The following is a 57,671-nucleotide window of genomic DNA, read 5'->3' as shown; positions in this document are numbered from 1 at the left end:
GAATAAAATTTCTTTTTTACTGTAATTAATAGAAGGCTCTTATAAATCCTTAATATTGCTAGGCTTAAATAAAACTTTTTACTGGTATAGACAGTAAAAAAACGTTGGTGATACAAATGTACCACCAACGCTTCTTTAATCATGCTGTTAAATTGTAAACTTATTTATGTCATTATTTAATTCTTCAGATAAACTCTTAAGCCTCTGAGCATTTTCATTAAAATCATCCATTGATGCAGATACTTCTTCTGTTGCTGCAGATACCTCTTCTGTGCTCGCTGCTGTTTCTTCTGATATAGCTGAAAGATTCTGCATTTTTTCCATAATTGAGTCTTTATCTCTATTAATATCATTTATTGAGCTTTGAACACTACTTATCATATTGCTTAAGTTCTCAATAGCTTTTGAAATATCCTCAAAGGTAATCTTGGTTTTATTAACAGCTTCACCTTGTTCCATTATAGTTGCTTTTGCTTCACTAACTGCCCTAACTGCAATCTTAGACCTATCATCAACCTGATCTATAAGTGCTTCTATATCCTTGGTTGCCAAAGTTGATTGTTCTGCTAACTTTCTTATTTCATCTGCCACTATAGAGAAACCTTTACCTGCTTCCCCAGCCCTAGCAGCTTCAATAGCAGCATTTAAAGCCAATAGGTTTGTTTGCTCAGCTATATCATTTATACTACTAGTTATAGCTTTAATGTTCGTAGAAGCTTCGCTCATATCTCTTACCGCAACCTCTATCTTATCTGACGCATTGCTAGTATCATTAGATTTTGATGCTAATATATCCATTACTACTAGACCATTCTTTGTCATTCCATCAGTATTTTCTGACACCTTAAACATACTCTTAGTCTTTTCATTTATTTCCTGTAGCTTGAATACTAGTGATTGCAGCTCAGAAACACCGTCTTCTATATCCTTAGCTTGTTCTGTACTTCCTGAAGCAACCTGATCAATAGTCTTTGCTATATCTGCCACTGCATTGGTTGTTTGATCACTCATTGCCGATATAGATATAGAAGTCTTATTGATTATATTTGAGGATTCCTTTGCAGTACCTATCAATCCACATATTCCATCTGTCATTTCATTAAAACTGTTAGCTAACTCTTCAAACTCATCCTTAGAATTAATCTTAATTCTTTCAGTAAGGTCACCAGCTGAAGCCTTTCTAAATACATCTTTCAGCTTATTTATATTTTTCTTTATTGATTGGCTAAATATATATGCTGCCAGTATGTTTAAAGGAAGTACTATTAGTATAACTATTATAAGCAAGTTTCTTATAGCATTTGTATCATCCTTTAATTCCTTTTCCTGCATAGACGCCATTATCTTCCACCCAGTTGCTGCATTTGTAGAGTAACTCGCAAACTTATTTTGTCCATTATAATTGTACTCTTCAAAACCTCTTGGGTTAGATTTCACTTCATTCCAATAGCTTTGTTTAGTTGTAACATCTCCACCTATAAGAGAACTATCTGGATCTGCTATCATCAAACCTGTAGCATCGCTTATAAATACATAACCTGAATTTCCTACCTTAACCTTTGATAGTTTTTCTGATAAAGTCTTCAAATCAACATCCACAGACACTACCCCTACTAAAGTACCATTATTCATTACAGTTTTAGATATAGAAACTACAAACTTTCCTGTGGAGTTCTTATATGGCTCAGAATAATTTATACCATCCTGTTTTTCTATAGCTCCTTTATACCATGGTCTTGTAGTTGGATCATATCCCGCTTTTTGCTCTTGTGCAGGATATCTTAAAACCTTTTTATCTACAGTTGAAAATACTATTTGTTCTATATCACTATTACTTTCTTTTGCCTCTTTAAATATTTCTAAAGCAGATTTGTCATACTCAGGGTGTGCTAATACCTGAATTAAATCAACATTATTAGATATCATCTGAGTAGTTGCTACTATACCGGAAAAATAATTATCTATTGATCCATTTACTAACTCCAATTCCTGACTAGCTGTAGTCTTGAGTTTATCATAAAGAATATTATTGGCTTTCTTATAAGCCAATACCCCAAAGGTATTTAAGGGAATCTGACAGATTAATATTAGTATTAGTATTAACTTAAAGCCAATTCCACTAAAATTAAACCTTTTCCCCTTTTCTTTCATCTTAAGTTTTGGCATAAATCATCCTCCTAGAATTTAATATACATAATTATCGTAGACATTTAGTATATTCTTAACAAATTCCCTTACCAGCAAAAGTTACATCATATGGACAAACTTTGAATATATACAACATTCTAAGAATTAAAGTACTCTTATAAGCAAAATAATGATATAATATATTTACTTAGTAAATTAAAATAACCAGGTGGTGATATATTTGTCTAAACTTTTTAGTAGTTTTAAAATTAAAGACATGGGAATAAAAAATAGAATAGTTATGCCTCCAATGTGCATGTACTCTTCAGATAGTAGTGGATATGCTAACGACTGGCATTACATCCACTACACTACGAGAGCAATTGGAGGTACAGGACTTATTATACTTGAGGCAACAGGTGTTGAGCCTGGTGGATGTATTTCTGCAAAGGATTTAGGAATCTGGCATGACTCTCATATTGAAGGACTTAGAAATATAGTTGATCAATGCCACAAATATGGAGCAAAGGTAGGTATACAGCTTAATCATGCAGGAAGAAAATCTGAAGTTTTATCTGAACCTATAATAGCACCAAGTGACCTTGCTTTTGATGAAACCTACAGAACACCAGTAGAAATGACTAAAGAAGAAATTTCTAGAGTAGTAAAACTATTTAAAGATTCTTCAGAAAGAGCTTTAAAGGCAGGCTTTGATACAATAGAAATTCACGGAGCTCACGGATATCTTATATCCCAATTTCTTTCACCTCTATCAAACAAAAGAAAAGATGAGTATGGTGGAAGTTTAGAAAATAGAGCAAGATTTTTAAAAGAGGTAGTTTCAGCAGTAAGAACTGTATGGCCTGAAGATAAGCCTCTAATACTTAGAGTATCCGCAGAGGATTATGTAGACGGCGGAAATACTCCAGAGACCATGGCCAAACTTATAAACCTTGTAAAATCAGAAGGTGTAGATCTTGTTAATGTGAGCACAGGTGGCGTTGCTCCAGCTCCTATATCTGCCTTTCCTGGCTACCAAGTAAAAGCTTCAGAGATTATAAATAAAAACTGTGAGCTTCCTACTATTGCCGGCGGACTGATTTCTGAACCTTCTATGGCAGAAGAAATTCTATCTAATAATAGAGCTGATTTAGTATTCTTAGGAAGAGAGCTATTAAGAAATCCTTACTGGCCACTTAAAGCAGCTCATGACCTTCATGAAGATATACAGTATCCCACTCAATATGAAAGAGGAAAATATAGATAATAAAAAGGTCCAGGAAAAGATTTTATATTTTTCTATATAGTAAAAAGTCACTTAAGCGATCTTTCATAGACCGTAATAAAAGCCAATGTAGTTTTTTCTCTACATTGGCTTTACTTATCAATTTTTTGCATGATAACATAATCTAATTCATCCTATCTAGTCTTCTTGAGCTTTTTTCTATTCTTCTCTCAAGTCTTCTTCTTGCTTTGTCAGCTCTCTGTTGAAATATTAATTGCAAAACCTCCGGTCTTCTCCATATTACAACTATGCTCTTTGCAACCATCTGGCAAGATATCATAACTAGGTAAGATAGCCCTGCGTAGTTTAAAACCTCATTTCCAGGGATATGTCCTAAGGTATATCTAAGCATTATTCTTATTGGTATAGTTATTACAAGAAATACTAAGACAGGCACCCCACCACTTTGATAAAGTACACCATCTTCTCCTCTAAATATCTTAGTTAACATTCCTGATATAACACCGGTTATAACTCCAACTGATGCTAGTATGATCAAAGCTCCAGCTGCTTTTCCTAATCCTCCTGTTATAGAATCTATTGATTCTAGGGTAAAATAAATTAATAATAAAGGAATTATTATATAGCGTGATCCCTTAACTGGTCTTGTAACCACCTGCTTATAAACTATATAAAATAATACCAAACCCATTAAATATAATTGATGTAATCCAAGTGCTTGTAAATTGTTCATGATAGCCTCCTAAACATTAAATATTATATATAAATAATATCCCTTTATGGGCTATCTAACAGGTGAGAAAAGTAATAACATGCATAACTTATGGTTTAAAATACATTACTAAAGTAATATATCTTTAATCCTAATTTATCAACCTAAAAGTGCTAGGGTTTTATCTAAGACGGCTTTTCCGTTCATCATGCCATAGTCCTTCATATCTATTACCGCTACAGGAACTCTTCCCTTTATTATTTTATCTATTTGAGCCTTTTGGCAGCGTACTTGAGGTCCAAGGAGTACTACATCTACGGTACTGCTTACATTTGCACATTTTGAGATAGGCAGTGCGAATATCTCTATACTTAAATCCTTATCGTTTGCAGCGCTCATCATCTTACTAACTAAAAGACTAGTAGACATGCCAGCTACACAGACTATTAAAATTCGCTTCATACAATCCCCCTCTTTATATAAATAACCTATCATTGATATGAAAAAAGGATGCCCTAAAACATCCTCTGAAGTTACTTACTTTACATAAATAGCAAAATATAATGCCATTCCGTATTTTGATTTCTTTTTAAATGTTGTTTTTAAATAAGCCTCTAACTTATCCTTTGGAAGACTTGTTTCTACATCCATTGTGGATTTAATTTTACTTACACTATCTTTAATAGTACATTTTATGCTTTCATCTTGATAGTTGTCAAAAAACTCTATCAAGTACTTCAACTGTGCACAGTTTAGTTCTGCTACATAAGTATTCATGATATATTCCTCCTAAGATATATTTTTATATGAGCTACATATTTAAAGCTTGGCTGTTTTAACCATTACATTGAAATTAATTGATTAGTTTTAAGACACTTTAATGAGCTTATGTAAATAATTAATATATTGATTACATAGCATCTCATAAACAACCACTAATCTCAACAATAATCTTTAACATGGCCAAAGTATTAAATGCAAAAGCTTGTACTTTATATACTGATACAAAAACTAACTAATATATAATATTCTTAATAGAAAGCTTATATAATCAAATATTAAAATAATCTGGGTCAAAAATTTGTTTATTCAACTAAGATTATTAGCAATAATAGTCAAATATTACAACCATATAAAAATTATACAATTATAGAACACTTATGTAAAGGTTTAACCGCATATAGTTAAATATAACTCTTATTGTAAAATGGTACTTTTAAAAAACAACCTGTTACTTAAACTATCATCCTATTTACTTCCCTGGCCAATGCTTCAACAATGTATAAGGCAGGTACCTGAGAAGTAGTATCTCTATATTCTAGATCGTTATCCAAATAGCTTTCGGTAGTTATATAATAAGATATGCTTACATCAGAAAGCTTAGATAACGTAGAACTCTTTTTATTAGTTATGCTTACTATCTTACTACCTTTTGATTTCAGTAAGCTTATAAGTCTTAAAGCAGCATCTGTTTCCCCAGACACAGAAAGCGCTATAGTAACACTATTATTGACCAAGTCACCTATAAGCGGGAAATAAGGATCATCAATATGTACAGCAAACTTGCCTAAACTTGACATGTAACGTGCACCGTAGCCAGCTATAAATCCTGAATTACCTATACCTATAAATAAAACATTATTGTAGTTTACAATCAGCTCGGCTGCTTTTATTATATTTTCATCTAAGTCTCCTTTTAAGGACCTCTCCATAAACTCTTCTATAGCATCTATGTTATCATCAACAGATTTGGTATTGCTCTCTTTCGCATGCATTTTCAACTTAACCTTAAAGTCGGAAAAGCCATCACAACCTAAGTTTCTACAAAACCTTATTATTGTAGTGGTAGAAACATGAGTCTCTTGAGCTAGCTCCCTTATTCTCATATAAATAACTTTGTTAATATTCTCTATGACATATTTATATAACTCCAACTCTAATTCACTTAAATTAGCTAAATTCTCAGCACTAAACATTACATTCACCCCTTATTCAATAATATACCTTTATTCCATAGTTTATTAGTGTCAAAATCTTATTTATATAAATTTATTATATCCTTTAATACCGCTGCTCCCGCACCCATAGGATCTGATGCCCCTCCTGCACAAAAGATTTGTCCCATCTCAAAGGTATTATAAGCTATGCACTTATTAGTTCCATTAACTGAAGAAAACATATCTGTTTTTGACACTGGTATAGGAGCAACCTCCATTGAAACTTCCTTTCCGTCAAACTCAGCCGTAGCTATTAGCTTTATGGTTTGTCCATTAGCTTTTACTAAATGAATATCCTCATCACTTAATCTATCGATACCCTTTATATGGACTTTGCTGATATCATACTGCTTATTAAATATCTTGTTTGCTATCAAAAGAAGCTTGCAGGCGCTATCAAAGCCGCTTATGTCTAGCTTTGGATTTTTTTCTGCTATCCCTCTTTCTTGAGCATTTTTAAGAGCCTCTTCAAAATTTATGTCATTAGTAAACATCTCAGTTAATATAAAGTTAGTGGTCCCATTAAGTATACCTCTTATGGACTTAATCCTAGCTCCACTTAAACTATTCTCGCCTATGTCTAAGGTAGGCAGGGCAGCAGCAGTAGCCCCACTATAATTTATCTTTAATCCTAGATTTGCTGCCTTTGTAGAAATTAGTTTATAATTTGTTACTAAGGCTCCTTTAGATGCAAACACTACATTCATACCACTATCTAAGGCCTTTAGTGCATAGGTAAGGCCAGGCTCTCCGCTTTCTAAATCAGTGGGAGTAGACTCCACAAGAACATCTCCCTCAAATACTATATTAGTATTTAAAGTTAACTTCTTTTGCTTTGCATACTCTTCTATAGCAGAGGAACCTTTTCCAAATTTCAACAGGGCTTCTAAGTCAATACCTTTTTCCTCGTAAAGCTGTCCATGCCTACCCACTATTGATTTTAATTTTAAATCTAAGTTATACTTTTCAGTTATGTAGTTTTTATTATCTAGCAATATCTTACACAACTCAAAGGCTACGCCTCCATAGCCGCATATCATTATAAACTTCTCCAAAAAAATCCCCCCAATAGATTAATCTTCAATCCACTTTTCCATCTAAGATACTCTTAAGCTTAGATAGAAAATAGCCTGATATTAAAGGTGTTGCTCCTATAATAATTATGTATATATTTAAAATGTTATATCTTTTAAAAGTTGAAAGTAAAATTACTAGAACTACAGTACTTATGATTCTGCCTAAGTTAAGAACTATATCCTTATTAATCATATACTCTACTCTTAGATCTCCATCATGAGATTTGTCTATTACATTAAAGGTAGTAGAAGACAATTGGATCATAAAAAACGGTATGAAGAATGAATCTATCATTGTATATATTAAAAGTATGGTATAGCTTATTCTTAAAGAAAGCATAATTGCACCTACAAGAGCTGATGAGGCACCAATTAATATTGCTAGTCTTCTTCGTTTTGGCTTGATTATTTTTTGTACTAATATATAAGCTAAAGACGATATGAATGCTCCAATTAATGATAACTTACCAAGAGACAACTCGCTTCCTGTACTTTGAAATATTAAAAGGTTTACTATAAATACTATAATAACATCTCTGAAGCCCCAACACATAGTAGCTTTTCTAATTTTTGACCAATCCTCATTATTTTTAGAAAAGGCAACCTTTAGATTGAGCTTATTGCCACAATTCTTACACTTTAAGGTCAGGCTTATAAGCATTAATACAACAAACAATGCAAGTGTTATACCAAAGACTATGCTATAACCCTTTATACCTTCAAACCTAGTAATTATATATGCTGAGGTAAAAGGTGCTACAATACTTGCAAAACCACTACAGCTCCCATTAAAACCATTAAAAGTGTCTCTGTTAGTTGGTGAAGTAAAATCAAAGCTTAAGGTATTGAACGCCAGCCAATAAAAACCGCAAGCAATTCCATATACCATTCCTAAAAAATATATAGCCCAAACTCCATTTTTTCCTATAAGCAATATTAATACATAAAATATTGAATACAATAATAAACCTATTCTTAAAGCCCATATTCCATTTTTCTTTTTGGCTATAAAGCCAGCTATTATGAAGGAAATAGGTGTAAAAATATAATGCATTAAATTGTATATAGCTATAATTGTAAAGTCTCCAGTTTCTCTCCAGAAGAATATGTTTGCAAATATACCTGACAAGCCCATACCTAACGTAAAAATAGTACTTACTGCTAATAATATTTTTGCCTCTTTACACATATTTTTCTCCTCTATTTATAAATTGCAAAAGGTTTAAACAGTTTGAAATACATTTTTATTATCTTCATTATTTTTTATCACATTCATAAAAAAATCGATAAAGTGATTTTCCTTAACAATTTTCTTTGGCAATTTTTTAAGCGTTTGTCCTTTCCAGTGTATACGAGATAAATCTGGTCAGTGTAATAAATTTTCTTTCTTTATTCTTTCTCCAATATTTATATTTAAGCCTACTACAATTATCAATATTCAATTTTATGCAGAATATAATTGCCTAAATAATAAAATATATTGTAAAACTTGACAAATTCATATCATATTACTATTATTTTATATAAGTTTAGCTTTCAAAAGTATGTTTAAGACTGTTGTTTAACTTGAGTTATTATAGAGAAACTTCTATATAGACTTGATTTGAAAGGTATGTCTTAACGGTCCTAAAAATTATAGAAAGGGTGATATACAAATGTCAGAAAAAACACCAAACAGAGAAGAGGCACTATCTCTTCTAAAAGAATTTAACAAAAGCGAAAGTCTTATAAACCATGCTTTATCCGTAGAGGCTGTAATGCAGCACTTTGCAAAGATTTACAATGAAGACTCTGAAAAGTGGGGTATCGTCGGTTTACTTCATGATATAGACTATGAGATGTATCCAGAAGAGCACTGTTCTAAAGCTAGAGAGATTCTTGAAGAAAGAAACTGGCCAGAGGCATATATTAGAGCTATCCAAAGCCATGGTTATGGACTAGTAAATGATGTGGAACCTATAGAGACCATGGAAAAGGTACTTTATACAACTGATGAACTAACAGGTCTTATAACTGCAACCTGTCTTCTAAGACCAAGCAAAAGCGTTTTAGACTTGGAAGTAAAGTCAGTAAAAAAGAAATGGAAGCAAAAAGGCTTTGCTGCAGGAGTAAATAGAGAAGTGATAACAAAGGGTTCGGAAAAGCTTGGTATTGATCTAGATAAAGTAATAGAAGAAACGATAAAAGGCATGCAAAAAGCTGCAGATGAAATCGGCTTAAGAGGAACAGTTTAAAATATTCAAATTAAACTTATATCAGCAAAAAAATAATTAGTGGAAATCTATATTACAGAAGCATTTCACATAAAACGCCTGTATAATTATCCAACTTCAACTATTAATTTATATATGCCCGATAATCCTCATAAGCCGGGATTATCGAACATGTATAAACTAAATTTTCATAAAGGATACCTATAATATAGACTTCCCTTATGTTATTTTTAAATTAAGTTATTTATTCGATCTAGAAAACAATCTTTTTTCTTCTCATACCTATATTCAATACAAGAGCTATAGCCACTACTGTAGTCAAAAGTGAACTACCTCCATAGCTTAGCAGTGGAAAGGTTATTCCAGTTATAGGCATGATACCTATTGCCATTCCTCCATTTTGAAGTATAGCAAAGGTAAAATACGTGGCTAACCCTGAGGCAACTATCATTCCAAACCCATCCTTAGCAATCTTTGCTATAGCAATCATTCTATATATTAGGAAACCATAAAGGCTTAGCAAAATAATAGCTCCAAAAGTTCCAAAGTTCTCTGTGGTTACTGCAAATATGAAATCTGTTTGTGGCTCCGGTACATTGCTTGCTACATAACCTCCATTATCTCTTTTTTCTCCGGTTAATATCTTACCAAAAAAGCCTCCAGAACCAACTCCAGTCATAGATTGAAGCAATTGATATCCATCACCTAAGGCATAAGACTCTGGATCTAAAAAGGCTATAATTCTTCCTTTTTGATAAGGTTTAATAAAGTGTCCTGAGTTCCATACTCCAACTACAGCTATTATCACCGCTAATATTCCAGCTGCTAATACTTTTAAGTTAAGCTTAGCGGAAAAAGCAACACCTACTACTATGAAGAAAAGTACCATAGTCATGCCCATATCTGGCTGCTTAATTATGAGTCCCATTGGAATAGCACAGTATATCCCCAGTATAATAAGGTTTTTTATATTATTAACCTTAAACTCCATCTCCTCTATCTTCACTCCCAGCATCATTATGAGAGCTATCTTTGCCATTTCTGCCGGTTGTATATAGAAGCCCACGTAAATCCATCCCGTTGCCCCATTTATTGTCTTTCCAAAAAACAAGGTATATAAAAGCACCATCATACATAACCAGTAGAATATCTTAACATACATCTTTATATTAACGTAGTCAATCAGCAAAACTACATAAGAGATAACCAAAGATAAAATAAGCCATCTTATCTGTTGAGGGGCTTTATTACTGCAAGTGTATATATTATAAGAACCAAATAAAACTATTAATATAACAGTTATTATGATGCCAAAATCTAAATGCTTCAGCATTTTTCTATCTATAAATAAGCTTTTTATCACCAACTAAACCCTCCTAGTAAAATACTCAATTTATATTATATAACTTCTAAGGAAATAATAGTAACAAAATTGTCAATATATTAATATTTTTACCTATAAACTTATAAATAATTTGCCAATAGGTCTTATTTTTTTACTATATATATACTAACTAGCTGTTCTAAACCGATGAAGCAACTAGATTTAGCTAGGAAAAAAACTACCCTTTCCCACGAAAAAGGCAAACCTTTTCATTATATTTTTGTAAACGCATAAGACTTTATCTTGGTTTTATCAACAGTAAAAAGAGCAGTCCATCCTCTTATGTTTAAGAATATAGTCTGCTCTTTAAAGGGTATCAGCCTTTATTAGGCTCATTTTTTTTCAAGGATTTTCTTATAAAGTATATTAGTGTTGCAAATATGGTTATGATAAAAATTGGTAAAGCCGATTGACCAAAATAACTTTTACGGTTTAAGGCATCCATCAAGGAATTATATTGAAATACCGTAAAGAACATGAGCATTTCTGACTTTATAGCTGTCATTAATGTTCTGGCATTGCTATATTGATACTTAGCATTTTCCTCATTTATATCAACTATATAATTGAATATGTGAGGGAACTTACTTAAGGTTGTAAAAAGAACATATAAAACTACTGAGATTATAGGTAGAACCAAAAGTTCTCCTCTTCCTCCCCATCTATCTGGTCTGCCATCTATACCTATATGCGTTACTATACGCTGAGGTATCCTGCTCCAATAAGCTGTAAGCATAGCTATTTGAATAATAATTGAAGCAATAGCTAATATCTCTAAAACCCTCTCCAAGTTAGAATGAGGAATTTTTAGTATAGGTCTTTTATTACTGCCATTTCCAAAGGACTCTTTCATTTTTTTCATCTCCCAATAACAGATCTACTTTAAATATACATGTTAAGTTTTTCAAATAGGTTATATATAGATATCCAACTCCAACTATTAATTTATATATGCCCGATAATCCCCAGAAGCCGGTATTATCGAACATACATAAATTAAGTTTTCGTAAAGGATACCTATAGGGAACCTATTTGAAAACTTAATTTATACTTGTTATAAAATCCCGGCTTCTGGGAATTTTGTGGCATGTATAAATTAATAGTTGAAGTTGGTTCCCTATAATTAAAAACTTTCTATATCGAAACTTTATTTATACCTGCTGGAAAATAAAGTTTTTGACAAACTTTCATTAGTTTAATAATAGTAAATTAGTTCTTAACTTTCAAACTCTGTATATCTGTAAATTATTAGCTATTGGTTTATATTAGTCCATCAATCGAAAGATATATTGGATTAATTTGTTATTTAATGAAGCTAAGTCCTTTTTACTTTTCTGAATTACCGTCAATTCTATTTATTTTTATCAAACATTGACATAAGACCAGCAAAGGCATCATTTATAGGCGCATCGCTTTCTTTTTTCATCTTTTTCATGATATTAGCAACTTCTTTTTTATTTACCTTGTCAGACTTCTTATCAAATCTCTTATTAAAAGAACTTGCTTTTTCTCTAAAGTTGCAGTTATTGTTTGGACATACGTATATCTGCCCTTCTCCCTGTCCTCTAAGTTCAAGTCTCTTATGACATTCTGGGCATCTTACATTTGTGAATCTGCTTAGGTTTTCTCTATGGCCACATTCTCTATCCTGACAAACTAGCATCTTGCCGTTCTTACCGCTGACCTCAAGCATATATTTACCGCATTCAGGACACTTCTTACCTGTGATATTGTCATGTCTGAACTTATCACTACTTCCTTTAACATCTTCAACTAGCTCCTTAGCATAGTTTCTCATATCTTCTGTGAAAACTCTTGGATCCTTCTTGCCTTTGCTTATTAGGTCTAGTTCAAGCTCCCATTTAGCAGTCATCAAAGGTGATTTTAGTTCTTCTGGAACTAGCTCTATAAGTTGTTTTCCTTTGGAAGTTGGTATTATTTCCTTACCATTCTTCTCTATATAGAACATGTTAAACAGCTTTTCTATTATATCCGCTCTAGTAGCAACAGTTCCTATTCCTCCTGTTTCTCCTAAGGTCTTAGCTGATTGCTTATCTACCGAAACGTATTTATGAGGTTTTTCCATAGCTGAAAGTAATGTACCTTCGTTAAACCTTGCTGGTGGTTTAGTTTGTTGCTTCTTACTATCAACAGAAAGTATAGGCAGCTTATCACCTTTTTTCACAACAGGAAGCTCTTGGCTGTCCTTTTCGTCTTCATCTTCAGAAAGGTCCTCTGACTTGTCATATACTTTCTTCCAGCCCTTAGACTTTACAACATTTCCTTTAGCTACAAAGGTTTCTCCATTTATATCTGCTGATATTGTGGTTTGTATATATTCATAAGGTGGTAGCATTACAGAAAGAAATCTCTTAACTACTAAGTCATAAATATGTCTTTCTTCATTGCTTAATAAAGCTAAGTTTACCTTTTCCTCAGTAGGAATAATGGCATGGTGATCACTAACCTTACTATTATCTACAAAGCCCTTATGAGCATTTATTTTACCATTTAATATTTCAGTAGCTACAGCCCTATAACTTCCTATAGAAATGGCCTTAAGCCTATCCGGAAGCGTTGCTACTATATCAGTTGATATATATCTAGAATCTGTTCTTGGATAAGTAAGGAACTTATAATTTTCATATAATCTCTGCATTATTGATAAAGTCTGCTTTGCAGAATATCCAAATATCCTATTAGCATCTCTTTGAAGCTCCGTAAGATCATATAAAGCTGGAGCATACTGCTTCTTATGACTTTCAATAACATCAACTACATTTGCTTCTTTTCCTTTAGTAGCTGTTATTATCTTATTCACCTTATCTTCTTCAAAGATACTGCTGTTATTATTCTTATCTCTCCAGCTTAGAGTAAAACCTTTAGTCTTTGCAGTTATAGTATAGTAATCCTTAGGTTTAAAGTTCTTTATCTCTTCCTCACGATTTACTATCATTGCTAAAGTAGCTGACTGTACACGTCCTGCTGTAAGCTGAGCATTATGTTTGCAAGTAAGAGCTCTTGTTATGTTAAGACCAACTACCCAGTCAGCCTCTGCTCTACAAGCTGCTGCCTTATAAAGATTATCATATTGAGAACCTGGTTTTAGATTTCTAAAGCCTTCCAATATAGCCTTATCTGTCTGAGAAGATATCCATAATCTTTTTATAGGTTTGTTTACTCTAGCTTTTTCTAGAATCCATCTAGCAACAAGCTCACCTTCTCTACCAGCATCAGTAGCTATAACAATCTCAGAAACATCTTTTCTTATTAACTGTTCCTTTACTGCATTAAACTGTTTTCCACTTTGCTTTATTACTACAAGCTTTAAGTTGCTTGGAAGCATAGGCAGATCTTCAATCTTCCAGCTCTTATACTTATCATCATAGGCTTCTGGATCAGCAAGGGTAACTAAATGTCCCAAGGCCCAAGTTACTATATATTTATCCCCTTCAATAAATCCATTACCTTTTTTTCCGCATTTCAAAACTCTAGCAATTTCTCTAGCCACTGATGGTTTTTCCGCTAGTACGCATATTTTAGCCATTTTATTCTAAATCCCCTCTCACGCGATCATTTTTCCAATTAAGACTCTGTTTAATAATACTGTTGAAATTAAGTGGTCATGAAGGAGATGCTCTATGAGCGAGCAACTAGAATTAAATGATTTTTTCAGATGGAATGGCGTTAAGAAACTGTACTGTTCGAACGTAGTGAGTTTACAGTTTTAGCCATGGAATATGACAAAATCATATTAATTCTTTGCGCAAGCTCATTTAAGCATCGGATGACTGACCAATTAATTTCAACACAGTACATTAACAAAGAATAAATTAAGTGCTGCCAATTTCTTTAAAATTTATTATAAACTAAATTTAATATATCTTCAGTCTATTAGTATTATATATTATTGAAATTGAAAGTCCATAGTAAATGCCATATTATGAGAAATACAGCAATAATGAAAGAGGTGACCCCCGAACTAAATCTTTAGCTCGAGGGCCACCCTTATGTTTCAACTCCATCTATAATAAAGTTATTATATAAAATTACAGAAGCAAGTATGCCAATTATGGATATAGGCCAAATAAAGTAATTTAATTTTTTATTAAGACTTGTAAATTAACTATTAAACTATAGGTATTTTCCCAATCTAAAAATATAGACAATCAATAAAGCAATAATATATATTATAAATGCTATACCTGCATGTGGTATGATACTTCCAACAAGAGCTAATATAAAAATTCCTGTTGCCATAAGAGCTATAACTTTTCCTGCAAACTTTGCTAAGCCCGGTACATCCTTCACTTTTGATTTCTCTATACCAGCTAGTAGCTCAACCTTCTCATACTTATAAATAACATATGATAATATAAACATTAAAATCGCAATACTTGATATTACTATAGGCCTCTCATTTTGTTACTCCTTATAAATATATATGTTTATTGATGTAATAGACATAAGTTTTCCTCACTGACTTTTTGATAACCATTATACCACTTACATTACATTATATCCCACAAGACTTCAATATAAGTTTGCCATATATTTAAATTATTATATACAAATATGTACATCATTTTATCTTATTATCCTGTTGTATTTTAACTGCATTAAACTGCTTACCACTTTGTTGCATTACTACAAGCTTTAAGTGATTTAGAAGCTTAGGTAGATGTTAGCTTACAGCTTTTATGTTTGTCATCATAGGCTTATAAATAAATGTCCCTACTCCTAAGTTGCTATTTATTTATCACCTTTAATAAATCCATTACCATTTTTTCCTCATTTCAAAACTCTAACAATCTCTCTAGCCACTGATGGTTTTTCCGCTAGCTAATACGCATATCTTCGATCTATTAGAACTATATATTATTGAAATTAAAGTTACATAGTAAATGCCATATTATGAGAAATACAACAATAATGAAAAAGGTGACCTCCAAACTAAATTCCTAGTTCAGTGGTCACCCTTATCTTTTTTAAATATAGTATATACTAAATCTTTATATCTTTTTAAATTAATCCTTCTTCTTTAAGTACCTCTTCTAATTTTTCTACAATCAACTCGTCGTAGTGTTTCCCAGTTAAGCTTTTGAGTTCTTCTATGGCATCCTTTGGACTCATCCCTTTTTTATAAGGTCTATCAGAAGTCATAGCATCGTAGGAATCTGCAACCCCTACTATTTTAGCTTCAATACAAATCTCGTCACCTTTTAAGCCAAGAGGATATCCGCTACCATCTAGTCTCTCATGGTGTTGTCCAATAGCTTTAGCAGCTTCTTGTATGAAAGTCCCCTTTACTATATCTTCTCCATCCTTAGGATGCTTTTTTATGTATTCGAACTCTTCTTTAGTAAGCCTACCTGGTTTTTTGAGGACTTCGTCTGGAACGTTTATTTTTCCTAAGTCATGAAAAGCTGCCGCAAAGGTTAACACTGTTATTCTATTATTAGATAAATGTAATTTTTCTCCCATTTTAGCCGAGTATTCTTTAACTCTCTCACCATGATCATGAGTATACATATCTTTTTCTTCAACTAGTCTTCTCATTTCAGAAAGCTTTTTCATTTTATTACTCATAAGATGAAATACAGGTTGATTACTAACATATAATAAGGAAACATCTGTCTCAGTTTTAAAAAATGTCTTATCTTTTAAATCCTTAGAAACTATATAATCACCTTGTGATAGTCGTATTGTTTCGTTATTAAAATCTAATGCTATCTTCCCCTCTAATATATAAAAAAGTTCCATTAAGTCAGAATTATCTCCAGGATAAATAAAGAATAATGTATCCTTATCTATTCTTTGAATCATAACTTCAGTTTGTCCACTATTAGCAAGTAGAGAAAGCTCATTTTTTTTGCTTAAAACTTTTTCTATATAACTTCCTTTATAATTAAAAAACACCCCAGACATAATTCCTCCCCACTTTAGCAACAAATAATATTATGTAGATAGATAACACATAGCAAGAAAGTTATACTCCTATACTAAGCAACTACCTGTATCGGATCTATCGCAATAATCTTTCCACCAATATTCTGATCAAAATATTGCTTTTCCACTTGGATTCCAGCAGCTTGTGCTTCTTTTACCATAGCGTTAGCTAAATCTTCAGTTTCATTATATAAATCTAAGCAAAGCTTGTCTATATCCTTGCTAGCTTCATCCTTTAATTCTGCAATTTCTTTATCTATTTCAGCTATTTTATCTTCTTGGCCTGCATAAGCAGCCTTTTGATTTTGTAAGTCTATAATTTGTTTATCGAGTTTAGCATTGATTTCTGAACCCTTAACCTTAGCATTATCTATTAAAACTTGAATTTGTTGATTAGTTTGTTGGATTTTAGTAAGAACATCGTCCTTACTGTCATTTGTTGCTGCAAAAGCATGATGACTTGCTCCAAAAGAAAATAATAAAAATGTGAATACAAAAGCAATTAATTTTTTCATTTTTCTCCCCCTATAATATGACATTATTTTCTATGAATTTAGTATATACCCATTAATTTTACTGCATTTTGAGGCAATTAGCAATTTCTTCTATTTAATATCATAACTATAAGTGTATTAAAATAATGTAAAAATATAAGGATATTTTATCCTTTTTATGTATAAGAACAAAACTATTTGCCAAAATAGTAACATTTATTACAATGCAAGGTATATAAAAAATGCACCAAATCATTGATTTATATAGCTTTGAAGCTACTTCAACTAACAGTAACTTCTAAAGCTTATAATTAATCTCTGAATTGGCACACTTAAAATATAAATATTTTGTTAACTTTTATTCAATTTACTATTTTTATATCCATATAGGAAGTATATGATCAATCCTAATACAAGCCATACAACGAACCTAACCCAGGTTGTACCAGGTAAGAAAGCCATAAGATATATACAGAATAGCACTGTCAATATTGGTGTGAAAGGCACTCCTGGACATCTAAACTTTCTTTCAAGGTCTGGCATAGTTTTTCTTAGAACAATTACTCCTATAGATACTATAACAAAAGCAAATAGAGTTCCTATGTTGCAAAGCTCCATTATAACTCCTAAAGGTAAGAAGCCTGCCATAATTGCTGTTATTACTCCTGTTATTACGGTACATATTCCTGGAGTTCCAAATCTCTTATTTACCTTAGCAAACCTCTTTGGAAATAATCCATCTCTAGACATAACCATGAATATTCTTACCTGTCCATACAAAGTAACTAGTAAAGTTGAGATCATTCCAATAACAGCTCCCACACCAACCAAAGCAGATCCCCAAGTTATTCCTATCCTTGATAGTGCTCCTGGTAGTGCATTATTTATATCTATAGTGTTGAACGGTACTATTCCCGTTAATATTAAAGAAACCGCTATGTATAGAATTATTACTGCTATTAAGCACATAGCAAGTCCCATAGGTACATCTCTCTTTGGATTCTTTGTCTCTTCTGAAGCAGTAGAAACTGCGTCAAATCCAATGAAGGCAAAGAAGATTATTGAAGCTCCTGTCATTATTCCCGTTGTACCATAAGGCGCAAAAGGATGATAATTAGCTACATTTATATGAGTCATTCCTAATACTATGAATACAAGTATTACGAATATCTTAATACCTACTATTATATTGTTGATCTTAGCACTTTCAGATACCCCTATGAATAATATCCATGTTACTATAAGAGTTATAACAACTGCTGGAAGGTCAACTATACCACCGTTTATTGGTGCTGTGGTCAAAGCCGAAGGTATTGCTAGCCCATAATCTTTTAATATACCAACTAAAGTTCCAGACCATCCTGAGGCAACCGCTGCTGCAGATACAAGATATTCTAAAATCAAATCCCATCCTATTATCCAAGCAATTATTTCTCCAAAAGCTACATAAGAATAGGAATAGGTACTTCCTGAAACAGGAAACATTGATGATAATTCAGAATAAGTAAGAGCACACAAAGCACTAACGATTGCTGCAATTATATAGGATATAGTAACTGCAGGTCCTGCATGATTAGCGCCTTGTCCCGTAGCTACAAATATTCCAGTACCAACTACTGAACCAATACCTAAAGCTGCAAGATCAAATGCTGTAAGTTTTCTTTTAAGTCCACTATGATCTGCCGCTTCATTAAAATCACTGACTGTCTTCTTCCTAAATATGTTCAAGAATCATTCCTCCACTTAAAATTAATTCATAATTAATTAAAAATATTAATTTAACGCTTAAATACTTCATCTTTTTAGTACCTTAAAGTACCTCATAAATTATAAGTACTATACAATAATTATACAAATGAATATCATGTATATTTTGCTCATTTTTAGACTAAATTACGTACTTCTATGTATTTAATATCATTTTACTAACCTATAATAAGAGATTCTACAATAATCTCTATTTTTCATCTATTATAAAAAATTTATTTTTGTGTATATTATTTACTGTAAACCCTTTATTATTAAGAAATTCACCTAGATAATACATAATAAAAAAGAGAATGACTGTTAATCACTCTCTTTTAACTAAAATTCATAATTTCATGCATAAACTATCAACAATATTGCATATAAAACGCGCAAAACTTATTTCTGTTTTTCTAAAAAGGCTTAAATATTATACCCCTATCTTGTAAAAGTGTTTTTACTTTACTCACTGCAGCCTCTAGGGAATCATAGTTTGGTATGTGAAGATCGTATTCTATATCGGTAGTAACTTCTTCTCCTACCCAAACCTTTATTATCCTATCAGAATCAACTGCTGTCTCAATTATCTCAACATCACCTTTGCTTAACTCTACTGCAGTAACAATAGGTATAGCTCCTGAGTCAACTAGAATGTTTGATACCTCTGATAGTCTTCTTAGGTGCTCTTCTCTGCTATCGTTGTCAGTATGCTTAATATCTGCATCTACACCATATAGCACATTGCTTATGCCTAAGAAGTATACAATTCTACCATCATTGAAGAGTTTTCTTTCAAGCTCCTTAGCTATGGACTTCTTTCCCACATCCTTTTGACCTGTTATACATATTAGAGCCTGCTTTTGGCCATACTTTTCTGCTCTTTCTTCTCTTGAGATGTTGCTATTTTCCCACTTGTTGTTTCTAAGGATAACCTTATCTCTTAACCATGCACTATCATCCTCAAGATCCTTTAAGATTATACCTCCTCCAGCTATTTCATAGTTGTCTACAATTACAAATCTGCTGGTTTGAGCTATATCCTGAGCCAGATCATAAGCTATAGGCTTTTGAGCTATTAATATACATTCCGCCACATCATGTCTATCAATGGATTCCTTCACTGCATTTTGAAGATTTGATGCATCTATAACCTTAGTGATTTCTTCTATTCTTACAGGTACCTTTGCTGTTCCAACCTTAAGTAAGTATTCTTTTCCCTTAACCATAGATTGTCTTCCTAGCCAGAATAAATTTACCTTTATCCTATTTCCTACCTTAGGCTTAGGCTGTCCTGCAATAGTAACAACCTCTCCCCTTTTAACATAGATCTGCTCATCAAAGGTAAAACCAATAGCAGAACCTGCTCCAGCACTTTCAGGGATTTCAGCATTAAATAGTTCAATAGAATTTATCTTATTCCTCTTACCTGAAGGGTAGAATACAACCTCATCTCCAACCTTAATGCGTCCAGTTTCAATGGTTCCAGCAACTATTCTTCTGTTATCTCCATCACCTGTAAACTTATAAACAGCTTGAACTGGCATTCTAAAGGGCTTGTCATCTGGAAGCTTTTCCTTGTCAAATCCATCTAGCACTTCTAAAACGGAGCTACCACTGTACCAAGGAGTTTTTTCAGAAGAAGCAACTATGTTTTCGCCGAAAAATCCACTTACAGGTATATATTGATTTGGCTCTACATCTATCTTATTTAAGAATTCAGTATACTCTTTAACTATTTTATTGAACACTTCTTCACTGTAATCCACAAGATCCATCTTATTGATAAGCACCACTACATTTTTTATTCCTAGCATAGATAAAAGGTATCCATGTCTTCTAGAGTTCTCTTGAATCCCTTCGTTAGCGTCTATTACTAGAAGGGCAACCTCTGCTCTAGAAGCACCAGTAACCATATTTTTTAGGAATTCTATGTGTCCTGGAGCATCTATTATGATGTAGTCTCTCCTATCTGTTTTGAAAAAGCATCTTGCTGCATCTATGGTTATACCTTGTTCCTGCTCATCCTTAAGAGCATCTAGCAAAAAGGCATATTCAAAAGGCTTTGAATTTCTTCTGCATCTTTCTTTTACTTGCTCAAGCTTTCCTTCAGGAAGTGAATTTGTATCTGCTAAAAGTCTTCCTATTATCGTACTCTTTCCATGATCTACGTGCCCCACGATTACTATATTCATATCTTCTCTGACAAAACTCATCTTATAGCCCCCATCCTTACATATAGCCATTTTTTCTTAGTTCTTCTAAACCGCCGCCATCTTCTTTATCCTGTGCTCTTCCTGATCTCTCAGCTATGTTTGCAAACTTACCAGTTTTAAGCTCTTCTATTATTTCATCAACATTTTTAGCTGTAGACTCTACAGGAGTAGTACATGGGTAGCAGCCTAAGGATCTATATCTTTTTCCTTCCCCTTGATCAAAATACAGTGAAACCATCTCTATATTTTCTCTCTTTATATACTCCCATATATCAAGCTCAGTCCAATCTAACAGTGGATGTATCCTTACATGAGTTCCCGGTGCAAAATCAGTCTTATATTGGTTCCAAAACTCTGGTGGCTGCTCAGCTACATCCCAGTCATTATTCTTATCTCTTGGAGAAAAGTATCTTTCCTTTGATCTGCTTCCTTCTTCATCTGCTCTTACCCCAACGATAATGCCTGTAAAAGGTTCTGTATTTTTATCTATTTCATACCTGCCAAGGTCATGATTTAATCTATATCTTGGCCAGCTTCCATTAAGAGTGTTTGTTAAGGCTTCAGTCTTTAGTCGCTTGCAACACTCTAGTCTAGTAACCTTACCATCTGGAAAAGTTTCATTATTGTCTAGAGCTTCTCTGTTTTCCCCATAAATCATATCAAGCTTCCATTCTAAAGCCACTCTGTCTCTATACTGTATCATTTCAGGTATCTTATAGTGAGTATCTACATGTATAAGAGGAATAGGCACATGTCCAAAAAAGGCTTTTCTAGCTAGCCAAAGAAGTACTGTACTGTCCTTTCCTATGGACCATAACATTCCTAGATTCTTAAATTCACTATAGGCTTCTCTTAAAATGTGAATACTTTTATTTTCTAACTTGTCTAAATGATTCAATGAAATAACCCCCTAATTAATAATGCTTTTATAATCTATAAATGCCTTATATTATTTACCTTAGCTTTGTAAACTGTACTAAAATGTTAAGGCTAAAAAATACTTATAATCTTTTTATAGGTATCCAGCTAAAACTACTAAAGATTATAGTAGCCACCTCTAGTTTATTAAAAGACGTATTAAAGTCCATAATAAACTGCTAGTACTTATTTGATTCCTTGGTATTTATCTTTACAGTGTGAGTTTTGTTATCTGTAGATTTTATCTCCCATTGCCAGTACTGTCCTTCTCTTTTCACCTTCATAGCACCTCCTGCACCACCAATATCATTTCCCAGGAAATAAGTGATAGCAGAACTTCCACACTCTTTAAGACAAGCGGTGCAGCCCCAACAAGAATCTTCATACTTTATATAGGCCTTATTATCCTCATTTTTATAAAGTAAGCTTCCAGGACAAACCTTTATGCATTTGCCACAGCTTATACACTTATCTTTATCTATTCGTATGCTCATAGGTCTCATCCCTTCTAACTAAATCTCTATATACAATATCAACTTTTCCATCCTTATATATTGAGTTCACATACCTCATCCAGTTATTGTCATCTCTGTTTGGATAATCCTCATTTTCTTGATAACATCTCCATCTAGTTTCTTTTCTTGCTCTAAGATGACTGATTAAAACCTTTGATACATAAAGCCTGTCTATCACTTCAAAGATAAACATAAGTTCATGGAGATCCTCTGCCCTAAGCTTCTTTGCCAATATAAATAACTCTTCAAGCTTCTTTTCAGCGGTTTCCAAACCTTTTTCATTGTATATGTAAGACTTGGATATACCGCCAGCATACTCGTCCATAACCTCTTGTAGTAGCTCTTCTACTTGCTTTATAGAGTGACCAGAGTCTTCATTAGCTAAGAAACTACTGATAAATAGTGCTTTTTCTTGTAAAGCTTCATCACTTAGCTTATGAATTTTTCTGCTTCCATCCTCTTCAATGATTGCTTCTGCAGCAATTTCCCCTTCTGCAAAGCAACCTGTAACATACTTTTTAGGACTTCCTCCAGCTACATCACCAACGGCATAAAGCCCCTTAAGAGTAGTTCTTCTTTTGTTATCAATCCAATAACCTCCGGCAGTATGTCCACCTACTATATAAGGCTCTGTGCCTTCGATTTCAACATTTTCTTTAGAAGGTCCAGTATTTCTCTCTAACCATCTTAAGGTCTGAGCAGGCGCCATATTTAAGTAAGCCTTGAATAAATCCTTATCCAATTCTTCTGAAATGCCCTCTGTCTTTAAATAGCACGGCCCATTTCCAAGCTTGTTTTCCATAACTGTCGCATATAGTCTGATGTGAGTATTGGGTTTACCATACTTTGATACATAGCTTTCACCAAGAGCATTTATCTGCTCCGCCTTTACCCCTTGAGCTATGGTACCTGTAGGTGCTATGGTGTCCTTGCATCTTAGTGCTATGAACCTCATTTCAAAAGAAGTCATCTCAGCCCCATTTCTTATGCCCATGGCATAGCCTGCACCGGTATTAAACGGGCTATACCACATCTTGTGCTTTGAAAAGCCTGGGTTGTTAGGCTTATAAATTCCAGAAGCACCTCCTGTAGCACATATCACAAAGCTTGCGTATATGACATAAATAATCTTTTCATCTAGAGAAAAGCCTATGGCCCCTACTACCCCACCATCTTTTACTAGATAATCAACTATATTAACTCTATTCAGAACCTTTATATTTTTTCTCGTATTTACTTCATCAGCTAGAAGTGGCTTTATATTTTCCCCATTTATCTTTACACTTCGTTTTCCTCTTTGAATATAGTTTCCTTCTTCATCCTTAAGGATTGGAAGCCCCATATTCTCTATCTTTTTAGTTACACTATTTAGTCTTTTTGCTATATCATAAACCAAGTCTTCCCTGATGACATTTTCCGAATCTCTCTTTACATATTCTACAAAAGACTCTGCTGTCTCACCTTTTCCTATATATGCATTAAGAGCATTGACTCCAGCTGCAAGACAGCCGCTTCTCTTAATGTTTGCCTTGTCCGCTATTATTACCTTTAAATCAGACTTGTCATCTATGGTCAATGCACTAAAACAACCAGCAGTGCCTCCGCCAATAACTAAAACATCAGTTTCCAAAACTTCCTTTCTAAACTCCAATTTTCAGCCTCCCTTATTGCTTACACTTATATTTCCGTTTTAAGTCCCCACTTTTGTCTTATATTAGTTTCTATTCTTCCAAACACTACTTTGTCCAGTAGTAAACCTAAGGCTATTATTACCACCATCACTGCAACTACCTGACTTATATCTCCAACATCTCTTCCTACCATAAGTACATATCCAAGTCCTTTGGAGGAAGATATCATTTCTCCAGCCATCAAAGCCCTCCAAGCAAAAGACCACCCTTGCTTCATACCTGCTACAATTCCTGGAAGGGCTGCTGGAATGATAACATTTATATAAAGCTTAAGTCCCTTAGCTCCCATGGTTTTTGCAGCCTTTATATATAATGGATATACATTACTTATGGCTCCCTCAGTAGCTATGGAAATGGAGAATATAGATCCCATGGCAATAACAAATATAATAGACTGCTCACTTATTCCATACCAAAGTATGGCAAAGGGCACCCAGCAGATACTAGGTAAGGTTTGTAGTCCTAAGATTAAAGCCTTTATGTTGTCCCCTATATACTTAAAGCGAACTATAAAAAGTCCAAGAGAAAGACCTATAACTACAGATAATAGATAACCTAGTAAAAGTCTTCCCATGCTTGCTAGTATTGCTACGAACAAGGTATTATCCTTAACTAAGTTATACAAGCTTTTAGCAACTTGAAATGGTGATGGGAAAGTATATGACTTCCATATAGAAAAAACATCTACCCCTAGCTTATATACCAGTTCCCATATGGCTACTAGAGCTATATAAAACACTATCTTTTTCAAAACTCCAATCACTGTCATATTCTGCTTTTGCAATCCTCTCTACCTCCTCTCTAAGCTCCTCCATAACCTGAGCTGCAATATATGTTAGGTTAACATCTTCAGCTTTTCTTGGTCTTGCCAAATCTATCTTAAACTCTTTTTTAACCCTTCCTGGATTTGCAGACATAACAATAACTCTATTGCCTAAAAGCACAGCTTCCTCAACGCTATGAGTTATGAATACTATGGTCTTCTTAGTCTCAAGCCAAACCTTTTGAAGCTCTGTCTGAAGAATGTTCTTGGTCTGACTGTCTAAAGCAGCAAAGGGTTCGTCCATTAGTAATACTTCTGAATCCAAAGTAAGAGCTCTAACAAGAGCCACCCTTTGTCTCATTCCACCTGAAAGTTCATGAACAAAGGAATTCTGAAACTTAGTAAGATGAACCATCTTAAGATAGTGAAGAGCCCTCTCTCTTCTCTCCTTCTTAGGAACACCTGCTATCTTCATACCAAACTCCACATTGTCTATAACCTTTAACCAAGGAAATAAAGCAGACTCCTGAAACATAACTGCTCTGTCCACCCCAACGCCCTTTATTTCATTTCCATTTAAGGTTATTCTTCCTTCCGTAGGACTCTCGAGTCCTGCAATTATATTTAGCAAGGTAGATTTGCCGCAGCCTGATGGCCCCAATATGCACACAAATTCACCTTTTTTAAAGTCAAGATTGATATTGTCTAAAGTATAGGTCTCTTTACGCTTAGTTATAAACTTCTTCTTTACTCCTTCAATAACAAGACTCAACGTCTCTGCCCCCTTTTTATTTTGTTTTGCCCTTCCCAGCTTCATTAACAGCTTTATCTAGCATGTCAAGGCTGTATAAATCATCTAGCTCTGGCTCCTCCCTTATGAAGCCAATGCTTCTTGAAAGCTCTGCCATTTCTACTATGGAATCCTTTATAGGATAGTTAGTTACTTCAAGTCTCTTAAAGGCCTTATCTAGCACCTCTCCTTTTAAAGGCTTTTTAGTAAGCTTTTTTATCTCATCATTAATTGCCTTTTTTGCTTCCTTAGGATTAGAATTGATATAATCAGTAAGACTTACATGAGCTTTCAAAAACCTTTCAACTACCTCTGGATGTTTTGCCATAAACTCTTTTCTAACTACCACTACTGCCACAGAATAATTGCCATCTCTCCAGACATCTTTATAGTCAAGAACCACCTTAGCTCCAGCTTCTTGCTCCAGCCTAGCTCCCCAAGGTTCTGGTACCAATGCTGCATCTATTTTATGCTGAGACAAAAGAGTTTTAATTAGAGAGTTTTCCGCTTGCACTATATCAACGGTTCCTCCACTAGTCTTATCCTTAAGTCCGTTTTCCTTTAAAAGTGCTCTCAGTGATAAATCCTGAGTATTTCCAAATTGGGGAATTGCGACCTTCTTTCCTGATAGGTCTTTCACGGTTTTTATGGAAGAATCTTTTGACGTGAGTAAAACTGCTCCTGCACTAGAAGCTCCTGCTATTATTTGAATGGCACCTTTAGAATTTATATAACCATTTAAGGCAGGACCTGGACCTATATAACCTATATCTATGCTTCCTGCCAGTAGAGCTTGAAGCTCGTCAGGTCCAGCATTAAACTGCTTAAAGCTCAGGTTATATTCACTTCCTATATCCCTCTTAAACTGTCCATTGTTCATTCCTAATAAAGCTTGAGCATGAGTTATATTAGAAAAAAAGCCAATTGTGACTTTAGATGTGTCTTTGCTTTTTGGTGAACATCCCACAAGCCCCAATACCATTACAGATGTCACTATAGACGCAAGAATCCTTTTTATATTCATTTTTAGCCCCCCAAAATGCTTTAGCCCCTATTTAAATATCTTCTTTCTTTTAAGTAATCTATTATTTGTTGCACACATTGATCTATGGTAGATTTATGAGTATTGATAGTTATCTCTGGTTTTTCTGGTTTTTCATAAGGTGAGTCTATACCTGTAAAGTCTTTTATAAGACCTGTTCTTGCTTTTTTATATAACCCCTTAGGATCTCTGTCTTCGCAAACCTCTAAATCACAGTCTACAAAAACCTCTACAAATCTATCTCCTAATAATTCTCTTACACTATTTCTATCTTCCCTAAAAGGAGATATAAAGGTAGCTAGGATTATAACACCAGCATCTGCAAAAAGATTGGCTACTTCCTTTACCCTTCTTATGTTTTCTACTCTGTCTTCTTTAGAAAACCCCAGGTTTGAGTTTAAGCCATGTCTAAGATTGTCCCCGTCTAATAGATAGGTAAAATAAGAATTGTTGTGTAGTTTTACGCTTAAAGCATTGGCAACAGTAGATTTACCTGCCCCTGAAAGCCCTGTAAACCATATAACTATGCCCTTTTGGTTTAAAAGTCTTTCTCTATCTTCCTTACTAACACTTGTATTGTGCCAAACTACGTTGCTTTCTGTATTACTATTCATGAATAAGCCCCCCAAATATCTTGTTACTAACTTAACATAGTCATCTACAAATTCAACCCTATTAATTACACCTGAGTTATAATAACCCTGTCATCTCACAGATTATTTTACTTCAACTATTCCCCCAATTTGAATACTTGAAGCCTCAAGGGCAAACGACAACAGTTATCAATAAACAGTTTCCCAATGAACTTGATAGAATACCCACTATTCCGATAAGTATTATTTTATTAAGATTTAGTATAGTAGAGGATTAAATTGAAAGCAATATATTTTTTGATAATTATTAAACAATTTAACAATTTATACTATAAAGTTGTTAAAAATATTTTTTTATCAATATAAGTCTTATTTAATGTAAAACTTTATTTTACATTACAGTTAAAAGTGATAAAATTAAGTAATAGAAAAAAAGTATAGTTTATAGATAGGGGGCTTTTTTATGTCTAAAGAAGTAAATATTGATTGGAATAACTTGGGGTTTAGTTATATTAAAACTGATTTCCGTTATGTTTCTAAGTGGAAAGACGGACAATGGGATGATGGAGCATTAGTAGAAGATAACATGCTTTCGATAAGCGAGGCCTCAACTGCTTTACACTATGGTCAGCAATGTTTTGAAGGTCTTAAGGCTTACAGAACAAAGGAAGGAAAGATACAACTTTTCAGACCTGATCAAAATGCTAAAAGACTAGCAAACAGCTGTCAAAGACTTTTAATGCCTGTAATCTCTGAAGAAAAGTTCATAGATGCTTGTATACAAGTTGTTAAAGCTAATGAGCATTATGTTCCTCCATATGGAACTGGCGCTACATTGTACTTAAGACCATTCATAATAGGAGTTGGAGACAACATAGGCGTTAAGCCAGCACCTGAATATTTATTCTGCGTATTCTGTATACCTGTAGGAGCTTACTATAAGGGAGGCATAACTCCAGTAAACTATGCAATTGCTGATTACGACAGAGCAGCTCCTTATGGTACTGGAGCAGCTAAGGTTGGCGGTAACTATGCTGCAAGTCTATATCCTCATGAATTAGCAGCTAAGGCTGGCTTTGCAGACTGCGTTTATCTAGATCCTGCAACTCATACTAAAATAGAAGAGGTTGGAGCTGCAAACTTCTTTGGTATAACAAAGGATAATAAGTTTGTAACACCATATTCACCTTCAATACTTCCTAGTATAACAAAGTACTCTTTACTTCATCTAGCTAAGGAATACTTAGGCTTAGAAGCTGAAGAAAGAGATGTGTTTATAGACAATCTAGATGAGTTTAAAGAAGCTGGGGCTTGTGGAACTGCTGCTGTAATAACTCCAATAGGAGGAATCTTCTATAAGGATAAACTACATGTATTCCACAGCGAAACAGAAGTAGGACCAATAACAAGAGAACTTTATGACACACTTTCAGGCATCCAATTTGGAGATAAAAAAGCTCCTGAAGGGTGGATTGTTGAAGTTAAATAAATTAATCTATACCAAAGATAAAAGATTATAATTTAAAAATATTAAAACAAGGCAAAACTAAAGGGTTCCTATATCGAAACTTAATTCATACTTGTTCGAGAACCGCGGGTTCTGGGGATTTTCGGACATATATAGATTAATGGTTGAGTTAGGAACTCTGTTTTAATCAAATATAAATAATACTTTCTTGATTTGGAGGACTAATAAAATGGAAAAAACAAAAATTGATGACCTTGCTAGATATACCTTCCTTTCTTCAATAAAACATTCTCCTGACGGTAAATACGCCTGCTTTATTGTACACGAAGCTAATGTAGAAGATAACAAGTATCTTTCTAATCTTTGGATTCTCAATCTAAATGACAATTCCAAGTATAGACTCACAGCTTTTGATAGCGAAAGAAGCTTTTTATGGCTCGACTCAGAGAATATAGTATTCCCTGCTCAAAGAGATCCTAAGGATAAAGAAAAGCAAGAAGCTGGTGAAGAGTTCACCCAATACTATAAGATTAACATCCATGGCGGTGAGGCTGTAAAGTTTTTAATGGTACCTAAAGCAGTAAGCCAAATCAAACAGATAAATGATGATACTTATTTATTTACAGCTGAATATGATCCTAGAGAAGTAGACTTAGAAGGCCTTAGTTCTGAAGAAAAGGAAAAAGAAAAGGCAAGAAGAAAAGAGGAAGAAGACTATGAAGTCTTAGATGAAATCCCTTTCTGGCTTAACGGAGCTGGTTTTACAAAAAGTAAGAAGACTAGTTTGTATTTGTTCACCGCATCAACTGGAAAAGTAGAAAAACTTACTTCTGACAATACCAATGTTGACTTCTTTGCCTTAAATAAAGCTAAGACTAAAGCTGTAATTTTAAGCTATTATTTTAAAGATAAAATGCCTCTTACAAATGACATATCTATATATGATTTCAAAACTAAAACCTTAAAAGTAATACCTCAAACTGTACCAATGAGCAATGGTTACGCGGATTTCATATCTGATGAAAAACTAATCATAGCTTCAACAGATATGACTAGCTATGGCGTTAACGAAAATGCTAAATTCTACACTATTGATCTAAACTCTCTTGAACAAACCTGCATAACACCCGATTTTGATAAAGCCCTATACAATTCTGTTGGCTCTGACTGCAGATATGCTGGTTCAGAATCTACAAAGGTTGAAGATGGATATCTTTATTTCGTGACCACAGAAGATGACAGCTCTTTACTTAATAGAATAAATGTTAATGGCACTATTGAAACCTTGACTAAAGGCAATGGAACTGTAGAGGGCGTAAGTATTAATGGGGAAGACATATTGCTCATAGCTATGGAGGCCAACTCTCTTCAAGAGATTTACAGTTTGAAGAAAGAAAGCTTAGTTAAATTAACTTCATTTAATGATTGGGTTAAATCAGAAAGATTAGTTTCTATCCCAGAAAAGATAAGTGTTGAAACTGAACCTGGTGTAATAATAGATGGTTGGGTTATGAAACCATTAGATTTTGAAGAAAACAAAAAATACCCTGCTATATTTGACATACATGGTGGGCCTAAAACTGTATACGGAACAGTATTCTTCCATGAGATGCAGTATTGGGCTAGCGAAGGTTATGCAGTATTCTTCTGTAACCCTAGAGGAAGCGACGGAAAAGGTAATGAATTTGCTGATATTCGTGGCAAATACGGAACCATAGACTATGATGACCTAATGAAATTTACCGATGAAGTACTTAAAAGATGCTCCTTTATAGATCCAGAAAGAGTTGGGGTCACTGGCGGCTCTTACGGTGGATTTATGACTAACTGGATAATAGGCCATACTGATAGATTTAAGGCGGCTGCTGCTCAAAGAAGTATTTCTAACTGGACTTCCTTCTTTGGCACAACAGATATAGGATATTTCTTTGAACCTGATCAAACTGCTGCTACACCATGGAGTGACTACGAAAAGGTTTGGTTCCATTCTCCATTAAAATATGCAGACAAAGTAAAGACTCCTACATTGTTCTTACACTCTGATCAAGATTATAGATGCTGGATACCTGAAGCTCTTCAAATGTATACTGCTTTAAAGTACCATGGAGTAGATGCAAGACTTTGTATGTTTAAAGGCGAGAACCACGAATTAAGCAGAAGCGGTAAGCCTAAACATAGAATAAGAAGACTAACAGAAATAACTGAATGGTTTAATAAATACCTAAAGTAAATCAATAAAATCAAGGGATATATGATATCAAAATAATTGATATTGTATATCCTTTTTTACTGTTAAAGAAAATATATTTTTTTACTTTGTAACAAATTGTTCAAAATCATCCCATCAAATTGACACAATGATTAAATATAATCATCCTATAGGGTTCCTACTCAACTATTGGATATAGGCACTCTTAAACATAAACTTCGTTATCAAATTACTTAAAAATAAAGGCACTGTTAAAGTGTTGCATTGAAATTAATCGGTAAGTTATCCGATGCTTAATTTCAACAATGCTCTTAAACATGGCCAAGATAAAAAATCAGAAAAAAATTAGGGAGTGAAATCAGGATGAAAAACATATTGTCAAAGAAAGTTATAATGCTAGTTTCCGCTCTTAGCATTTCAGGATTATTACTTACAGGATGCAGTAGCGCTAATAAAAATAATACAGCTCAAGCATCTACACCAAATCAGCAAAATCAACAAGGACAGCAAGGCAATGGTAACTTTGCTGCTAATGCAGAGGAAAGAAAGAAACAAATGGAGACTGATGTAAATGCACTTGTAAGTGATGGAACCCTGACTAAAGACCAAGGAACCAAGGTTCTCGAAGCTTTAACAACCTTAACCCAGAGACCAAATGGGCAAGGACGTGAAAAAAATGCTCAAGGTTCAAATGGGCAAGGAACTCAAAATAATAATCAGGGATCAACTGCTCAAAACGGTCAAAATACACAGCAAGGTCAAGGAAATCAGAAAGGCAACGGTACTAAGGGTAGCAGAGGAAACTTCAATCCTTTAAGTAAGCTAGTTTCTGATGGTGTCATAACTCAAGACCAAGCTACTAAGGTAATGGAAAAGGTAAGGGCAGATATGCCAACACGTCAAAGACAAAATAATAACAGTAACAGTAATAGTAATAGTAATAGTAATAGTAATAGTAATAGTAATAGCAGTGGAACAAATAACAACAGTTCTAGCAGCACTGGCTCAAGCTCATAATAATCTCTAGCCTGTATTAGTTTTATAACTGCTGAATATAATTATTTTTACTAGACCTATAAATTCTTAGATAATTAAATAAAGGTGTTGTTAAGGATGTTTCACTTCTATCCGAAATCCATTTTCAAAACCCCTCTGGACTATTAAGAAAAGTTTTGAAAATGTAAAGTTTAATATGAAGTGGTACATCTATAAAGTACCTTATTAAAATCAAATATAGATAAAATAAAAATCACTAATGAATCCCCCTCATTAGTGATTTTTTAAGTTTAAAAACTTTTTTCTAATATAAGACTGCTTATATTAGTAATACATTAAAAATCTTTAAGCTTTGATTTTATCCACAATGTTTTTATCTCTATCCACTAAAAAACTAATATTCAATAAAAACTTGTGTATAAATTTTTGACTCTACTAAAGTACCCTTTTGAAATTAAACATAACCAAATTTTTAATCCTACCGAAATATGTATTAATTAGCCACCAAGAGTTATATCTTGCTCATTGTACCAACTAAGGGCATCATAAAAATGTTGAGGTTTAAAATCAGGCCAGTAATCATCTATAACATAAAAGTCAGAATATATTGATTGCACCGGAAGGAAACCACTTAGCCTTCTTCTTCCTCCCCACCTTATTATAAGATCTACTCTTGTTACATCATAGGATTGTATTTGGTTGTTTATATTATTACTTTTGGATTTGACTTCTTTAAGATGGTCCAAGTCCCACTTCCAACTGTAATTAACTAAAAAATTAACTCTAATCCCGCCGTTACCAAAAGTCTTTCTTACAGTGTATGGCAATAACTCCTCTGGGAACATATCAGACTTTGTATTTCCTACAACTAATAACTCCGCATCTTGACCAGAAAGAACTTGAACTGCATTTATGCAAGCTTCTGTAAAAGCTTTTCTTTGTTCTGCTGGTCTCTTTGTATTGTCTACTGTGAAGCCATAATAAGTTATTTCTTTAACTCCAGCACTCTTACACAGCTTAAAAAGTTCTAATCCTGGATCAATTCCAGAAATATACCCACACTCTTTAGTTAGTCCTTTATCCACAGCCCATCTTCTATTTCCATCTGGTATTATTCCAACATGATTTGGTATTCTCATAATTCACCTCAATAATATATAAATGTAGTTCTTATACATATTATTGCCAGTTGACTTAAAATTAACCCTACCTATATCTCTAAAGTATTTACCTTACCAGTTCTTTCAACTAAAAAGGTGGATAAAAGCACTATTATACCTCCTATAATCTGAACCGCAGTTATTGATTCTCCTAATAATAATGTAGAAAATATTACTGCTGATATAGGATCTATATAACTTAAAATTGCTATAGAATGGCTTTCTAAGCTTTTCATTGCTGTAAAATAAAGCATATATGCTATGCCAGTATGTATTATTCCTACCATCAATACATATACTAATCCGCTAGTACCAAGTTCCTTAACTTTTGATATCTCCCCTCTATATATTATAAAAGGAAGCAAGGTTATTGCTGATACTGCAAGCTGTATCAAGGTGGTTTCAAAACCAGATAAATCTTTTATAAACTTATTTATCAAAACCACTGCCGCATATAAAACAGCACCACTAAGTCCAAAAAGTATTCCCTTAATATTTTGAGAAGCGACACCAGAACCGTCCCCCAAATTGATCATTATTATGCCAATAAGAGCACCAATTAAGCATAGAACCTTAGTGCTTGTAAGCTTCTCCTTTAGTACAAAAGGTGCAGCTATTATCACAAACATAGGTGCAAAATAATAACTTATGGTAGCTATAGATACGGTTGTATACTTATAAGCTTGAAATAATAGTATCCAGTTAAATCCTATAGCCGCCCCAGAAATAATAAGCAACAAAGCATTTTTCTTAATTTTATCCAAAGAAAAGCTTTGCTTCGTTAATAAACTAAAGCAAAATAAAAAAATGCTACCGATTGTAGCTCTAAGAAATGCAATCTCTAAGGATGGAAGATTTATATTCTTTACAAATATCCCTATACTCCCAAAAATAACCATCGCAAATAAGATCTTGATTTTATCATTCATGTTTTAGCCCCCAATTCCTAAATGTAAGTTAACTAATCTATATATTACAACATATATCTTTGTTTGTCATTGAGGTTTAAGTGATTTATAATTACTGTATACGAGAACTTAAGGATAGAATTTCTTCATATTAAAATAAATATTTACATAGCTTTAACCATGTATAACTTCTATGGTTAAACCCAGTATAAAATTTTTTATGGATTTACGATTCTCATTTTGATAAACAAATTTAATACCTAAGGAGGATTTATTATGAGGATAGGAGTAATAGGCTTGGGTGGAATAGCTCAAAAGGCATATCTACCAGTTATAACAGCTAGAGGGGATATTGAACTTATATTTTGTACTAGAGATAGCGAAAAACTAGAGAAGCTATCTAAACAATATAGAGTTAGCGAATATACAACTTCTGTAGATGAACTATTAAAGTTAAACTTAAAGGCTGCCTTTGTACATACAGCTACAGAGTCACATTTTGAAATCTGCAAAAAACTTCTAACTTCTGGTATAGATGTTTATGTAGATAAACCACTTTCCTACTCTTATGAGGAATCAAAGGAACTGGCTTCCATAGCTAAGGAATATAAAAGAATTCTTATGGTAGGCTTTAATAGACGTTTTGCACCGATGTATGCCTCATTAAAAAAAGAGGAAGCTGCTAATATTATAATAATGCAAAAAAATAGATTTGCTAAACCAGAGGATATAAGAACCTTCGTACTTGATGATTATATACACGTTATTGATACAGTTAGATATTTGATGGGGGGAGAAGTTTCAGACCTACAGGTAAATGGACTTCTAGAGGATGATAATCTATATAATGTAGTGACTAAATTATCAAACAGCAATACCACCTCAATTGCAATAATGAACAGAAATAGCGGCATGTCTGAGGAAGTACTTGAATATATGTGTCCTGAAAAAAAGCTTGTAGTTAAGGAGTCAGCCCTAACCTCAACCTTTGCAAACAATGAAGAAAGTTTATCTAAACTAGCTGATTGGGATACAACCTTGTTTAGAAAAGGCTTTGTCCAGATAATAAATCATTTCCTAGACTGTGTAAGGGATGGAAAAGCCACTGATATAAGCTTAGAGGATGCACTTATTACACATGAAATATGCGAACAGATTATTGAGAAACTACTTAAGTAAAGAGTTCCTATATGGAACTTGTTCAAGAATCAAAGGTCTAGGTACTTCTACGAAATGTATAAATTAATAGTTGAAGTTAGAACCATACAAATACAAGTACCGGTGGTGAAAACATGAGTGATATAGTTCACAAATTACTAATAATAATAAATAATAGCAATGAAAAAGATATTGATTATAATATATCCTGGATAATACTTCAGAACTTGAATGTAATTCCCACCCTTAGTATAAATCAATTGGCTGATCTTTGTTATGTTTCAATATCCACAATAAGCAGATTCTGCAGAAAACTTGGCTGCACCAACTTTTCTGAATTTAAGAACATGCTTATTTATGAGGAAAATGAGTATTTTAATCCTAGAAATAAGAGCATCAATATGAATGTGAATGAAGATGGCACAAACCTAGTAAATATGGCAAAGAAAAATATAGACTTAGCTACTGAAGCCTTAAAGATTGAAGAAATTGATGAGTTAGCTGATCAAATACACGAATATAAGAATGTGGCCTTTGTAGGTTTAAATACGGCTCAAACCATAACCTTAGACCTTCAAGGAGAACTGATGGTTTTAGGTAAGTTCGCCACAGTATTTATAGATATTGATCAGCAATTAGAAAACATAAAAAGCCTAGATAAGGATTCCTTACTTATAATACTTTCTGCTTCTGGAGGTTGTAGCTATACTTCAAGGCTAAATGATGCCTTAAAACAAAGCAAAGCTAGGAAGGTTCTGTTAACACAAAATAAAGCTACAAGCTTACAGCAATACATATCTAAAGTAATACTTTACGGAAATGAATACTTCCCCTTTGTTGGAAGATATGCTCTTTTATATGTGAAGGATATGTTGATTATGAGATATAGATTTCTATTTGATGTATAATTTTAAAATGCTATTACGAAGTAAATAAAATATTATTATGAAAATACAACACTGTTTAGAGACCGTGTTGTATTTTTCGCTTTGAGCTTCATCAATCTTAGTCTTAATTGTAAATTTTATATGTACGACATATAATGCAAATCATTTGCGTTGATTTAGTGATTTTATAGGTTTAAAATTAATAAGTGAAACATAATCTAGAATATTAAGACAGATGAACAAAAACACTAGAACGGATCAGACTGGTGATTCTTAAGGCTGCATTTAATAATATTATTTAAATTCGCAAAGCCTTTTATTAATAATTTGGCTAGGTTTAAGAATATTATTAAAATTAATATATTTAGAAAGAAGGGATTTATTTGAAGGTTAAAGTCGATTTATTTTCTGGATTCTTGGGCGCAGGAAAAACTATGCTTATAAAAAAGCTTATAGGTGAAGAACTAAAGAACGATAAAATAGCTATAATTGAAAATGAATTTGGAGAAATCGGCATTGATAGCAGTTTTTTAAAAACTACTAAGATAGATGTTAAAGAAATCAACGCTGGTTGCATATGCTGCAGTGTATATGGAGACTTTACTGATGGAATACGAGAAGTTATTGAAAAGTATAATCCTGAAAGAATAATAATAGAGCCTTCAGGAGTTGCAAAGCTATCTGAGATATTATCAGTATTCAAGGAACCTACTCTAAAGGATAAAGTTACTATAAACATGATAATGACTGTAATTGACGTAACTAAATATGACATGTACGTTATGAACTTTGATGAATTCTATAAAAATCAAATAATAAATGCGAAAACTATAATATTAAGCAGAACTCAAAATGTAAGCAAAGATCATGTAGTACAAGTAGTTAATAAAATCAAAGAATTAAATAAAAATGCAAATATAATAACTACTCCATGGGATGACTTAAATTCTAAAGACATAATAGAAATCGCTGAGGGAGATGCTCAAAAACAGCTTATTGCAAAAGTGAATCTTTTAAAAGACAACTCCTTAAGAGTTGCCATTAAAAGTACAACTTCTAAATCAACAGTAGATACCTTCAAAACCATAGGTATTGAGACTCCAAAGATATATTCCAAGAGTACTTTAGAAGCCATCTTAACTAAATTAAATGATAAAAATGTGTATGGAACTGTACTTAGAGCCAAAGGAATTATAGAATCCTCAAGCAGCAAATGGCTTGAATTTGATTATGTTCCAGGTGAGTTTGACATAAGAAACTCCTCCCCTGACTACTCAGGAAGAGTCTGCGTTATAGGTAATGGTCTTAATTCTACTGAGATAAAAAAGCTATTTGATATTTAAAGTTCTATGACATACCACGGTGCAGCTTTAAGCTAAAACTTGCAATTTCAAAGGCTTTATTAGACAACTACAGATTTCCTAACTCAACTATTAATTTATGCATGCCACAAAATCGCCAGAAGCGGCGATTTTATAACAAGTATAAATTAAGTTTTAGTAAAGGTTCCCTATATATATGTGCCACTTCATAATACAGTTTTTATTTTCAAATTATACTCTCATAATCCAGAGAGGCTTTGAGGATAAATCTTATATTGAGGTGGTACATCTTTATTACTGATTTAAAGATGTAGCTTGGCTTTAAGTGGTCTATCTCTATATAACTAAAGAATTATTTCCCACAATATATCATACTTTACTGAGAACAAATTAATTCTTATGTAACCTATAAGCATTGAAGTGTAATATAATAATTATATTACTAAGATTAGTATATACTTAATAGCATTGATACAACTAAATAGTAATATAAGATATGCTACATGGGCTAGATATTATATTAATACCTATGATTATAAACCAATTAATTTTAGATACTTTACGGTACCTGAATAAAAATACTATTTTAAATTAAAGGCGTGATTACATTATGCGGACTAAAGTAGATATTGAAATAGTTACTGGTTTCTTAGGGGCTGGAAAGACCTATTTCATAAATACCTTAATAAAAGAAACTTATCTTTCCTTTGAAAGAGTTCTAATTATTCAAAACGAAAAAGGCATGACAAGTATAGACGATAACATCATACATAGCAAGAATATAAATGTAGAAGTTTGTGAACCTAGCTTTAACATAAATGCTGAGTACATAAAAACTATGATAGAAAAATATACCCCTCATAGAATAATTATAGAGTACAATGGTACTAAAAACCTTGTTCAGTTAGTGGAGACTATTTCCCAGGAATTGAGTAAAACTTGCAGGATAGCCTCAGTATTTTATTTGGCAGATATCCTTTCCTATGAAATGTTTTTTTCTAATATGCCAACGCTTATTCTTCCATGTATTTATCATAGTAACCTAATAGTACTAAATAACTGTACTAAGGTTTCTAAGGACAAGCTAAGAAACATAAAGACTAACATAAATAAACTAAATAAAAACACCTTTATTGCTGATATAGAAAGTCTTGAATCTTTAGAAAAAGAACTTCAGTATATGGCTATATTAGATGGTGGTTTTCTAAAGTTTTTAAGGATTACCGCTAAGATAATCCTTTCTAAAATAGCAATCAAGAATCCAAGAAGGGAGTATTAAAAATGGAGTATAGAGAATCAAAACAGAAAAACTATATTAATATATTATCAAAATTAGCATTTATTCCATTGATAATACTTACCATATTATTGATGCTTAAGTTTAAAATAACCTTCAATGGTAGGACTCTAAAAAACTTTTCTGCCATATTTATAAGTATAATATTAGAAGCTATGCCCTTTATATTTCTAGGTTCTTTAATATCCTCTTTTATACAGCTATATGTTTCTGAAAAGACTATAGCAAAGATATTACCTAAGAATAAAGTTTTAGCTATACTTATGGCATCTGCAATAGGAATCTTCTTTCCTATATGTGAATGTGCAATAATTCCTATAGCTAGACGACTTATAAAAAAAGGAGTACCAGTAGGAGTTGCAACCACCTTTATGCTGGCAACCCCTATAATAAATCCAGTAGTACTTATGTCAACTTACTATGCCTTTAATCATAGGATATCTATATTATTTATAAGAAGTATTGCCGGAATGATAGCTGCTATTATCATAGGTTTTATAATAAGCTTTCTAGAAAAAACTAATCCAAACCTACTAAGAACTGATATCTATGATGATGACGATAATTTTTGTGGCTGCGGTGAGACACATAACTCGTCTTCAAATCAATCTAAGTTATCCTTATTGCTGGACAATGTAGTCTCTGAATTTTTGGATATAAGCAAGTATCTCATATTTGGAGCAATATTATCAGCAGTATTTCAAGTTTTGGTTGCCAGAGACAGCATAAATATACTGGGAAAGAATCCTTACATATCAGTATTAGCTATGATAGGCTTAGCTTTTATCCTATCAATTTGTTCTGAGGCTGATGCTTTTATAGGTTCTACCTTCATTGGTCAGTTCACAACTGGATCAATAATAGCATTCTTAATCTTTGGTCCTATGTTAGATATCAAAAACACATTGATGTTAGCAGGCGGCTTTAAGAAAAAGTATGTGCTTTGGCTAATAGCAAGTATTATCGTGGTGTGCTTTATATTAGGCTCCCTTGTAAACTTTATGGAAGTAATGAAGGTGATTTAATTATGAAGAGATTTAATTTTAATGAATTTTTAAAATTCCTGACTTTTTTATTGCTATCATTATTCCTATATAACTTAAATGCGACTGGTGAGATTAAGCTATTTATAACTCCCAAGTTAATATTTTATGTAAACCTATTTCAGGTAGCTCTAGTAATAATTACACTATATCAATTAAGAAAATCCTTTACCATAGCTACTTATAAGCGTTCAAACAAGGTATACTTGCTGTTTTTATTTACAATAGTAATAGGCTATGGCGCTGGAAAAGCAGGAATTGATACAACAATTGTTGATAGCAAAGGAGTTAAAGCTATAAATAAGCTTGCCAATGTATCTGGTCAGATGACAGCAGAAGAAAGAGCTAAAAAGCTTCCTATTACAATAACTTCTGACAACTATGTAGCCTCACTTTCAGATATGTTCCAACATGTTGCTGAGTATAACGGAAGAGAAATTACCATTAGCGGCTTTGTTCATAAAGAAAAGGGATTGGATAGTAATGAATTTGTAATATCAAGATTGTACATGAGCTGCTGTATAGCAGATGCACAAATTGTAGGGCCTATTGGAAGAATTCGTAATAGAAATGTTGACTTTAAAGAAGGTCAGTGGGTTAAGGTTGTTGGAAAACTATCTGAGAAGGACCAGCTTCAAGATGGACAAAAAACAATAACTCCATTGGTAATAGCTGATAGCTTCGAAAACATCTCAAAACCATCAGACCCGTATGTTTATTTGAAATAGTCTAAAACTAAAAAAACGGTATCTCTTAAGATAGTTCTTCGAGATATCGTTTTTCTGCATAATTATAAACAAACTACAGATGGCGTTAATAATTCTGTTAAGGTTAAGTTATAACACTAAAACACTTTATGGGTCTTACGCAAGTATTCATTTTAGTCCCTATTAAAGCACCTCTTAATCTAAGCAGTATTCATGCATATAGCCTTATTAAAGACAGAGCCTTACTGGAAATTATAAACCTTTACAAGAACATAAATACAAATGATGCATAAAAATATTTTATGCTAAGATTTACATCGTACACAATTGATAATTATTATTAATTACTATTGAATTTTATGCATTTTCCTAATATACTTATAATTAACCATTATTACTTTTAAATATCTTAAATAAAATTGCCTATTTAACAAGAAAACTCATAGTTGTTGAACTAAAAATAATGGTTACTGACGCACTTATTAAAAACTTAATACTTATTAATTACAATGAATATTTATGCAAATTAGAAATGGTATTAATATTACATCAAGTAAACAAAACTTTTATACGATAAAAAATTAAACTACAAAAGAAGAATGGAGATCATACTATGAAATGGTTTAACAATTTAAAAGTTAAGACAAAGCTCATATCCGGATTCTCAATAGTTATCATATTTATGATTGCTATAACGGTAATAAGTCAAGAAAGTATCAGTAAAATTAATAAAGCATCTAGCTCTATGTATAACTCAGAGTTCCAAACCTTAAAAAACTTAGAGAAATCCAACGCCAACACGATGCATATAAGACTAGCTGTAATCAACTTGGTTGAGTCAAGAAACAAGAGCAACGTTAATGATACTACAGAAAAAATAAAAGCCTATAGAGAAGAGAATAACAAGATATTCGATGAATTCTCCAAATATGATTTAAGTTCCGAAGAAAAGTCAGAATTTTCTTTACTTCAAAGTCAGCTAAAGGATTATAGAGCTGCCTGTGACAGCATAATACAACTTGTGTCTCAAGAAAAATATGATGAGGCAGCAGCACTTAGTACAAAATCAGCTGATATAAGAAGCAAACTTACAGCAACAATTGAAAAACTGGTTGATAACATAGACCAAAGAGCTGAAGATAAAGAAAATAATAATAATAAGATATATAAAAATTCGTTAATCACTGTAATATCCATAGCAGTGGCAGCTGTTATCATAGGAATAATATTAGCTGCAGCATTGACACTTACTATAACAGGTCAAATATCAAAAATATTAAATTTTGCTCATTACTTAGGTGAAGGAGATTTATCACATTCCATGTCTATCGATAGCAAAGATGAATTTGGTAATCTAGCAGATAAATTGAACAAAGCAAAGAGTAATGTAAGAGAACTTATTTCTAAGGTAATGAATGATTCTGAAACCCTTAGTGCGTCAAGTGAAGAACTTTCTGCTTCCACTGAAGAGATTTCTTCTATGATGCAAACCATAAGTCAGTCAGCAGACGAGATAGCTAAAGGCTCTCAAAATCTAAGTGTAGTTTTTGAAACCGTAAGCTCTTCTGCTCAAGAAGTGACGGCTACCACAAACGAACTATCTAGTAGAGCTTCAAATGCATTGACATCGGTTAAAGAAATAGATAAAAGAGCAGTTTCTATAAAAGAAACAGGAGCAAAAAGCAGTAAAGAGAGTGCGAGTATCTATGAAGAGAAGAAGTCAGGCTTAATTGAGGCAATCGAAGAAGGAAAAGTAGTTGAAAAGGTAAAAATAGCTGCTGATTCTATCGGTGCTATAGCTGAGCAAACTAACCTTTTAGCTCTCAATGCAGCTATAGAAGCAGCTAGAGCTGGTGAGCAAGGCAGAGGATTTGCAATTGTTGCTGACGAAGTTAGAAAGCTTGCGGAGCAATCTTCTGAAGCAGTTGTAAGTATACAAGCTATGGTTACTCAAGTACAATCAGCCTTCAGTAAACTTTCAAAAACAGGCTATGGTATGCTGGACTACATGAACGATGTGGTAAAGCCAACTTATGAATTACTTATAAGCACTGGCGTTCAGTATGAAAAAGATGCAGCTTTTGTAAATGATATGTCTGAGGAAATAGCCGCTTCTTCTAAACAGATGAATGTGGTTATGGATCAGGTAAGTGATTCTATTCAAAATCTATCTGCTACTGCTGAGCAGTCTGCTGCAAGTTCAGAGGAAATATTGGACAACATAACTGAAGTTACAGAGTCAATTGATGATGTGACTCAAGCTGTTCAGACTCAAGCTATATTAGCTCAAAACCTTAATAACTTAGTTCAGAAGTTTAAGTTATAGTAGATTTTATATGAGCTAATTATTAATTTTAGTTTCTTGTGTAAGCTGTTTAAATTGTTGGACTTATAACTACTTAATTTAAACAACATTCTTAAACACTTCAAAGTTATAACAGTGAAATGTACTATTGTGGTTTAGAGTTGATGTGTAACTATACACTTTAATTCTTAAACCATGGTAGTATATTTTTTTCTACATATTCTGTTAATTTTTCTTCATTTTCATGAATTTCTCAATAATAATTGCAAATACTATGAAAGTACGCATAATCAGTTAGATTTTAAAAGGAGGTACTTTCTGTGACTAAAGTTATGAAAACAATGGATGGAAATCAAGCTGCTGGAGAGGCATCTTATGCCTTTACAGAAGTTGCAGCTATATATCCAATAACCCCTTCTACACCTATAGCTGAGGGGGTTGATGAATGGGCTGCACATGGTAAGAAAAACCTATTCGGGCAGCCTGTAAGAGTAGTTGAAATGCAGTCAGAAGCTGGTGCTGCTGGTGCTGTACATGGTTCTTTAGAAGCTGGAGCCTTAACTACTACATATACCGCTTCTCAAGGTCTTTTATTAATGATACCTAATCTTTATAGGGTAGCTGGTGAACTACTTCCTGGGGTATTCCATGTAACTGCTAGAGCAATAGCGACACATGCCTTATCAATATTCGGAGATCATCAAGATGTAATGGCTGTAAGACAAACAGGAGTTGCCATGCTTGCTTCTTCAAATGTTCAAGAAGTAATGGACTTAACAAATGTGGCTCACTTAGCAGCAATTAAGAGTAGAATACCTTTTGTTCATTTCTTCGATGGTTTTAGAACCTCTCATGAGTATCAAAAAATCGAGGTTATAGACTATGATGATGTGGCTAAACTAGTGGACTATGATGCTATAAAGCAATTTAGAGATAGAGCTTTAAACCCAGAACACCCAACCTTGAGAGGAACTGCTCAAAATCCTGACATATACTTTCAACAAAGGGAATCAGCTAATAAGTTCTATCAACAGGTTCCAGATATAGTTGAAAATTATATGAGGGAAATAGAAAAAATTACTGGAAGAGCTTATCACCCATTTGACTATTATGGTGATCCAGATGCCGAAAACATAATAATTGCTATGGGATCAGTTTGCGATACTATAGAAGAAACCGTAGACTACTTAAGAAAAGATGGTAAAAAGGTAGGCCTTATTAATGTTCATCTATACAGGCCATTCTGTCCTACCTACTTTATGAACACTTTACCTAAGAGTGTAAAGAAAATCGCTGTCTTAGACAGGACAAAAGAACCTGGTGCACCTGGTGAGCCATTGTATCTTGATATATGTAATATATTCTATAACAGCGACTTAAAACCTCTTATAGTAGGTGGAAGATATGGCTTAGCTTCAAAGGATACTAGACCATCACAAATACTAGCTGTATTTAAAAATCTTGAACAAGATAAACCAAAAAATAACTTTACAATAGGTATAGTTGATGATGTAACAGACACTTCTCTACCAGAAGAAGATATAATAGACACTACTCCAGAAGGAACTATAAGCTGCAAATTCTGGGGACTAGGTTCTGACGGAACAGTTGGCGCAAATAAAACTGCTGTAAAAATAATTGGTGACAATACTGATATGTACGCTCAAGCTTACTTCTCCTATGACAGTAAAAAGTCTGGTGGAAGTACTATATCACATTTAAGATTCGGAAAGAAAAAAATCAAGTCACCTTATCTTATATATAACGCAGACTATATTGCATGTCATAAAACCTCCTTTATATACAACTTTGATGTATTGAAAGGACTAAAGCCAAATGGTACCTTTGTACTTAACTGTCCATGGACTGGTAATGAATTAGACGAAAAATTACCTGCTCCACTAAAGAAGTATATAGCTGAGAATAATATAAGCTTCTATGCAATCGATGCTGTATCAATCGCTCAATCTATTGGACTTGGCGGAAGAATAAATATGATAATGCAATCTGCATTCTTCAAGTTAGCCAACGTAATACCAGTAGAACAGGCAATTGAGTTATTAAAGAAATCAGTAGAAAAAACCTATGGCAAAAAGGGTCAAAAGGTTGTTGATATGAATATTGCTGCCATTGACAAAGCAATTGATGCCCTAGTAAAAATTGATGTCCCTGAAGCTTGGAAGAATGCTACTGATAATTTAGGACCTATGAAGGAAGAGCCTGAATTTGTTAAGAAGATACAAAGACCTATGGAAAGACATGAAGGGGATGAACTTCCAGTAAGCGCCTTCAATGGAATGGAAGATGGAACCTTCCCTCTAGGCACTACTTCTTACGAAAAACGTGGCATAGCATTTATGATACCTGAGTGGCAGATAGATAAATGTATCCAATGTAATCAATGTGCATATGTATGCCCTCATGCCGTAATAAGAGCATGCCTACTAGACGAAAATGAGAAGTCAAGAGCATTAGATACCTTTGAAACCAAGAAAGCTGTAGGAAAAGGACTAGAAGGATTAGACTTCCGTATACAGATAAGTCCATTGGATTGTACTGGTTGCGGTAACTGCGCTGATATATGTCCTGCCCCAGGTAAAGCTTTAATCATGAGCCCTGCTGATGAGCAAATCAAAGCACAAGCAGAAAACTTCGAGTTTGCATTAACCCTAACAAATAAAGATAACATAATGGATAGAAAGACTGTAAAAGGCAGCCAGTTTGCAAGACCATTAATGGAATTCAACGGAGCTTGCCCAGGTTGTGGAGAAACACCATACATAAGACTTTTAACTCAATTATTTGGCGACAGAATGATGATTGCCAACGCAACTGGTTGTTCATCTATCTGGGGCGCAAGTGCTCCTTCAATAGCCTATTCAACAAATGCTCAGGGCAAAGGACCTTCATGGGGCAACTCATTGTTTGAAGATAATGCTGAGTTCGGATTTGGAATGTATTTAGCAGTAAAACAAATGAGAGAGAGAATAGCTAACCTTATGGATGAATATATAAAATCTGGAACAGATGAAGATATAAAGAGCTCCTTCACAAGTTGGCTAGAGTCAATGGAAGATGGCGATAAATCAAGAAGTGTTTCAGATAGAGTATTAGAATTAATCAATAACGAAGCTTCTAATAATGACACTATACTAAAAGAAATATTAGATAAAAAGGACTTTTTAGTAAAGAAATCTCAATGGTTAATCGGTGGAGACGGTTGGGCATACGATATAGGTTATGGTGGATTAGATCAAGTGTTATCTACTGGTGAAGATATCAATATATTTGTAATGGATACAGAAATATACTCCAATACTGGAGGTCAGTCATCTAAATCTACGCCAACTGCAGCAGTTGCAAAGTTTGCGGCTGGTGGAAAAAGAACTAGGAAAAAAGACCTTGGGCTAATGGCAATGACTTATGGTAATGTATATGTGGCTCAAATAGCTATGGGAGCTAACATGAATCAAACTATAAAGGCTATTGCTGAAGCTGAAGCTTATAATGGCCCATCACTAATAATAGCTTATGCACCTTGCATAAGCCATGGTATCAAAACTGGCATGGGAACCAGTATGGCTCAAGAAAAGAAAGCTGTAGAGTCTGGTTACTGGCATCTATACAGATACAATCCTCTTCTTAAGGAAGATGGAAAGAATCCTTTTGTTTTAGATTCAAAAGAACCAACTAAGCCATACAAAGAATTCCTTCATGGAGAAATTCGTTACTCATCCTTAATGAACGTATTCCCTGATATAGTTGATAATGTATGGGAAATAGCTGAAAAGGATGCTAGAGAAAAATATGAAAGATATAAACGTATAGCTGAACAGACATTTTAGAGAAAATCAGTTATTTCAAACCACATAGATATTCCTTGATAAAAGCAAAAGCTGTGCATAATAAGAACAATATATGTCCTTATATGCGCAGCTTTATTTAAAATATAATTTCTTGTGAAAAAGGCAATCTCCTTTTCATCATACTTTGTGAAGGCCTTACTTTAATTGCAAATTACTAAAAAATAAGTAAAACCTTCTTATGGTCCTATATAATATGTTGAACCATAAGAAGGTTAGCTTCTAATAAATTCTCTATAAAATTTTTTTATGAAAACTTATACTTGATGAATTAAATAAGGCTTTATACTACTTTTGATTTGTATCTACCCATTCCTTAGCATTTCTCACGTCTAGCTCACTAGGTATTCCAACATTAGAAACTTCTTTAGTTTCTACAGTATTGGCCCAAGCAGCTGTATCGTGTCTCTCTATAGGCTTTGCCATATCATACTCTTTATATCTATTATCAGCCATAATTATCCTCCTTTTAAGTTTATATTTTTAATAAGACGCATGAGTCTTTTTGCTACAGATAGACTCATACAATTTAGCTATTACAGCTATTGAAAGTTTTAAGTTATATATTAATTTTATATAATATATTGTTGCTAAAAATTTTTTTACTATTCATTATAGTAAAAACTAATATAAATACCATAATTACAATTGTATTCCAATAAAATTTTACTTTATAAGTAACCTCCTTTTCCCAAGGTATACAAATACATTCCATTCGTCTATTTATTATCTATTTTGTTATTTGCTTAAATGATATTAATAAATTTATTAAAGTTAAAATATAATATAGGGCTCCACTACGAAAACCTAAGATATACAGTTTAAGACTTGGAGATTATGGGGATCATTACTGCATGAATAGCTTAGTAGTGAAGTTTCACACCTAACTCTCTATTAGTAAATAGTAAAAATAAAAACTGTTCTTAGAATTATTTTTGGAATCAATCTGCTTAACTTCTTAAGTTCAACAAGGTACTTTAACTTTGCCAAAATAAAAAAAGTTACTGAAGAACAAAATCCTTCAGTAACTTTTTAGCAACTTATATTATTTAATTTATTATTCTTCTTATATGACCTATCTTATTCCAAGGTACATCAACTATTCTTACGAAGCTCCTTGAGTTTGGAGCCTCTATCCACTTACCGTCACCTATATACATTCCTACATGGCTTACATCTGAATATAGTAATAAATCTCCCGGTCTCACTTCATCTTTACTAACTTCCCTACCATCATTAACCTGATCATAAGTAGTTCTTCCTATGGTTACACCAGCTTGCTTAAAGCTCCACTGCATCAATCCAGAGCAGTCAAAGGCTCTATAGCTTCCATTAAAAAATTGGATAGGTGCCAAATTATACATTCCACTAGTAGCTTCAAATGGAAATAACTTTTTTAATTCATCTATCAGTGATCGCGTTAATATCTGACCTGCACCACCGTAAATGTAAGGAGTTCCAACTTGACTCTTCATAGCCTGAAGCACTTGTTCATAAACCTTGGTATAATTGTCACTGGTACTAGTGTTAGTTTCATTTAATATCTTAACGTATGCCTTATTAACATAACCAGTTTTTCCATTGACATTTATATTGAACCAATCCCCTGAGCTACCTATTATTTTAAAGGTTTGGTTAGGAAGTAGATATGCTACCACATAGCTGCTAGAATCACTGCTAGCCTTACTTCTCACTCTAAGATTAGTACTAACATTATAAACCATTGCTGTCTGCTCAGATATTATTGGAACCTGTGGTTGCTGAACTGCTGGCGCATTTTGAGTTGGTACATTTTGAGTAACTGTACCCTGACTTGTATTGTTATTTTGTGTGGAAGAACCAGTTTGCGAATTACTTCCAGAGGTAGCGGTAGCACTTTCTGTTACCTTTACATACTGTTTACTCACATACCCTGCTTTGCTACCATACTGAATATAATACCAATCGCCACTAACATCCTTTATTTCAAAGTTTTCTCCATTGGATAGATAACCTATTATAGCAGAACTAAGGTTAGCATTCTGTCTTACTCTTAAGCTAGTACTTACATCAATTACTTGACCCTTTATTGGCTTAGCATTAGAGGTATTACTTGAGCCTGTATTGGCACTTGAACTAACGCTAGTACTATTCTGATTAGAATTAGATGTATTAGTACTACTTGGAGTTTGTGTAGTTTCAGTTGTACCACTTATCTCTTTAACATAATCCTTATGAACATAGCCTAGCTTTCCGCTCTCGCTTATATAATACCAGTCACCATTCTTCTCTTTTATATCAAAGGTTTGTCCATTTCTTAAGTATCCTATTACTGCTGAACCTATATTAGCCCCTTGTCTCATCCTTAGGCTAGAGCTTACGTTAACTACTTGTCCTTTGGTTGATTCGTACTTAGAATCATTGTTTTGTGATTGATTATTAGTACTTGAATTATTGTCAGTAGCTGAACCACTCTTGGTGTTTGAACTTACATTAGTACTGCTAGATGTATTAGTACTACTTGAAGTTTGTGTAGTATCAGTTGTTCCACTTATCTCTTTAACATAATCCTTATGGACATAGCCTAGCTTTCCATTTTCGCTTATATAATACCAGTCACCATTCTTTTCTTTTATGTCAAAAGTTTGTCCACTTCTTAAGTATCCTATTACTGCTGAACCTATGTTAGCCCCTTGTCTCATCCTTAGGCTAGAGCTTACGTTAATTACTTGTCCTTTAGCCTGTACAGCAGCTGCTGGTAAGCTTTGAACTTGTTCAGTTTTTCCTGCAGTAACTGTAGGAACTATTACAACAGTAGTAGTGCTTGTAATCTCTTTTACATAATCTTTATGAATATACCCTATCTTCCCATTTAAACTTACTTGATACCAGTCACCTGACTTACCTTTTATATCAAAGGTTTGTCCATTGTTTAAATATGCTAATACAGAAGAATCTAAAGATGGACTTTGTCTCATTCTTAAATTGGTACTAACATTAACAACTTGTCCCTTTTCAGAAGTAGCTTGGCTTACTTGAGAGCTGTTAGCTACACTGGTTGAGTTGCCTGTAGTTGTTGAAACATTTGTAGTCGTTGAAGCATTAGAAGCTGTTGATGTACTACTTATAACAGTTCCAGAACCCTTCACTCCCATTGTTTTTTCAATTATAGAATAAATTCTTTGCCCATATGTATTTCCTGCCGTTAAGGCTTGTTCAAAAGAGCTAAAGGCTGTAGTATCATATCCCGGGTAAGCCCACTTACCACCTAGCTCTTCTAAGGTCTTAGCAGAGCCTCTTGCAACAAGATCAAATCTTGGATCAACCTTAGCATTTACTAGTTGATTAGTAGATGCATAAGCTTTTAGATGTTGAACCTGTGCCCTAAGTCCTTCTCTAACATCACTAAACTTGCAATGGCTTTGCTCCTTGCTTACTGCACCTAAACCTGCAAAGTTATTGTCCTCTGCCTGAACAATACCATTTCCATTGCCATATCTGAAATAACCAGTTTCTAAGAAGGATTGTGCTACTACAACGTCGCCTCTTACACCTTCTGTTTGAGCTTCTTCATAGGCGATATTTACAAAATCATCTATGGATACTGGTAACTTATAACCACTTATATTTAAAGCTTTAAAGTAATTTATCATTTGTGCTTTGCTTGCTTCAGAATTGCCCATAATATTATGGAAAACTATATTACTATTCTGAGAGGCTTGAACAGTTGTTTGCTCAGCGGCCTGTACATATTCAGTTGTAAATCCTATTGTAGATGCTATCGCTGAAGTAGCTAACAGCAATTGTAGTATTTTTTTTCTATTCAATTGATTATCCCCCCGAATAAGAATTGATTTCTTTTATATATGTCCCAAAATGCCATCTAGTTGAAATTTTCGGGCATATATAAAGATAACTTGGTAAAAAATGCTGAATTTAATTACTTTATAATTAATTATAACGTATAAAAAAATATTTGTGTCCTTTTTATGAAAAAAAATACTAAATTTGCCCAAAAAAATTCATATTTAATTTTAATCTCCATTAAAAAAGAAATCTTTATCAAACTTCAGCTTCTTTTTTACCTGTCTCAAACTTATCTTGTCAGCAATATTTACCTTATACAGTATATACTCAGCTAATAGTATCTCAAAGGGCAACCAACTTCCATGGGTCATAGGTAATATATATCTTACAGATCCTTTCATCTCCTTAAAAAGCGACATTCTGCTTCCTATAGGAATAACAGCATCTAGAAGAGCATCTATAAAAGTGACTCTTTCTTTATTGAGACTACCTGCATAGGATAAGGGGTCTATTTTGAAGAGCGGATGTATGTCCTCACTATTGATTATCTGTTGAAGAGACATTTTTCTTACTAAAGGTAGTTGCTTTTCATAGGTTTGAAACAATCTTTCCTTATCATATAGGTAATGTATGTCCTTATAATCTTCTTTAAACATCCTCCTTACAAACCCAGCGGCTGGAGATTGATGTATTATCTTTGGAAAATAGCCGCCAGTGGTCATAAATATGGTTTGGTCAATTCTTTTATCCAGAGATGCTACTATAGAAGAAAGCATTCCGCCTAAGCAATAACCCATTATACAATTGTTTTTTGTCCATACTTTTTTTTGCTCAAGATAATCAATGGTACTCATAACATCTACCACTGCATGCTGCCAGAACTTATACATAACTCTTATCTCTGGGTATAAAAAGCTTCTTCCACTCACTGAATCATTTTCTACTCTTGTATAATTCCCTGGAAGTACAGGTATGGAACAGTAGACACCTGCGGAAGCTAGATGAGCCCCCATCCAAAGTAGGAACTTTATATTACGACTACCAAGACCATGAAGCAGCAAGGCTGAAGCTTTCACTTCCTTTTTAGGCTCAAAATTATATACTTCAACAGTCTCTGTTCCTGCTGCTGGGAAGCTATACAAGGTTTTAAATCTAGTGTAGTTAGCTCTGTAGTTTGCACCCTTCAATATATAACCTTCCACATACTTTATAGTTTTTTTATTATAATCAAAATCTATCTTCATTATAAGATCAATCCTATTTAATCAATAATCATATATCATTTATATGATACTTCCTCCAAAATTGCTATCATGATTTATATACAGTAAAAAAGGTCGCTGAAGTAACCTTTTTGCGCATCTGCCTTTCTCAATGTATATGAGGAAAATCTGGCAGGCGAATAAGATTTCTTTTTTACTGTTTAACTTAAATACATACTCCAAAGCCTTTATATTGCTAGGTTCAGCTAAAAAAATATAATTAGTATAGACAGTAAAAAGTCGCTGAAGCGACCTTTCTTCAGTGACTTTTTACTAACTTATTAGATTTAGTTATTAAACTAAGGACATGTTTAAAAATACTGTTTAAATTAAGTGGTTATGAAAGAGCTACTGTACAAGCGTCCTAGTAATGAACCCTTACTAGCCAATATTTTATCTTCTTATCACTCCACCCTAAATCCCAAGGAACATTATTTCTATCGCTATTATGACAGGTTACTAAGGCATATCCCTTAGAGTCAGCTCCAGTGACTACTGATATGTGATTTATGTCTCCCTTTTTTTCATAAGCTACAAAGTCTCCTGGTAGTAGTTTATAAGATGCCTTATATACTCTTTCATAGCTTCCGTAGGCTATAACTGAAGCTCTTCCACTGCCAACCATATAATTTTTAAAACCATCGGCATTGAGCCAAGCTCTTGTAGCTCCACTGCTATCATATCCCCAGGCAGAATTCTTTTTAAACTTGCCTCCCTCATGTAATATCTGAGATGCAAAATTAGCGCAGTCTCCACCTTCTGGATTATAGTCTCTGTACTTTTTATTATACTTAAAACCATGTACTTCCTCACTAGCAGCTCCACAATAGGTTAATGCATAGTCTATTGCTCCTTTTCTTCTTTCATTAAGAGTAGAAAAGTCTCTGGCCTGCTGAGAAAGTATGTGAGTTTTTATTGAATCAACCTTAAGTTTTTCTAAGTCCAAGGAATCTCCAAAAGGATCCTTATACCACTCCTTGTTTATAATCCACTTCTCTCCTACCTTTACTAGATTCATAATATGATAAGTACCAATTCTAGAGCTGTTTACTACCTCTGGCTCATTCTCATAACTGTACTTGTACTCAGTAGAACAAATAAAATTGATAGACAGTTTTTTTTCATCTCCCCTTACTCTTTTTACAACTACCTTAGGAACTATTTCTATAAATTTGACACCCTGCTTTTCCTGCCAGTTATGGAGATACTGATCTTTCTTTTGCTCATACTCATAAGCCCAGGTACCATACTGAGTTTTCATATCATACAACTCTTTAACTAAGTTCATATTGCAGTCTATTATAGCCTTGTTTCTATTATTAAATATGTCTTGAACTATTGTAGTAGCCTCTTCTTTAGTGATTTTTTTAGCAGGTTCAATTACGGACGGTTCGCCCTTTTTAATAGGTTCACTTGCAGAGGGTTCGCCTTTTACTACTTTATCATTGAAGGAAAAAATAACACTGATTATTGTAATAAATGCAACAATTGTTTTTATTGCAGATCGTATTTTATGAGCTTCTTTAGTTCTCATCGCAAAACCACCTTTTAAATAAATTTTCAATGATTTATAGCGCTTTTTCGATAATATCTATGTAGTTCTTAATATTGTCATCACTTAAGGGCACTGGGCTCCACCACTGTTCTCCTTTTTGTGACTGCTTCCCGAAATATCTGGATTTCATTATGATCTCTGGCCTATACTCATAGTGAAGCACATCAAAGTGTCTCCACTTACCTCCCCAGACAAAGTTATTCTCCTCAAATATTTTAGGAATTTCTTTTGTATATCCCTTAATTCTCTTATCTCCTTGCTCCAAGGATGCCCACTGCCAGTAATCTCTAGGATCTCTATTAAGATCTATAGCTAAGCCAAAAGCATGTGGACTTAATCTTCCTGTACCAGCTATAATCCTATAATTATAGGTTCCATTAAAAGGATATATATCCGATGCTGCTTTTCCATTTACCTTGGCCAATTGATTAAGATTCTTTATAACTATGGTCAGATTGTCAGCGGCATTGTTCTGACAGTTAAATCTCATTCCTCCAGCAACGGACTTTAGATTTTTTTCTATCTGTGCCTGACCATATCCATAGACCTCATGTAATAACTCATAAACTCTCATTCTTCCAGGATCAAACTTATCAGCCACCACTTTATCTATAGATTCCAAAGGGTAAATCTGTTCCAGCATATCTTGCAAGTCAGGAGACGCAAGTTTTTGTTCGAAGCTCTTTGGTCTCTTATCATCATAAATTATCTTTTTTCCTGACTTCATCACAATATAAACATTGTCATTGCTTTTCTCCACCCCAGTTATATAGGATGGATACGCCATCATTAATATTAATAAATCCTGTTTCATAGTCTTAACATAATCATCTTGTTCCTTAGCTTGCACTTTATAAGGCATTAATAAGCAAATTATAAGCACTACCGACAGTAGCCTATTTCTCATAGTCATCATCTTCCTTACTAATATTTATTAGATGCTTTAAATATTTTTAACTAACATCATTGCAAAAATTCTTCATATAACAAAAAGTCTTAATGTTAGGTTTTTTAACATTAAGACTTTCATTTATATATTTTCCACATACTTAATTCCTATGTGTAGATATATTTACCACAAAATTTTATTTTTATTTAAGGCTATGTTTAATAATATTGTTTAAATTAAGTGGTCAAGAAGGAGATGCTATATGAGCGAGCAATTAGCGCAAGCTCATTAAAGCATCGGATGACTGACCACTTAATTTCAACCAGTACTTTAACAGAACCTATTTTAAAAAGCTCTTCATAGTTGAAACTACATAATCTACATCTTCTTTTGTAACCCAGTAGTGAGTAACAAATCTTAGCTTTCCGCCTTCTTGTCCATTTATTTTTATACTGTTATCAGCAAAATGCTTAACTATTTTATCTGATAACTCTGTTATATTCTCAAGAGTAAAGAAAACCATATTTATATCTAGAGTGTCTCTATCAACCTTTATTCCTTCTAGCTTTTCTAACTCTTCTGCTAGATATAAAGCATTTTCATGATCCTCACTTAATCTTTTAGTCATGTCCTTAAGAGCAATCATACCTGCAGCTGCTAAGAACCCAGCTTGTCTAAGTCCTCCGCCCATAAGCTTTCTCTTTTTTCTTGCTTTATCTATAAACTCCTTGCTACCTGCCAGTATAGAACCTACAGGGGCACAAAGACCTTTTGATAAACAGAACATTACAGAATCACAGTATTCAGTTATTTCCTTAGCTTCTACTTTTAAAAATGCCGCTGCATTGAAAAGTCTAGCTCCGTCAAGATGAACCTTAAGATTGCTTTCTCTAGCTATTGAGTATACAGCTTTCATATAATCTAAGTCTACTACTGATCCATTGGAGTACGCATTTTCCACACAGATTAAGGAGGTTTCAGGAAAGTGAATATCCTCTGTTCTTATAGTAGCTGCTATTTTGTCTAGGTTCATTTTTCCTTTTTCTGTTGGAAGCGCTCTTAACTGTACTCCTGCAATAACAGCTGCTGCTCCAACCTCATGAGCAACTATATGACAGTCTTCTCCTAGTATAACTTCTTCACCTCTTGTGCAGTGAGTGAAAAGTGAAAGTTGATTGCCAAAAGTTCCACTTGGAACGAAAATTGCTGCTTCCTTTCCCACAAGCTCTGCTGCATATGCTTCAAGCTCATTCATAGTAGGATCATCTCCATAAACATCATCACCTACCATAGCCTTAAACATTGCTTCTCTCATTGCCTCTGTTGGCTGTGTTACAGTATCACTTCTTAAGTCTATAAATCCTTCTCTCATATAATTTATCTCCCCAAATTTTTATTTATATTTTTGGTTATACTTATTATTATATATGGTTTTAACTTCAACTATTAATTTGCACCTGCCTGATGATTCCCCAGAACGAGGGAGCATCTTGTCCATAGCTGTAGCGCTTGTCAATAAAGTTTACATTTTCAAATTTTTCAATAAGAATTAACACTCGATTTGAGATGAAGACAGAAACCATAGAAAATATGCTAAGCATCAAGTATTTACCCTTAAATTAGCTATTCAATAAATAGCATCACTTCACTAGTATAAACTCATAAAGTCCTACATATTTAATAATAACATAGTATTGTGTTGATAAAAACTCTAACATAGAGGTATAATATAGAAAAGTTAGTAACTTAATAAAGTAAAGAGGTGATATTATATGAAACCAGTATTATTCTTTATGATGAAATCTTGTCCATACTGCAAACAGGCAATAAACTGGATGAACGAGCTTAAGGAAGAAAATCCAGCATATTCAGATATAGAAATTAAGACTATAGACGAGAACCTAGAACCAGAGGTGGCTGAGCAATACGATTATTACTATGTACCAACTTACTATATCAATGGTGAAAAGATGCATGAGGGTGTTGCTACAAAAGAAAAGATAAAGCAAGTGCTTGATACAGCATTGCTATAATACATAAGAAATCGCTAGTGACAGTTTCACTAGCGATTTCTTACTTAATATATTTCAAGGTAATCTTAAAGCTTTCTTTGCAGCAATCTCATCGGGAGTCTTTTTCACATTTACATTGTTACCCTATTTATGAGCTTATGCATGTATGAATTCACCTTGAAATTAGCACCATATTCTATGCATTTGCTATGCTCTTTGTTTTAAAGGTACCTGCTGTAAACAGTACTAATGCAAAAAGTACTACTATTAATGCATATTGTGGCTTTCCATTGTTTATAGATTGTATTGCCCAGTACTGAGGGGTGAACTTAGAAAAAGCAGTTATTGACTTAGGTAATAGTTCATATGGCATGAAACTTCCACCTAAAAAGCATGTAATAGCTGAAATTGCTTGTAGTATCACATTAATATAGCTTTCATTCTTTACTATTCTGGATACCAGTATTCCTAAGCTTAAGGATACTAAAGCTAGGCATGATAAATTGAGTATTGCTATAGGAGCTTTCATAAGCATGCTAGGAGAACTTATCAGTGAACTTAATATATAAATTACACTATAGGATACTGCTGATATTAAAAATAATGCAGTCAATATGGCACCTAAAATAACTGTTGGTTTATTTCCTGTAGTAAAACTTCTAGTTATTATATTTTGCTCCCCTAATCGAAACAACTCCATAGATATGCCAATAGAACTATACAATACAAAGCTTATTATTAAGTTAAGAATTATTGCCTCACCGATGCTGAAGTTACTTTTATCTTTGCTAACTACTGAAATCTTAGTATCTTCATAGCTTAAGTCCTTTAAGCTTACTTCTTTATTACTGTTCTTAAATTCACTTCTTAAAACCATATGATTTATAACCGTATTAGCATTTAACTGAAAGTTTCCTAAATCCTTATTACTTTCAAGCTTATAAGCAGCTATTTGAGGTTTTACACCTTTAGAAAGCTTTTCTGAAAAGTCCTCTGGTATCTCATAAAAGACACCTATATTCTTTCTCTTTAGTCTCTCTTCAGCTTTAGCTTTATCATAAACTTCTATTTTAGTGTTGGTTTTTATCTCTTTTATAAATTCACTTCCACTACTTCCTCTATCGCTATTTACTACTATAAAATCATTGTCTGTATTACCGATTATCTTGTTAAATATTAATCCAAAACCTATAACTATAAAACATGGAATAACAAAAGTTGCTAAAATTGTACTTTTACTTCTAACCATTCTTTTAAGGTTACTCTTCAGCAATATAAAAAATCTCATATCTATTCCTCCCACACTATATTTACTTTAGCAATACTTATGACTAAGAATATAACTGCTACTAAAAGCATTATCATGAGCTGATTT

The 57,671-nt window shown here is 33.4% G+C and carries 46 protein-coding genes (1 of these 46 running past the window's edge); 14 read left to right on the top strand and 32 right to left on the bottom strand.

Going from position 1 to position 57,671, the window contains the following annotated elements; all coding sequences use genetic code 11:
* Window positions 1-147 precede the first annotated feature (147 nt).
* A complete protein-coding gene (locus C1I91_RS02265; protein ID WP_128211036.1) occupies window positions 148-2,166 on the bottom strand; it encodes a methyl-accepting chemotaxis protein in 2,019 nt (672 codons plus the stop codon).
* A gap of 238 nt (window positions 2,167-2,404) precedes the next feature.
* On the opposite strand from C1I91_RS02265, the gene namA reads away from it, so the two are divergent.
* On the top strand, window positions 2,405-3,394 hold the full coding sequence (gene namA / locus C1I91_RS02260) for an NADPH dehydrogenase NamA (protein ID WP_238476019.1): 990 nt from the start codon (window positions 2,405-2,407) through the stop codon (window positions 3,392-3,394).
* Between the two features lie 142 nt (window positions 3,395-3,536).
* Here namA and C1I91_RS02255 read toward each other — a convergent pair whose 3' ends face one another.
* The 6 genes from C1I91_RS02255 to C1I91_RS02230 all read right to left on the bottom strand — a co-directional run bounded on the left by C1I91_RS02255 (window position 3,537) and on the right by C1I91_RS02230 (window position 8,347).
* The gene (locus tag C1I91_RS02255) at window positions 3,537-4,106 is read right to left on the bottom strand and encodes a hypothetical protein (protein WP_128211034.1); all 570 of its coding nucleotides are present in this window, start codon (window positions 4,104-4,106) and stop codon (window positions 3,537-3,539) included.
* Between the two features lie 138 nt (window positions 4,107-4,244).
* Entirely contained in the window at window positions 4,245-4,547 is a 303-nt protein-coding gene (locus C1I91_RS02250) for a PTS sugar transporter subunit IIB (protein WP_128211033.1), read from the bottom strand.
* Between the two features lie 75 nt (window positions 4,548-4,622).
* Window positions 4,623-4,862, bottom strand: a complete 240-nt coding sequence (locus C1I91_RS02245) for a hypothetical protein (protein WP_128211032.1) — start codon at window positions 4,860-4,862, stop codon at window positions 4,623-4,625.
* 458 nt (window positions 4,863-5,320) lie between these two features.
* Window positions 5,321-6,061 (bottom strand): MurR/RpiR family transcriptional regulator, encoded by a 741-nt coding sequence (locus tag C1I91_RS02240; protein ID WP_128211031.1) that lies wholly within the window; start codon window positions 6,059-6,061, stop codon window positions 5,321-5,323.
* Window positions 6,062-6,120: 59 nt separating this feature from the next.
* The gene (locus C1I91_RS02235; RefSeq protein WP_128211030.1) at window positions 6,121-7,137 is read right to left on the bottom strand and encodes a homoserine dehydrogenase; all 1,017 of its coding nucleotides are present in this window, start codon (window positions 7,135-7,137) and stop codon (window positions 6,121-6,123) included.
* A 25-nt stretch (window positions 7,138-7,162) separates the two neighbouring features.
* Window positions 7,163-8,347: an MFS transporter gene (locus tag C1I91_RS02230; RefSeq protein ID WP_128211029.1), complete on the bottom strand. Its 1,185-nt coding sequence runs from the start codon at window positions 8,345-8,347 to the stop codon at window positions 7,163-7,165.
* Between the two features lie 466 nt (window positions 8,348-8,813).
* Here C1I91_RS02230 and C1I91_RS02225 point away from each other — a divergent pair, with 466 nt between their 5' ends.
* Window positions 8,814-9,392, top strand: coding sequence for an HDIG domain-containing metalloprotein (locus C1I91_RS02225; protein WP_128211028.1), 579 nt, complete (start codon window positions 8,814-8,816; stop codon window positions 9,390-9,392).
* A 232-nt stretch (window positions 9,393-9,624) separates the two neighbouring features.
* On the opposite strand, the gene C1I91_RS02220 is transcribed toward C1I91_RS02225, so the two are convergent.
* The 15 genes from C1I91_RS02220 to cysC form a co-directional block, all read right to left on the bottom strand.
* The gene (locus tag C1I91_RS02220; RefSeq protein ID WP_205694272.1) at window positions 9,625-10,734 is read right to left on the bottom strand and encodes an FtsW/RodA/SpoVE family cell cycle protein; all 1,110 of its coding nucleotides are present in this window, start codon (window positions 10,732-10,734) and stop codon (window positions 9,625-9,627) included.
* 337 nt (window positions 10,735-11,071) lie between these two features.
* Window positions 11,072-11,608: a DUF1648 domain-containing protein gene (locus C1I91_RS02215; RefSeq protein ID WP_164880419.1), complete on the bottom strand. Its 537-nt coding sequence runs from the start codon at window positions 11,606-11,608 to the stop codon at window positions 11,072-11,074.
* A 498-nt stretch (window positions 11,609-12,106) separates the two neighbouring features.
* Window positions 12,107-14,302 carry a DNA topoisomerase III gene (locus tag C1I91_RS02210; RefSeq protein WP_128211026.1) on the bottom strand — a complete coding sequence of 732 codons (2,196 nt, stop codon included), beginning with the start codon at window positions 14,300-14,302 and terminating at the stop codon, window positions 12,107-12,109.
* A gap of 587 nt (window positions 14,303-14,889) precedes the next feature.
* The gene (locus C1I91_RS02205) at window positions 14,890-15,138 is read right to left on the bottom strand and encodes a hypothetical protein (RefSeq protein WP_128211025.1); all 249 of its coding nucleotides are present in this window, start codon (window positions 15,136-15,138) and stop codon (window positions 14,890-14,892) included.
* Window positions 15,139-15,777: 639 nt separating this feature from the next.
* Window positions 15,778-16,683, bottom strand: a complete 906-nt coding sequence (locus C1I91_RS02200) for an HD domain-containing phosphohydrolase (protein WP_128211024.1) — start codon at window positions 16,681-16,683, stop codon at window positions 15,778-15,780.
* A 74-nt stretch (window positions 16,684-16,757) separates the two neighbouring features.
* A complete protein-coding gene (locus C1I91_RS02195; RefSeq protein WP_128211023.1) occupies window positions 16,758-17,219 on the bottom strand; it encodes a hypothetical protein in 462 nt (153 codons plus the stop codon).
* Between the two features lie 330 nt (window positions 17,220-17,549).
* Window positions 17,550-18,926: an amino acid permease gene (locus C1I91_RS02190; RefSeq protein WP_128211022.1), complete on the bottom strand. Its 1,377-nt coding sequence runs from the start codon at window positions 18,924-18,926 to the stop codon at window positions 17,550-17,552.
* A gap of 431 nt (window positions 18,927-19,357) precedes the next feature.
* A complete protein-coding gene (locus tag C1I91_RS02185) occupies window positions 19,358-21,157 on the bottom strand; it encodes a GTP-binding protein (protein WP_128211021.1) in 1,800 nt (599 codons plus the stop codon).
* 16 nt (window positions 21,158-21,173) lie between these two features.
* Window positions 21,174-22,055 (bottom strand): sulfate adenylyltransferase subunit CysD, encoded by an 882-nt coding sequence (gene cysD / locus C1I91_RS02180; protein WP_128211020.1) that lies wholly within the window; start codon window positions 22,053-22,055, stop codon window positions 21,174-21,176.
* A gap of 199 nt (window positions 22,056-22,254) precedes the next feature.
* Window positions 22,255-22,569 (bottom strand): 4Fe-4S dicluster domain-containing protein, encoded by a 315-nt coding sequence (locus tag C1I91_RS02175; RefSeq protein ID WP_128211019.1) that lies wholly within the window; start codon window positions 22,567-22,569, stop codon window positions 22,255-22,257.
* Window positions 22,550-24,241 (bottom strand): adenylyl-sulfate reductase subunit alpha, encoded by a 1,692-nt coding sequence (locus tag C1I91_RS02170; RefSeq protein WP_128211018.1) that lies wholly within the window; start codon window positions 24,239-24,241, stop codon window positions 22,550-22,552. Before C1I91_RS02170 ends, C1I91_RS02175 begins: the two co-directional genes overlap by 20 nt.
* Window positions 24,242-24,267: 26 nt before the next feature.
* Window positions 24,268-25,065: an ABC transporter permease gene (locus C1I91_RS02165; protein WP_164880418.1), complete on the bottom strand. Its 798-nt coding sequence runs from the start codon at window positions 25,063-25,065 to the stop codon at window positions 24,268-24,270.
* Window positions 24,977-25,816 carry an ABC transporter ATP-binding protein gene (locus C1I91_RS02160; RefSeq protein WP_128211017.1) on the bottom strand — a complete coding sequence of 280 codons (840 nt, stop codon included), beginning with the start codon at window positions 25,814-25,816 and terminating at the stop codon, window positions 24,977-24,979. The genes C1I91_RS02165 and C1I91_RS02160 overlap by 89 nt, the downstream gene beginning before the upstream one ends.
* Window positions 25,817-25,832: 16 nt before the next feature.
* Window positions 25,833-26,858: an aliphatic sulfonate ABC transporter substrate-binding protein gene (locus tag C1I91_RS02155; RefSeq protein WP_128211016.1), complete on the bottom strand. Its 1,026-nt coding sequence runs from the start codon at window positions 26,856-26,858 to the stop codon at window positions 25,833-25,835.
* A gap of 20 nt (window positions 26,859-26,878) precedes the next feature.
* Window positions 26,879-27,490 (bottom strand): adenylyl-sulfate kinase, encoded by a 612-nt coding sequence (gene cysC, locus C1I91_RS02150; protein WP_128211015.1) that lies wholly within the window; start codon window positions 27,488-27,490, stop codon window positions 26,879-26,881.
* Window positions 27,491-27,932: 442 nt separating this feature from the next.
* Between cysC and C1I91_RS02145 the strand changes: the two genes are divergently transcribed.
* From C1I91_RS02145 to C1I91_RS27975, 3 genes are all read left to right on the top strand, one after another.
* Window positions 27,933-28,958 (top strand): branched-chain amino acid aminotransferase, encoded by a 1,026-nt coding sequence (locus C1I91_RS02145; RefSeq protein WP_128211014.1) that lies wholly within the window; start codon window positions 27,933-27,935, stop codon window positions 28,956-28,958.
* Between the two features lie 208 nt (window positions 28,959-29,166).
* Complete coding sequence (locus tag C1I91_RS02140; protein ID WP_128211013.1) at window positions 29,167-31,167, top strand: alpha/beta hydrolase family protein; 2,001 nt, start codon at window positions 29,167-29,169, stop codon at window positions 31,165-31,167.
* 342 nt (window positions 31,168-31,509) lie between these two features.
* Complete coding sequence (locus C1I91_RS27975; RefSeq protein WP_164880417.1) at window positions 31,510-32,163, top strand: hypothetical protein; 654 nt, start codon at window positions 31,510-31,512, stop codon at window positions 32,161-32,163.
* Window positions 32,164-32,639: 476 nt separating this feature from the next.
* Here C1I91_RS27975 and uppS read toward each other — a convergent pair whose 3' ends face one another.
* On the bottom strand, window positions 32,640-33,281 hold the full coding sequence (gene uppS / locus C1I91_RS02135) for a polyprenyl diphosphate synthase (RefSeq protein ID WP_128211012.1): 642 nt from the start codon (window positions 33,279-33,281) through the stop codon (window positions 32,640-32,642).
* Window positions 33,282-33,352: 71 nt separating this feature from the next.
* Window positions 33,353-34,231, bottom strand: coding sequence for a DMT family transporter (locus tag C1I91_RS02130; RefSeq protein WP_128211011.1), 879 nt, complete (start codon window positions 34,229-34,231; stop codon window positions 33,353-33,355).
* A 255-nt stretch (window positions 34,232-34,486) separates the two neighbouring features.
* On the opposite strand from C1I91_RS02130, the gene C1I91_RS02125 reads away from it, so the two are divergent.
* From C1I91_RS02125 to nifJ, 8 genes are all read left to right on the top strand, one after another.
* On the top strand, window positions 34,487-35,389 hold the full coding sequence (locus C1I91_RS02125; RefSeq protein WP_128211010.1) for a Gfo/Idh/MocA family protein: 903 nt from the start codon (window positions 34,487-34,489) through the stop codon (window positions 35,387-35,389).
* A gap of 113 nt (window positions 35,390-35,502) precedes the next feature.
* A complete protein-coding gene (locus C1I91_RS02120; RefSeq protein ID WP_128211009.1) occupies window positions 35,503-36,276 on the top strand; it encodes a MurR/RpiR family transcriptional regulator in 774 nt (257 codons plus the stop codon).
* Window positions 36,277-36,638: 362 nt separating this feature from the next.
* Window positions 36,639-37,598: a CobW family GTP-binding protein gene (locus C1I91_RS02115; protein WP_128211008.1), complete on the top strand. Its 960-nt coding sequence runs from the start codon at window positions 36,639-36,641 to the stop codon at window positions 37,596-37,598.
* A 589-nt stretch (window positions 37,599-38,187) separates the two neighbouring features.
* A complete protein-coding gene (locus C1I91_RS02110; protein ID WP_128211007.1) occupies window positions 38,188-38,856 on the top strand; it encodes a GTP-binding protein in 669 nt (222 codons plus the stop codon).
* 2 nt (window positions 38,857-38,858) lie between these two features.
* On the top strand, window positions 38,859-39,899 hold the full coding sequence (locus C1I91_RS02105; protein WP_128211006.1) for a permease: 1,041 nt from the start codon (window positions 38,859-38,861) through the stop codon (window positions 39,897-39,899).
* A gap of 2 nt (window positions 39,900-39,901) precedes the next feature.
* Window positions 39,902-40,645: a TIGR03943 family putative permease subunit gene (locus C1I91_RS02100; RefSeq protein ID WP_128211005.1), complete on the top strand. Its 744-nt coding sequence runs from the start codon at window positions 39,902-39,904 to the stop codon at window positions 40,643-40,645.
* A 592-nt stretch (window positions 40,646-41,237) separates the two neighbouring features.
* Window positions 41,238-42,950, top strand: a complete 1,713-nt coding sequence (locus C1I91_RS02095) for a methyl-accepting chemotaxis protein (protein ID WP_128211004.1) — start codon at window positions 41,238-41,240, stop codon at window positions 42,948-42,950.
* 299 nt (window positions 42,951-43,249) lie between these two features.
* Complete coding sequence (gene nifJ, locus C1I91_RS02090) at window positions 43,250-46,774, top strand: pyruvate:ferredoxin (flavodoxin) oxidoreductase (RefSeq protein ID WP_128211003.1); 3,525 nt, start codon at window positions 43,250-43,252, stop codon at window positions 46,772-46,774.
* Between the two features lie 306 nt (window positions 46,775-47,080).
* On the opposite strand, the gene C1I91_RS02085 is transcribed toward nifJ, so the two are convergent.
* The 6 genes from C1I91_RS02085 to ltaE all read right to left on the bottom strand — a co-directional run bounded on the left by C1I91_RS02085 (window position 47,081) and on the right by ltaE (window position 55,656).
* Window positions 47,081-47,248: a CDIF630_02480 family spore surface protein gene (locus C1I91_RS02085; RefSeq protein WP_128211002.1), complete on the bottom strand. Its 168-nt coding sequence runs from the start codon at window positions 47,246-47,248 to the stop codon at window positions 47,081-47,083.
* Between the two features lie 593 nt (window positions 47,249-47,841).
* Window positions 47,842-50,598, bottom strand: coding sequence for an SH3 domain-containing protein (locus C1I91_RS02080; RefSeq protein ID WP_128211001.1), 2,757 nt, complete (start codon window positions 50,596-50,598; stop codon window positions 47,842-47,844).
* A gap of 207 nt (window positions 50,599-50,805) precedes the next feature.
* The gene (locus tag C1I91_RS02075; protein ID WP_128211000.1) at window positions 50,806-51,822 is read right to left on the bottom strand and encodes a dienelactone hydrolase family protein; all 1,017 of its coding nucleotides are present in this window, start codon (window positions 51,820-51,822) and stop codon (window positions 50,806-50,808) included.
* 382 nt (window positions 51,823-52,204) lie between these two features.
* Complete coding sequence (locus C1I91_RS02070; RefSeq protein ID WP_128210999.1) at window positions 52,205-53,374, bottom strand: amidase domain-containing protein; 1,170 nt, start codon at window positions 53,372-53,374, stop codon at window positions 52,205-52,207.
* 34 nt (window positions 53,375-53,408) lie between these two features.
* Complete coding sequence (locus C1I91_RS02065) at window positions 53,409-54,302, bottom strand: M15 family metallopeptidase (RefSeq protein WP_128210998.1); 894 nt, start codon at window positions 54,300-54,302, stop codon at window positions 53,409-53,411.
* A 322-nt stretch (window positions 54,303-54,624) separates the two neighbouring features.
* Window positions 54,625-55,656, bottom strand: coding sequence for a low-specificity L-threonine aldolase (gene ltaE / locus C1I91_RS02060; protein ID WP_128210997.1), 1,032 nt, complete (start codon window positions 55,654-55,656; stop codon window positions 54,625-54,627).
* Between the two features lie 400 nt (window positions 55,657-56,056).
* Between ltaE and C1I91_RS02055 the strand changes: the two genes are divergently transcribed.
* A complete protein-coding gene (locus C1I91_RS02055; protein WP_128210996.1) occupies window positions 56,057-56,317 on the top strand; it encodes a thioredoxin family protein in 261 nt (86 codons plus the stop codon).
* 175 nt (window positions 56,318-56,492) lie between these two features.
* On the opposite strand, the gene C1I91_RS02050 is transcribed toward C1I91_RS02055, so the two are convergent.
* Together C1I91_RS02050 and C1I91_RS02045 are read right to left on the bottom strand one after the other, a co-directional pair.
* On the bottom strand, window positions 56,493-57,584 hold the full coding sequence (locus tag C1I91_RS02050) for an ABC transporter permease (protein ID WP_128210995.1): 1,092 nt from the start codon (window positions 57,582-57,584) through the stop codon (window positions 56,493-56,495).
* Window positions 57,585-57,586: 2 nt separating this feature from the next.
* Window positions 57,587-57,671, bottom strand: the end of a protein-coding gene (locus C1I91_RS02045) for an ABC transporter permease (protein WP_164880416.1). 1,052 nt of this gene lie beyond the right edge of the window; only the last 85 of its 1,137 coding nucleotides appear in the window; its start codon lies beyond the right edge, outside the window — the gene reads right to left on this strand; the stop codon is at window positions 57,587-57,589.

The organism is Clostridium manihotivorum (genome assembly GCF_004015185.1).
GTDB classification, from domain to species: Bacteria; Bacillota; Clostridia; order Clostridiales; family Clostridiaceae; genus Clostridium_AR; species Clostridium_AR manihotivorum.
The sequence above is the reverse complement of the archived record's forward strand: the minus strand, read 5'-3'. Positions and strand labels throughout refer to the sequence as shown.

What these genes read in the sequence shown, in the direction of transcription:
- C1I91_RS02265 (WP_128211036.1), bottom strand. Translation starts at nt 2,166, where the DNA reads ATGCCAAAACTTAAGATGAAAGAAAAGGGGAAAAGGTTTAATTTTAGT.
- namA (WP_238476019.1), top strand. Translation starts at nt 2,405, where the DNA reads ATGGGAATAAAAAATAGAATAGTTATGCCTCCAATGTGCATGTACTCT.
- C1I91_RS02255 (WP_128211034.1), bottom strand. Translation starts at nt 4,106, where the DNA reads ATGAACAATTTACAAGCACTTGGATTACATCAATTATATTTAATGGGT.
- C1I91_RS02250 (WP_128211033.1), bottom strand. Translation starts at nt 4,547, where the DNA reads ATGAAGCGAATTTTAATAGTCTGTGTAGCTGGCATGTCTACTAGTCTT.
- C1I91_RS02245 (WP_128211032.1), bottom strand. Translation starts at nt 4,862, where the DNA reads ATGAATACTTATGTAGCAGAACTAAACTGTGCACAGTTGAAGTACTTG.
- C1I91_RS02240 (WP_128211031.1), bottom strand. Translation starts at nt 6,061, where the DNA reads ATGTTTAGTGCTGAGAATTTAGCTAATTTAAGTGAATTAGAGTTGGAG.
- C1I91_RS02230 (WP_128211029.1), bottom strand. Translation starts at nt 8,347, where the DNA reads ATGTGTAAAGAGGCAAAAATATTATTAGCAGTAAGTACTATTTTTACG.
- C1I91_RS02225 (WP_128211028.1), top strand. Translation starts at nt 8,814, where the DNA reads ATGTCAGAAAAAACACCAAACAGAGAAGAGGCACTATCTCTTCTAAAA.
- C1I91_RS02215 (WP_164880419.1), bottom strand. Translation starts at nt 11,608, where the DNA reads ATGAAAGAGTCCTTTGGAAATGGCAGTAATAAAAGACCTATACTAAAA.
- C1I91_RS02210 (WP_128211026.1), bottom strand. Translation starts at nt 14,302, where the DNA reads ATGGCTAAAATATGCGTACTAGCGGAAAAACCATCAGTGGCTAGAGAA.
- C1I91_RS02205 (WP_128211025.1), bottom strand. Translation starts at nt 15,138, where the DNA reads ATGTTTATATTATCATATGTTATTTATAAGTATGAGAAGGTTGAGCTA.
- C1I91_RS02200 (WP_128211024.1), bottom strand. Translation starts at nt 16,683, where the DNA reads ATGTCTGGGGTGTTTTTTAATTATAAAGGAAGTTATATAGAAAAAGTT.
- C1I91_RS02195 (WP_128211023.1), bottom strand. Translation starts at nt 17,219, where the DNA reads ATGAAAAAATTAATTGCTTTTGTATTCACATTTTTATTATTTTCTTTT.
- C1I91_RS02185 (WP_128211021.1), bottom strand. Translation starts at nt 21,157, where the DNA reads ATGAGTTTTGTCAGAGAAGATATGAATATAGTAATCGTGGGGCACGTA.
- C1I91_RS02175 (WP_128211019.1), bottom strand. Translation starts at nt 22,569, where the DNA reads ATGAGCATACGAATAGATAAAGATAAGTGTATAAGCTGTGGCAAATGC.
- C1I91_RS02155 (WP_128211016.1), bottom strand. Translation starts at nt 26,858, where the DNA reads ATGAATATAAAAAGGATTCTTGCGTCTATAGTGACATCTGTAATGGTA.
- cysC (WP_128211015.1), bottom strand. Translation starts at nt 27,490, where the DNA reads ATGAATAGTAATACAGAAAGCAACGTAGTTTGGCACAATACAAGTGTT.
- C1I91_RS02145 (WP_128211014.1), top strand. Translation starts at nt 27,933, where the DNA reads ATGTCTAAAGAAGTAAATATTGATTGGAATAACTTGGGGTTTAGTTAT.
- C1I91_RS02140 (WP_128211013.1), top strand. Translation starts at nt 29,167, where the DNA reads ATGGAAAAAACAAAAATTGATGACCTTGCTAGATATACCTTCCTTTCT.
- C1I91_RS27975 (WP_164880417.1), top strand. Translation starts at nt 31,510, where the DNA reads ATGAAAAACATATTGTCAAAGAAAGTTATAATGCTAGTTTCCGCTCTT.
- uppS (WP_128211012.1), bottom strand. Translation starts at nt 33,281, where the DNA reads ATGAGAATACCAAATCATGTTGGAATAATACCAGATGGAAATAGAAGA.
- C1I91_RS02130 (WP_128211011.1), bottom strand. Translation starts at nt 34,231, where the DNA reads ATGAATGATAAAATCAAGATCTTATTTGCGATGGTTATTTTTGGGAGT.
- C1I91_RS02125 (WP_128211010.1), top strand. Translation starts at nt 34,487, where the DNA reads ATGAGGATAGGAGTAATAGGCTTGGGTGGAATAGCTCAAAAGGCATAT.
- C1I91_RS02120 (WP_128211009.1), top strand. Translation starts at nt 35,503, where the DNA reads ATGAGTGATATAGTTCACAAATTACTAATAATAATAAATAATAGCAAT.
- C1I91_RS02110 (WP_128211007.1), top strand. Translation starts at nt 38,188, where the DNA reads ATGCGGACTAAAGTAGATATTGAAATAGTTACTGGTTTCTTAGGGGCT.
- C1I91_RS02105 (WP_128211006.1), top strand. Translation starts at nt 38,859, where the DNA reads ATGGAGTATAGAGAATCAAAACAGAAAAACTATATTAATATATTATCA.
- C1I91_RS02100 (WP_128211005.1), top strand. Translation starts at nt 39,902, where the DNA reads ATGAAGAGATTTAATTTTAATGAATTTTTAAAATTCCTGACTTTTTTA.
- C1I91_RS02095 (WP_128211004.1), top strand. Translation starts at nt 41,238, where the DNA reads ATGAAATGGTTTAACAATTTAAAAGTTAAGACAAAGCTCATATCCGGA.
- C1I91_RS02085 (WP_128211002.1), bottom strand. Translation starts at nt 47,248, where the DNA reads ATGGCTGATAATAGATATAAAGAGTATGATATGGCAAAGCCTATAGAG.
- C1I91_RS02075 (WP_128211000.1), bottom strand. Translation starts at nt 51,822, where the DNA reads ATGAAGATAGATTTTGATTATAATAAAAAAACTATAAAGTATGTGGAA.
- C1I91_RS02070 (WP_128210999.1), bottom strand. Translation starts at nt 53,374, where the DNA reads ATGAGAACTAAAGAAGCTCATAAAATACGATCTGCAATAAAAACAATT.
- C1I91_RS02065 (WP_128210998.1), bottom strand. Translation starts at nt 54,302, where the DNA reads ATGAGAAATAGGCTACTGTCGGTAGTGCTTATAATTTGCTTATTAATG.
- ltaE (WP_128210997.1), bottom strand. Translation starts at nt 55,656, where the DNA reads ATGAGAGAAGGATTTATAGACTTAAGAAGTGATACTGTAACACAGCCA.
- C1I91_RS02055 (WP_128210996.1), top strand. Translation starts at nt 56,057, where the DNA reads ATGAAACCAGTATTATTCTTTATGATGAAATCTTGTCCATACTGCAAA.
- C1I91_RS02050 (WP_128210995.1), bottom strand. Translation starts at nt 57,584, where the DNA reads ATGAGATTTTTTATATTGCTGAAGAGTAACCTTAAAAGAATGGTTAGA.